Raw genomic sequence first — 56,801 nt, forward strand, 5'->3', positions numbered from 1 at the left:
TGGCGTTCTTCGGCTGGCTACGCTGGCGCTACGGCGACGGGGTCACCAGCGCCCTGACCCGCCGGCCCCGGCTCGGCCCGCTCGTCGGTGCCCTGCTCGGGGTCACCCCCGGCTGCGGCGGCGCGATCATCCTGATGCCCCTGTACGCCCGCGGCCGGGTCTCCTTCGGCACCGTCGTCGGGGCCCTGGTCGCTACGATGGGCGACTCGTCCTGGGTGGTGCTGGCCTGGAATCCCCTGTTCGCCCTCCAACTGCACGTGCTGCTGTTCGTCGTCGGGCTGGTGACCGGATACGTCGTGGACGCCCTCGGCATCGACCCGGCCCGCACCGCCCGCCCCGCCGGGTGGGGCACCGGCGTGGTCGCCCGGTCGGGCACCGGTGTGGCCGCCGGGTCCGCCCGTGTGCCGCAACCGGCGTCGCCCGCCTGCTGCGGCCCCACCAGGGCCGCCGGTCGCGGCGGGCCGGCGGGAACGGCTGCCGCCGCTGACCTGCACTGGGGCGCCCTGCTGCCCCGGGTGCCGGCGTCGACCGCCTTCTGGGGGCTGACCACACCCGCCTTCGCCGTCTCCGTGCCGGTGGTCTTCCAACTCGTCGATCCGACCGCGTTGACCCGCACCCTCGGCGGCCTCGACCCTTACCTGGCCCTCGGGGTGCTCGGCACGCTGACCGCCGCGCTGATCTTCGCCGCCGGTCGGGGCCGACTGGCCGACGAAACGCTGGAGACCGCCCAGCCCCGCTCGGTCGGCGCGACGCTGCGGCACAGCGCGCACGAGGCGTCCTTCGTGACCGTCTGGGTGGCGGTGGCGTACCTCGGCTGGCAGCTCGTCACCGGCGTCACCGGCTTCGACGGCTCGCAACTGGCTCTCGCCGGGCTGGCCGGCGTGCTGGTCGGCGCTCTGGTCGGTCTGATCCCCGGCTGCGCCGTGCAGATCGTCTTCACCGGCCTGTACACCAGCGGCGGCCTGCCGCTGCCCACCCTGGTCGCCAACGCGATCAGCCAGGACGGCGACGCGCTCATCCCGCTCGCCGCCCTGCGCCGGCGCTCCGCGGTCACCGCCACCGTGATCACCACCGTGCCCGCCCTGGCCGTCGGCGCCGCCCTGCTCGTCCTCCTGTGAATCCGGCCCGAAGGAGCGAACCGATGTCCCGCGTCACCGTGTCCGATCCCGCGCTGTCGCGCACCCGGCGCAAACTCGTGGCGTTCGCCGTGCTGGCGGTCGTCGCGGTGGTGGTCGGGTCGCCGGCCTGGACCGTCGCGGCCCTGGTGTCCACCAGCCTGGCGATTCCCGTCGCCGTGGCCCTCGACGGCGGCGGGGCCCACCTGCGGGACCTGCTGCTGCCCGGACCCGCCGCGAGCAGCGTGGTGACCACGCCCGGACGGCGGCGCTGACACCGGCCCCGGCCCCCACGTCCGGCGGCTCAGTCGGCGAGCAGCCCGGCGTGGCCGGCGAGGGCCGCGGCCTCCGCCCGGCTGGACACCCGCAGCTTGCGCAGGAGCGCGGCGGTCATCCGCTTGACGGTGCGTTCGGAGACGTGCATCTGGTCGGCGATGTCCAGGGTGCTGCGGCCGGCGGCGATGGAACGGAGCAGGGCGCGTTCCTCGGTGTCGAGGTCGACGGTCGTGGCCCGGCCGGGGCGCAGCAGGGCGCGGAGCAGAGCACCGGGTAGCACCGCCCAGCCGTCGAGAACAGCCAGCAGTGGGGGCAGCAACTCCTCCGGCTCGGCGGTCTTGGGCAGGAACGCCTCGGCGCCGGCCCGCAACGCCTCCAGCGCGGGTGCGGTGTCGTCGTCGCCGGACATCGCGACGACCCGTACCCGTGGGGTGGTCCGCCGGATCGCCGCGACGGCACGGATGCCACCCGGCGGGGGCATGTGCAGGTCGACCAGGGCCAGGTCGGGAAGGCACCGGCCGACCAGGGAGGCGGCGGCTGCGGCGTCGCCGGTGGAACCCACCACCTGCGCCCGCCCGTCGGTGGCGGCCGGCAGCAGCAGTTCGAGGCCGCGCAGGAACAGCGGATGGTCGTCGACGACGGCCAGCCGGATGGCGGGAGGCCGGTGCATGTCCGTCCTGTTCCCGAATCGATGTCGATCATGCTGGTTCGGAGACGGGCAGGTCGGATCACCATGGCTCGGCGGGCGTGGTGGCGGCTTCGTGCCGGGGTCTGTCATGATCGGGAAGGTGACGACCCGTCGCCCCTCCCGACGCCGCACGCCGCACGCCGTGCTCGCCATCGCCGCGATCGTGGCCCTCGTCGCCGTCGCCGTGGTCGTGGTGCCGCTGCTGCTGCCGCCGGGCCCGCGTCCGCTGTTCCAGATGCCGGTGCCCTGCGGCGAGACGTGGCGGCTGAGCACCTACCCCGGCCACGACGACTACGACGTCGACCTCGTTCCCACCCGGGGCGAGGCATGGGGGCAGCCGGTGCTCGCCTCCTACGAGGGCACGGTCACGGTCGCGGGGATCAACGGCTCGCTGGGTGGGCGTACCCCCGAGGAGCCGGAAGGTCCGCGTGGACGGGGCGGCGGCTACTGGGTGAAGATCGACCACGGGGGCCGGTGGGAGACGCAGTACCTGCACCTGCTGGAGCCGCCGCTGGTGCGGGAGGGCGAGCGGGTCACCCGGGGCCAGCAGATCGGCAGGGTGGGCAGCACCGGCAACTCCGGCGCCCCACACCTGCACTACGAGCAGCGCCAGGGCTGGACGAAGGTGGAGACCTGGTTCGACGGGCAACCGTCGGGCATCACCACCGACGACCGCGAGTACGTGCTGAACCGCAGGAGCAACAACTGCTGAGCCCGGGTGCCGGGCTCCCGGCACCCGTCTGTTCGGACATCTGAATCTTCACGCCCCCGACTGTGGTTATGATTCGGACGATTCGCTTCAAACGGGGGCATAAATGCGAAGAAGTCTACGTCGTCGATCGGGCGGGCAGGTCCGCGCGTGCCTGGCTGCGCTGGCCGTACTCCTCACCGGGTCGGCGGCCACGACCGCCGGACCGCCCGCACCGGACCGGATGCGGCTCGCCGCCGCCGTCGGTCCCGTCAACCCGGTGGCACCCGCACTGAGCTTCGGGGTGATGACCGAAGGCGACGCGACCGTCATCAGCGCCGAGAACGACGGCACCATGGCCGTCGGCGGTGATCTGCGCTTCGGCACCTACCAGCTCGCGCTCAACTCCTCCGGCTCGTTCGTCGCTCCCGGCGACACCGTTCCGACCTCGCTCGTGGTCGGCGGCCGGGTGGACTTCGCCGGCAGCGTGCCCGGCTCCCGACTCCAGGTGCTCCGCAGCACCTATGCCAAGGTCGGCGACCTGACCGGCACCGTCGTGCGGGACACCGACAACAACGGAGCGCAGGTCAACACCCGCATCCTGCCGAACGCGGACTACAACGCCACCCCGCGGGTGGAGTTGACGACCCGGCAGGCGCCGAGCAGCGTCGGCCCGACCTCGCCGATCGACTTCGCCGCCGCGTTCGAATCCTTCCGCGGCACCGCCAACGACCTCGCCACCTGCGACAACACGGTGGTCCTGCGAACGCCCAACGGCGACGAGCTGCCGCGACCCATCCCGCCAGGCAGCAACGCCGTCGTGACGCTCGCTCCCGGCGAGACCAACGTGCTGAACCTCAGCGCCACCGACCTGAACAACATCGCGATCCTGACCTTCGCCGACCAGCCCACGGCGAGCACGCCGCTGCTGGTCAACGTCGACACCACCGGGGTCGGCGACGACTTCACCTGGAACGCCGGCAACTTCGCCGGTGTGGGCGGCGAGCAGGCCCGCTACATCCTGTTCAACTTCCCGACCGCGACCCGGATCACCCTGCCCGGATCGTCGGCCACCATCGAGGGCACCATCTACGCCCCGAGCGCCGACCTGGTCGACCTCTCGGCCAGCAACACCGAGGGCAGCATCATCACCCGCACGTTCGAACACCGCGGCGGTGAGGTGCACTACTTCCCGTTCGACACCACCCTGTCCTGCGGCGGGGACGCGACGCCGTCCATCACCGTGGTGAAGTCGTCCACGACCACCGAGATCACCGAGGTGGGGCAGGAGGTGCCGTACCGGTTCCTCGTCACGAACACGGGTGGGGTGACGCTGTCGGAGGTGTCGGTGACGGACGTGCAGGCGCCGCCGGCGTCGAACGACGACCTGGGGCCGGTCACGTGTGCGGCGACGGTGCTCGCGCCGGGTGAGAACACCACCTGTACCGCGACGTACACGGTGGCGCAGGCGGACCTGGACAACGGTGGGGTCACCGACACCGCCACCGCCTCCGGTACGCCGCCGGGCACGACCACGCCGGTGGTGTCGCCGCCGTCGACGCTGACCATCCCCGGCGGGGAGCCGACGTCGTCGATCGCCGTGGTCAAGTCCGTCACCCCGACGGTGGTGGCAGCGGCCGGGGACACCCTCGCCTACCGGTTCCAGGTGACCAACACGGGCGACACCCCGCTGAACGAGGTGAGGGTGGGCGAGACCGCCTTCTCCGGCACCGGTGAGCTGTCGGCTGTCACCTGCGGCGCCCCGCCGGTGCCCAACGGCAGCGTCACCCTCGCCCCCGGTGGCAGCGTCACCTGCACGGCCACCTACCGGGTGACCGCTGCCGACGTGGCCGCCGGCCGGATCACCAACACGGCCACCGCGACGGGCGTCCCGCCGTCAGGTCCGGCACCCGTGTCGCCGGAGTCGACGGCCACCGTCCGGGTGCAGGGCAAGCTGCCGGTCACCGGCGGGTCGTTGCTGCTCCCGCTGGTCGCCGCAGCCCTGGTGGCCCTGACCGTCGGCACGACCCTGCTGCTGGCGGGCCGCCGGCGCACCGCCCGGTGACCTGACCGGTCAGGGTTGCGGGGCGGGCTCCGGGGTGCGGGCGGCGGACACGTCGACGGCGGGCTGGTCGGGGTCGTCACCGGGCGGCACCTGACCGGCGAACCAGTTGACGCCCCCGGGACCGCCGGCGGCCATCGCCGCCGCGGCCCGCGCGACCGGATCCTCCGCGAGCAGGGCGCCCACCTCGGCACCCGCCGACCGGGCACCCGTGGCAGCCGGATCCTCGGCCTCCGCGCGGGGTGCGCCGACCGGGCCGGGCCCGGTGCGGGGGCTGTCGGTCGGGTCGGCCTCCGCGCGGGGACTGTCGGTCGGGTCGGCCCCGGTTCGTGGTCTGTCCGCCGGGTCGGGCTCCGACTCGTCGTCGCGCGGCCCGGCACCGGTGGCCCGGCCGTCGCTCTCCTTGCGCTGTCCCTGCCGCCCGGCGGCCGCCGTCGTGTCGCGTCCGCCGACCGCGACGGTGTTCGGCCGGTGCGCGTCGGGTCGGTGTGCGTCGGGCCGGGGCGCTTCGGTCCGGTGCCCGTCGGGGCGGGGCGCGACCATCGGGTACTCGGCGGTCTCGACACCGCCCGCCGCGGCGGCCATGACAGCTGCGGCTGCCAGGTCGGCGACCCGCTTCGCCTCCCGCTGCACCCGGGCCCGGACATCCTTGGCGTGCCGCTCGGTGGCCTCGGCGGCCTTGCGGGCCTCGTCCAGGCGCCGGGTCTCGGCTGCCAGCTCGTGGCCGGTCTCGTCGAGCCGCTGACGCAGCTGGGTGACCTCCTCGTCGGTGGACTCCTTCTCCCGGCGGGTCTCGTCGAGCTGCTGCCGGGCGGTCTCCAGTTCCTCCTCCAGCCGGGCCAACGCGGCCTGCCGTTCGGTGATCTCCCCCTGCACGGCGGCGAGCTGTTCCTGGGCTGCGGCGGCCTGCTCGTCACTGAGTTTGCGGACCTCGGCGGCCTGCTCGTCGGTGCGCTTGCGAACCTCCGTCGAGTACTGCTGCGCCTCGGCGATGAGGGAACTGACCCGTTGCTCGGCGGCGGCGCGTTGGGCGGCCAGTTCACGCTCGGCCGCCGCCCGCTGCTCGGCCAGGTCCTCGTCGGTGGCGGCCCGCCGCTCGGCCAGTTCCTCCTCGACGGTCGTCCGCCACTGGGCCAGCTCCTGCTGGCACTTCGCCCGGGCGGCCTGGATCTCCTGGTGGATCTGGGTGCGGGAGGAACTGATCAGCGCCTCGGCCGCCGAGCGGGCCTGCTCGACCTGCTGACGACACTGCTCGGTGATCCGCTGCGCCTCCTGCTGGGCGCGGTCGTGGGCGGCCTCACCCTCGGCGCGGAGCTTGTCGGCCCGCTCCCGCTGCTCGGCCAGCTCCGCGTCGGCCGCCGCCCGCAGTTCCTCGTACGTCCGGTCGTGCTCGGCCCGTCGCCCCGCCAGCTCCTCCTCGAGGTCCGCCAGCGACTTGACGGTGCGCTCGCGGGCGTTGGCGAGGGTCTTCTCCGCCTCGGCCTGGAGCTTGCCGGCCCGCTGGTTCGCCGTCTCCGTGATGACCCCGGCCTGCTTCTCGGCCAGGTTGAGGATCTGGTCGACCATCGGCCCCAGGTCGCGGAACGAGGCCTTGTCCATCTGGGCGGGGCGCTGGCGCAACTCGGTCACCTCGACCTGGAGCGCCTGGAGCTGCCCGGTCAGTTCCCGGACCCGGGCCGACACCCGGTCGCGCTCGGCACTGACCGTCGCGAGCTGGCCGTCCACCTGGTCGACGTAGCGCTCCACCTGCCGTTTGTCGTAGCCGCGCAGGGTGACCTCGAAGTTCGGCCGGGAGGCCAGGTCGTCGCGTGCTGCGAACGGCTCCTCGCCGTTGGACATGCCGCCATCCTCCGTACGATCGCGAGCCTCGCCGGTGGACCCCGGCGGTGATGACGCGCAACGCTACCGCCGTCACCACCTGCCTGTCGTCCCACCCCGGTACAGTTCCGCGCCCGCGGGAGGGCGATGCCGGCCGCCGGCCGTCCACTGCGGCCATCCCGTCCGCATGACCGGCGTCCCGCGACGGGCCCGGCACCTGCCGTCACCGCGCATCGACCTGCGGCTTCACCGTCCGGCCGGGTCCGGACGTGACCCGGTACCCGCGTCTTGACAGGCACCTAAGTTAGGTTAGCCTAACCATATGTCGAGTGGATTTGAGTCGCCATGTCTGCGCGGCGTCGACCTGCGCCTGGGCTACCACGGAATCCCCGTGGTGCACGGGGCGGCGATCGCCCTGCGCCCCGGCGCCGTGACCGCCCTGGTGGGGCCGAACGGCAGCGGCAAGTCCACTCTGCTGCGTGCGCTGGCCCGGCTGCACCCGGTCGACGCCGGCGCGGTGCACCTCGCCGACGGCACCGCCGCAGCCGACCTGCCCGCCAGGGAGTTCGCCCGCCGGGTCACCCTGCTCGCCCAGAGCCGGCCCGTGCCCAGCGGGGTCACCGTGCGCGACGTGGTCGGCTACGGCCGCCACCCCTACCGGGGACGCTGGCGAGCCGACGATCCCGACGGACCCGCCGCCGTCGCCCGCGCGATGGCGGTCACCGGCGTGACCACGATGGCCGACCGACCCGTCGACGAGCTGTCCGGCGGCGAACTGCAACGGGTCTGGCTGGCCACCTGCCTGGCCCAGGACACCCCGGTGCTGCTCCTCGACGAACCCACCACGTTCCTCGACCTGCGCTACCAGGTGGAGATCCTCGACCTGATGCGCGACCTCGCCGACGACCACCGTGTCGCCGTCGGCGTCGTGCTGCACGACCTCAACCAGGCCGCCGCCGTCGCCGACGAGGTGGTGCTGCTGCACGACGGCCGCGTCCGCGCCACCGGCACCCCGGCCGAGGTCTTCACCGAGGCGGCGCTGACCGAGACCTACGGCATCCGCATCGAGGTCCGCACCGACCCGGTCAGCGGCCTGGTCACCACCCGCCCCGTGGGGCGTCACCTGACCCGCGTCCCGGTCTGACCGGGCCCGCAACACCCCATCCAGAGAAAGAACGTCATGATCCGCACCCGTGCCACCGTCCTGCTCGCCGCCGCGACAGCACTGCTGCTCAGCGCCTGCGGCACCACCGAGAACACCGCCGCCCCCGAGGCGTCCGCGTCCGCCGCCGGCGGGCCGGTCACCGTCACCGACAGCCGCGGCAAGGAGATCACCCTCAAGGCCCCCGCCACCAAGGTCGTCGGCCTCGAGTGGGGCGAGGTCGAGATGCTGGTCGGCCTCGGCGTCATGCCCGTCGGAGTGGCCGACACCACGGGGTACGCCACCTGGGTCAGCGCGGCCAAGCTCGACCCGTCGGTCAAGGACGTCGGCAGCCGCGCCGAGCCCAGCGTCGACTCCATCGTCGCCCTCCAGCCCGACCTGGTGATCATGCAGGACGGCCGGGGCGCCAACCTGGTCAGCCAGTTGGAGAAGTACGTCCCCGTAGTGGTCACGAAGGGCACCGACGCCGCCGACAACCTCGGCCGGATGCGCGCCGACCTCAACATGATCGCCACGGCCGTCGGCAGGACCGCCGAGGCCGAGAAGGTGCTCGCCGACTTCGACGCCGCGCTCGCCGACGGGAAGAAGAAGATCGCCGACGCGGGATCCGCCGGCCGACCGTTCGCCATCGCCGACGGTTGGAAGGAGGGCAGCACCGTCAGCATCCGCATGTTCGGTCAGGGCGCGCTGGTCTCCCAGATCGGCATCCAACTCGGCCTCACCAACGCCTGGAACGGCGAAACCGACGCGGCGTGGGGCCTGGGCCAGACCGACGTCGAGGGCCTGACCGGGCTCAAGGACCCGAACCTGCACTTCTTCTACAACGCCTCCGACGGCACCGACGTCTTCGCCGACGGCCTCGCCGGCAACGCCATCTGGAAGTCGCTGCCCTTCGTCGAGCAGGGCAACCTGCACCGCATGCCCGACGGGATCTGGACCTTCGGCGGCCCGCTGTCCGGCAAGCAGTACATCGACCAGTTCGTCAAGACCTACACGGCGTGACCGTGCTGACCGCACCCCCACGCCCGGAGCCGGCCACCGCGCCGGCTCCGGGCGGGCGGACCTCCCGACCCCGCGTCGTCGGGGTCTTCCTCGCCGCGACCCTCCTGCTGCTCGTGGTCGCGGCCGTGCACCTGACCCAGGGCACCTCCACCATCGGCGCCCTCGACCTGTTGCGCCTCGTGGTGGGCACCGACGACGAGGCCGCCCGCGTCCTGGTCGCCTCCCGACTGCCCCGCCTGCTCGCCGGGCTGGCCATCGGCGTCGCACTCGGTTTCGCCGGTGCCGCCCTCCAGTCCATCGCCCGCAACCCGCTGGCCTCGCCCGACACCCTCGCCGTCAACGCCGGAGCCCACCTGGCCATCGTCGGCGTCGCCGCGTTCGGCATCGCGCTGCCCGCGCTGCCCGCCGGTGGCCTGGCCTTCGTCGGTGGCCTCGCCGCCGCGGGACTGGTGATGGCCATGTCGGCCGGGGGACAGGCCGGCACCACCCGGCTCATCCTGGCCGGCTCGGCGACCGCCCTGGCGCTCAGCTCGGTCACCACCCTGCTCCTGCTGCTGTTCGAGCAGGCCACCATCGGGCTGTTCGCCTGGGGCAACGGCTCGCTCGTGCAGAGCGACCTGACCGCCCTCACCCAGCTCGCCCCGGTGATCGTCGGTGCCGTCGCCGTCCTGATGCTGCTCGGGCACCGCCTCGACATCCTCGCCCTCGGCGACGACACCGCCACCGTCCTCGGCCTCGACGTGCGGCGCACCCGGCTGATCGTCACCGTGCTGGCCGTGCTGCTGTCCTCGGCCGCCGTCACCCTCACCGGGCCGGTCGGATTCGTCGGCCTCTGCGCGCCGGTCATCGTCCGGCTGCTCGGCCCGCTCGTGCCCGGCGTGCACCGGCACCGGGTCCTGCTGCCGCTGTCGGGCATCGCCGGGGTCGTCGTCGTGCTCGGCTCCGACGTGCTGCTGCGCGCCGTCATGGGCGCCCAGGCCGGCGTCGACATCCCCACCGGCGTGGTCACCACCCTGCTCGGTGCGGCCATCCTCATCTGGCTGGCCCGCCGGCACCGCGACGCGGGCCCCACCCGCCGCCCACCCGGCGGTCACGCCGCCGTGCGCTCCGCCGGCTTCCACCGCCTGGTCGTCGCCGGCACCGCCACGGTCGCCGTCACCGCCGTCGCCGTGGGCATGCTCGTCGGCGACACCTGGGTGCTGCTCGGTGACGTCGTCAACTGGATCAACGGCACCACCGGGCCGGCGTACACCTTCGTGCTGGACCAGCGCTGGCCCCGCGTCGCCGCCGCCGTCCTGGCCGGCGCGGCCCTCGCGGTCGCCGGCACGACCGTCCAGGCGGTCTGCCGCAACCCGCTCGCCGAGCCTGGCATTCTCGGCATCACCGCCGGTGCCGGCCTGGGGGCCGTCTCGCTGCTCACCTTCGTGCCACTGGCCGGGGTGTGGGCCGTCTCCGGCGTCGCCGGCCTCGGCGCGATGCTGGCCTTCGCCCTCGTCTACGGCGTGGCGTGGCGCGGCGGGCTCAGCTCCGACCGGCTGGTCCTGATCGGCTTCGGGGCCTGGCAGGGCGGCACGGCCGTCATCACCTTCCTGATCGTCGCGTTCGACCCGTGGAACACCGGCAAGGCCCTCACCTGGCTGTCCGGCTCCACCTACGGGCGAACCGCCGGCCAGGTGCTGCCCGTGGCGATCGCCCTGCTGGTGCTCGTCCCGGCGGTGGTCGCGGCCCGGCGTGAGCTGGACCTGATGGCCCTGGACGACGACACACCCAGGGTGCTCGGCGTCCGGTTGGAACGCACCCGGCTGGTGGCGCTCGGCGCGACGGCCCTGCTCACCTCCACCGCGGTCTCCGCCGTCGGGGTGATCGGCTTCGTCGGCCTGGTCGCCCCGCACGCCGCCCGCGCGCTCGTCGGCGGCCGGCACGCCCGGGTCCTGCCGGTGGCCGCCCTGCTCGGCGCGGCGCTGGTCAGCATCGCCGACTCCCTCGGCCGCACCGTCATCGCCCCGGCCCAGATCCCCGCCGGCCTGGTCACCGCCATGATCGGCACCCCGTACTTCGTCTGGCTGCTGTGGCGTTCGCGCGCCGCGGCGGCCACCGCCCGCTAGCCCACCACCGCCCGGTGGCCCACCCACCGCGTCGGCCCGACACCGGAGAGGCACCATGACCCACACCCTGCCCATCGCGCCCTGGCGCCTGTTCACCGTCGAGGTCCGGGCGGTACGTCGGCTGAGCCCGTCGTTCGTGCGGGTCACCTTCACCGGACCCGACCTGGACCGGTTCGCCGACAACGGCTACGACCAGCGGATCAAGCTGGCGCTGCCCCTGCCCGGCCAGCGCGGGGTGTACCTGCCCGAGGGCCCCGACTGGTACGCCCGGTGGCGGAACCTGCCGGAGCACCGCCGCAACCCGATCCGCACCTACACGGTGCGAGCGGTCCGGCCGTACCTTGCCGAGGTGGACGTCGACCTGGTGCTGCACGGCGACGGCGGGCCGGCCACCCGGTGGGCGCGGCGCGTCCGCCCCGGCGACGAGATCGCCATCCTCGGCCCGGACGCCGGCTACGGCGGCGACCACGGCGGAGTCGAGTTCCGCCCCCCGTCGACCGGGTGCCTGCTGCTGGCCGGGGACGAGACGGCCGTGCCCGCCATCGGTGCCATCTGCGAACGGCTCCCGCTCGACGCGCGCGGCCGGGTGCTGTTGGAGGTGCCGGAGACCGCCGACGCCCAGCCGCTGCTCGCCCCGCCGGGCGTCGAGGTGACCTGGCTGTCCCGGGGGACCGGCGACCACGGCAGCCAGCTCGTCGCCGCCGTCGCGACGGTGGCGGGGGAACTGCTGGCCGACGTCGCCATCCCGCCCGTCACCGCCCCCGTCACCGACGTGGACGTGGACGTGGACAGCGAGATCCTCTGGGAGGTGCCCGACGAGGTGCCCCCGTCGCCGCTGTACGCGTGGCTGGCCGGCGAGGCGGGCATGATCCGTACGCTGCGCCGACACCTGGTGGCCGAGCGGGGCGTCGACCGGCGGGCGGTGGCCTTCATGGGCTACTGGCGACTCGGCCGCTCCCACGACGTCTGAGCCGAACCGCGTCTGAGCCGAGCCTGCCGGGGCGGCGATGGTCAGGGCAGTGGCCGGGCGATGCCGCGGGCGTGGTCGGTCAGCGCCGCCCCCACCACCGTGGCCGCCATCGGCAGCACCTCCAGGCAGCGGCGCACGGCGGCGGCCATCAGCACGTTGGGCACCCGCATCGACAGGGTGCAGTGCGGCACCCACCGCCCCGGCTGGTAGTGCTCCACCAGCGAGATCCCGGCCTCGGCCAGCCGGGCGTGCACCAGCCGGTGGTGCTCCAGCAGCTCGGCGGTGGGGGTCGGCCCGAGCCACAGCACCCGGCCGACGAACTGGCCGGCGTGCTGGAACGTCAACCGCAGCGGGGCCGCCACCACCGTGCCCGCGAGCGCCGCCGCGACCCGGTCCGGGTCGAAGCGGGGCGCGACCGCGAGGGAGACGTGCGGCCGGTGCCGCTGTTCCAGCAGCGAACGCATGCTCTGCACGCCCTCGCCCTCCAACGCCTCCCACAGCACCCGGATCCTGCGGGTGGCGACCGGGTCGAGGTAGAGCTCCAGCGCGGCGACCACGCGATCACTGTAGGGGCCGCTCCGGTCAGGCACTCCAGGGGCCGCGTCGGTCAGGGCACGACGACGGCCCGGCCCCTGAGCGTCCCGTCCCGCATCTGCCGGTACGCCGCCGGTGCCTCCTCAAGGGCGAACGTCGTGGTCGTGGGACGCACCAGCCCCCGGGCACCCAGGTCGAGCACCTCGGCCAGCTCCGGCCGGCTGCCCCAGTAGGTGGTCTGGACGCTCAGCTCGTAGGGCACGCCGAAGAAGCTGACCGGCAGCGTGCCGCCGCCGAGGCCGACGATCGTCAGGTCCCCGACGGTCCGCGCGGCGGCCACGCCGAGCCGCAGGGTGGTGTCGGTGCCGACGCAGTCGAGCACCACGTCGGCGCCCCGGCCGCCGGTGGCCCGCCGGATCTCCTCCGCGGTGCCCGCACCGGACGGCAGGGCGAGGTCCGCCCCGCACTCGGTGGCCAGGGCGAGCGCCTCCTCTCGGGTGTCCACGGCGATCACCCGGGCCGCCGTGGTGGTCTTGAGGATCTGCACGCCGACGTGCCCGAGGCCCCCGACGCCGATCACCACGGCGGTGCTGCCGGGGGCGAGCTTGTGCCAGGACCGGCGGACCGCGTGGTACGGCGTGAGGCCGGCGTCGGTCAGCGGCGCGGCGTCCACGGGGTCGAGCCCCTCGGGCAGCGGGACGACGTGCCGGGCGTCGGGCACCAGTTCGTACTCGGCCATGCCGCCGTCGAGGCCGAGGCCGCCACCACCGCCGGGCACGGGTGCCCCGGCCGGGTTCTCGCAGTACGGGTCGACGCCCACCCGGCACCGCTCGCAGGTGCCGCAGCCCCACGGTCCGTACACGGCCACCGGCTGGCCGACCTCCAGCCCCGTCACCCCGTCGCCCAGGGCGTGCACCCAGCCGGCGTTCTCGTGGCCGAGCGTGAACGGCGGGTTCCAGGGCACCGCGCCGGCCTCGAAGTCGTGCATGAGGTGCAGGTCGGAGTGGCAGGCGCCGGCCCCGCCGATCCGCACCACCACCTCGCCCGGGCCGGGGACCGGCTGGTCGATCTCGACCAGTTCGGGTTCGGACTTCCAGGCGGGCAGGCGCAACGCACGCATCCGGTTCTCCTGTTCTCCGCAGGTGGTCTCCTGCGGGTGGCCTGCCCGCTGGGCGTCATGACAAACGAGGGTGACGGTCGCCGCCGGACATCCACCCGGACGGACCGTTCCGCCCGGTTCACCGCCGCCGGTCGCCCCTCGGGCCGCTGCCGGCCACCCGGCGCAGGGCGGCGTGGGCCAGCAGGTGGAACGCCTGGGCCTCGGGCGAGGTGCCGGGTCGGGTGAAGTCCGGTGCCCGCTGACCCCGGTGACCAACCCTCGGGCGTCCACCCGCCGGGCGGCGGCGGCCAGCAGGTCCGCGCCCACCTCGGCGTACGACGGGGACAACCAGCCGTCGGCGACCCCGGTCAGGGCGGCGTAGGCGACCATCTGGGCGGCGTTGGCCTCGCTGAAGGTGGCCGGGTCGTCCAGCACGTCGGTGAACAGGCCGTCCCGACCCCGGTGGGCCAGGCAGGCGTCCAGCACCTCGTGGGCGTGCGCGGCCAGCTCCGCCCGGACACCCGGCGGCCACCCGCCGCACAGCCGCAGCGCGCGGCTGATCCCGGCGAGCACCCAGCCGTTGCCGGTGCCCCAGTGCTCGGGGTGGGTGAGGACGCCACGCTCCTCGTCCCAGCGGGCGGCGTACAGCCCGCTGCGCGGGTCGTGCAGCCGGGCGCGGTGCCCGCGTACCTGGGCGGCGGCCCGCTCGGGGTGCCCGGTCAGGGCGAGCAGCGGCACCACCATGTACACGGTGTCGGCCCACACCTGGCGGCTGCCGAGCAGGTGGAACAGTGTGCCGTCGGAGGCCCGGGGTGCCCGGTCGAGCAGCCAGTCGAGCTGGGCGTCGAGGGCGGTGGCGTAGCGCGGGTCGCCGGTGCCGGTGGCGGCGAGCCGCACGGCCTCACCGCAGGCCGCCCCGTTGACCGCCCCCTCCTCGCCGGACACGTCTGCGAGTCGGCCGTCGGCGTGTTGCCGGGTCACGGCGGCGTCGGCCAGCAGCACGGTCAGGTCGTCGCGGCCGAGGTCCAGCGCCGCCTGTGCGGTGACGCCCTGCTCCCAGGACTGCCGCTGCATGGTCAGCAGCGCCGTCAGCACCCGCCCGGCCCGCTCGTCGTCCGTCACCGCTCGGTCCGTCATCGCCCGGTCCTCATCGCTCGCCTCCTCGCCGACGGTCGGTACCCGGTCGGGCAGCCGGCCACGCGGGCGGACGTCAGCGCAAGCCGGTGGACGCGCCCTCGGCGTCGTCGGCCGGTCGACGCGGCGTCGGGAGCACCGACCCGCCGGCGCCGGGGCTCGCGGCGGGATCGGGGCTGGCGGTGCCGGGGCTCGCAGGGTCGGCGGTGCCGGCAGACCTGGCGCTGCCGCTGGCACCGGTGGCGGAGGTGGCTGGCGTCGCCGCGACCAGCCGGCCGGCGGGGCGTCGGCCGAGGAGCCGGTCGACGGCGACGAAGAGCAGACCGAGCAGCCAGAACGCCGCGGCGAAGAACACCGCGCTGACCGCCACGCCGTCGTAGCCCAGCTCCCCGGCGTCGATGAACGGGTACGGGTAGCGGTCGACCACCAATCCGCGGACGAGCGCGAAGCCGAGGTATCCCAGCGGGAACGCCAGCCACCAGGCCGCGTACCGGGGACGCAACCGGCCACGGCGGTCGAACAGCACCCAGTCGGCGACCGCCAGCAGCGGGACGATCGTGTGCAGGAACTGGTTGCCCAGCGCCTCGCCGAACGCCCGGTCCGGCTGCGCCATCGCGAAGGGGCTGGCGGGGTTGGCCAGCACCAGGTGGTAGACGACCCCGGTGATGGTGATGTAGAGGGTCACCGCGCCCTTGAGCGCCGATGTGGGCTCGGGCCGGCCCTGCCAGGCCCGCCAGCCGGCGTGGGTGGCGAACAGGGCGACCGCGACGTTGCTCTGGATGGTGAAGTAGGGCAGCAGACCGGTGACCGTGGCCGGGCCGAGGGCGGTCAGCACGACGCCCGCCAGCACGCTGACCACGATCGCCAGGCGGAACGCCACCGCCGCGGGTCGACGTCGCAGACTCATCGGCGAACGGTACCAACCGCCATCCGCGCAGGTGGCGGGGCCGTACCGGTCAGCGCGGCGAACCCTGGGAGGAGAGGGCGGACGGGCCGGCGGCCGAGGCTGGGTCGGTCGAGAGCGGGGCGCCCGTGGTCGAGGTGGTGGGCCGGCCGGCCCGGGTGGGACGGTCGGCCGGGGTGGGCCGGTCGGCCGGGGTGGGCGGAGCGGTGGGAGTGTTGTCTGGCCGCGTCTTCGGCGGGGCGGTCGGGTCGGGGTCGGGCCGGCCGGTCGGTGCCGCCGGGCTCTGCCCGGCCCCGGCACCGAGGAGGTCGGCGCAGTGGTCGGCCACCTTGCCCCGCCCTCCGGCGGCCTCGACGAGGTCGGCGGCGTCGGGGTCGTCGAGGAGCCGGCCGGGACCGCTGGTCTCCGCCTGCAACCGCCGGCACAGGTCGGAGACCGTGGCGTCGCCGCCGGGGGTGCCGGCTGTTCCGTCGGGACCGGCCGGCGACCGGCCGGGGGTGGACCCCGACGGCCCGACGGGCTCCGGAGCCGGGTCGGGCGCCGGTGCCGACGTGGCGGCCGGTGCCGGTGGGCGCAGGGGATTGGGCAGCGCGCCACCCAGGGCGGCGATCGCCACGCCCCCGGTGCCGCCCAGCAGGGCGGCGACGATCGCGACGCGTATCCCGGAGCGGGTGAGCCCGATCCGCCGGCGCTGCGGTGCGGCGGCCGTCGGGCGGTCGCGGGTCTGTCGGTACGCGTGCAAGGCCGCGGCCTCGCCCGCCAACTCGCCGTCCCGGGGGGCGGCGCGCACGGCGGTCAGCAGCGCGTCGAGCGGATCGGGGCCGGAGTGCGGGCGGAGCCCCGTGAGCAGGCGCTCGAGAGTCTCCTCGTCCATCCGGTGTGCAGTCATCTCGTGTCGCTCAGCGCCGCCGGGCGTGCTGATGTCACATTGACGCGATGTGACGTGGAACAACCGGCGTGATCAGGCCATCGTTTGTGCCCCGTCGATCGACTCGCGGATGATGTCGGCGTGCCCCGCGTGCTGGGACGTCTCGGCGATCAGGTGCAGCAGCACCCGGCGCACCGACCAGATGGCCCCCGGCTCGAACCAGGGTGCCGCGGGCAGCTCGTGGGTGGCGTCCAGGTCGAGCGTGGCGATCAGCTCGTCGGTCTGCGCCGCCACCGCGTCGTAGCGCTCCAGCAGCCCGGCGAGGGTGTCGCCCTCGACCATCCGGAACTGGCCCTGCCAGTCGACCGGCTCGCGTTGCATCGCGGCCGCGCCGCCCGCCATGAACCACGCCCACCGCTGCTCGACCGTGGTCACGTGTTTGACCAGGCCGCCCAGGCAGAGCGCGCTGACCGTGCTGCGGCGGGCCGCCTGTTCGTCGTCGATGCCGGCCACGGTGGTGCGGAACAGGCGGCGGTGCAGGCGCAGCGCCTCGGCCAGGTCGGCCCGTTCACCGGTCTGCCGGATGGGATCCGTCATCGTGGTCGCCCTTCGTGCGAGGTCCGGTACGCGCGCCGAGCGTAGGGCCGACCACCGACAGTTCCGCCTCGACCGCCCACCGGTTGCCGATCCGTCTCGGCGGCGTTCCACTGAATGACATGGGTGTCATCAAGGTGGGTACGTCGTCCTGGGCCGACCGGACCCTGCTGCGGTCCGGCTGGTATCCGCGCGATGTGGACACACCGGCCGGGCGACTCGACTTCTACTCCCAGCGGTTCGGACTGGTCGAGGTGGACACGTCGTACTACGCGGTGCCCGCACCGGAGACGACGCAGGGGTGGGCCGACGCCACACCCGCGGGATTCACCTTCGACGTCAAGGCGTACAGCCTGTTCACCGGGCATCCCACCCCGGTCGCCACCCTGCCCGCCGACCTGCGTCCGGCGGGCGGCCCCGATCGGGTCCGGCGGCGGGACCTGCCGGCCGGGGCGTACGACGAGCTGTGGAACCGGTTCCGGGCGGCGCTGGAGCCGGTCGCGGTGGCTGACCGGCTCGGTGCCGTGCTGTTGCAGTTCCCGCCGTGGCTGGCGCGGGGCGACGCCGCCCGACGACGCATCGCCGAGCTGGCCGCGCGGTGCCGGCCCTGGCCGGTGGCGGTGGAGGTGCGCCACGGCTCCTGGTTCGACGGCCCGGCGGCGCTGGACACCCTGGCCTTCCTGCGGGAGCACGGGCTGACCTTCTGCGGTGTCGACATGCCACAGGGGCATCCCTCGTCCGTACCGCCGGTGCTGACGGCCACGGCGGGGTTGGCGATGGTGCGGTTCCACGGGCACAGCACCGCCTGGGGCACGGGCGGGAAGGAGGACAAGTTCCGCTACGCCTACGGCGACGAGGAGCTGCGCCGCTGGACGCAGCTACTGACCGAGCTGGCGGGTCAGGCCGACGAGCTGCACGTGCTGTTCAACAACTGTTGCGCCGGGCAGGCGCAGCGCGACGCCGAGCGGATGGCCGACCTGCTGGGGGTGGAGGCGGCGGCGGGCAGCCCGGCGTCCTGACACCACCGTGCCCACAGCGGGCGGGGTGGAGTGGGCGGCGCGGACGGCGTGCAGCGAGTGGAGCGGGCGGGGTGGGACGGACCGGACGTGACCGGGTGCAGGCGACGACCCGACCGCCTGGTCGGGTCGTCGCCTGTCCTCTTCGCTGTCCGCCCTGGGTGGTCCCGTCAGCCGTGCCGTGCCGTGGCGTACCGCCGGTCGCCGCCGAGGTGACGCGACGCCGAGGGCGCTGCGCGGTGCCGCCCCGGCGTCCTAGTGCCGCTTGGCGGACCCCATCGCCGCGAGCCTGCTCATCTTCATCGGCGAGCCGGCCAGGCCCTGGGCCCGGCCGAGGATCCCCCGGAAGACCTGCCCCGGCCGCTGCTGCTCGCCCATGTACGCCGTCACCACGATCAGCGCCCCCGTCAACGCCGGGATCGTCCACTGGAGCATCTTGAGCTGCCGCTGGGATTTGGCCACGTGCGACGGCGTCTGCGCATTGGGCTCGGTGGTGCCCTGCACCGACGGGCCACCCGCCTTCTCCAGCCGCATGCCCAGCAGCCGGCTGTAACCGGTCACCGCGAGCGCGCCGACGGTCAGTGCGGTCTTCACCGCGCTCGCCCGGCCCACCCCGGCCTGGGTCGCCATCCGCGGGCTCTCCGTCACCAGCTCGCCGACGGCACCCGCCAGGTGCGCGCCGATCGCCGCCGCGTTGACCGGGGTCCACCTCGCCCAGCCCGCCGAGGCCACCGGCAGCCGCTGGGACGTGTCGCTGATCTTCGCCGCCGCGCCGTTGACGCCGAACGCCCCCATCAGGGAGCCCCCGAACCAGGCCGCCAGGCCCAGGTCGTGCATCGAACGCAGTGCGGTGTGCCGTTCGGACATCTGATCCCCTTCCACCGTGTCGGGCGGTGCGGCTTACCCACCGTCCGCGCGGCTAATCCCGCGTCCGTCGGCCGTTTGCGGGGCACGGGGGAGCAGTGCGTCGACCCTCCGCGGGGCGTGGGGGAGCAGGGTGTCGGTCGGGGCGGTCAGCGGTCGGGCAGGCCGGCCGCGAAGTCGGCGACCCGGTCGGCCAGCGGCGTGCCCGCGCGGACCCAGGTGAAGTGGTCCACCGCCACCCCGGTCTGTTCGGGGGTCAGGCGCTCGCGGCGCACGGTGGCGCGGGTGAGTTTCCCGCAGAGCCGATCCAGGGTGGCGTGCGGCGTGTACTGGTCGCCGTCGACGCTGATCGCCAGCACCGGGGTGCGGACCTCGCCGACGGCCGCCTCGGCGTCCACGCCGTCGAGCAACGGGAAGCGGCCGGTGCGGGCGGTGTGGGCCCAGTCCCGGATCACCCCGCGTGCCTGCCGGCCGCCGAATCCCCAGCCCGGCCAGAAGCCCAGCACCCGGGCCGTGGCGGCGATCCCGTGGGTGAACGGCAGGATTCCGTAGCCGCGCAGGCCGGTGAAGTCCCGCCAGTACGGGATTCCGCTCGCGACGAGGACCAGCCCGTCGACGTCCCGGTCACCGTGCAGGGCCAGGTGCAGCACGGCCGCCTGACCGCCGAGCGAGTGCCCCAGCAGCAGCGTGCGCCGGCCGTCCAACCGGGGCTTGAGCGCCTCGCGTACCGCGCCGAGGTCGGCGGCGAGCTGCGCGTAGCCGTACCGGCAGGCCCGACCCGGGGGTGGGGTGCTCTCCCCGGTGCCGCGCAGGTCGGCCACCGCCACGGCCAGGCCGGCCCCGCGCAGCGCGGCGGCGAACGGGCGGTAGTAGCGGGCGGGCACGCCCATGGCCGGGTAGACCAGCACGACCGGGGCGTCGGTCACGCCCTCCGGCTCCGGGTACACCTGCACCCCGATCCGGGCCCCGTCGACCTCGACGAACTCCTGCGCGTACTTCCCCGTCGCGTTCACCCGCCCAGGTTACCCGCCGGTAGGTACGGGTGGGTCGTCGCCCCGGCCCCGGGCCGCCGGGGCGACGACGCCGGTCACCCGCGGTCGTCGCGCAGCATGCCCGGCCCGAACACCTCGTAGGCGATCCGCTCCGCCGGTACGCCCCGACGCAGCAGCCCACCCCGAACGACGTTCATGAACGGCAGCGGCCCGCACAGGTGCACGTGCGCCTCGGGGGACAGCGGGATCAGCTCCGGGTCGACCAGTCCGCCCGCCACCTCGGCGGTCAGGCCCGCCAGGTTCGCGTCGGTGGCGTCCTCGTACCACAGGGCGGTACGCAGCTGCGGCAGCGCGGCGTGCAGGCGCGGCAGGTCGTCGCGGTGCGCGTGGGTCGCGCCCGCCCGGTCGGCGTGCACCAGCACCACCGGGCGCTGCGGCGCGGTGGCCGCCAGGTGCTCCAGTGCCGCCATCGCCGGAGTCAGCCCGATGCCGGCGCTGACCAGCAGCAGTGGTCCGTCCCCGGCCACCGCGTCGACCTCGCCGAACGGCGGGCTGAGCCGCAGGGTGTCGCCGACCGCGACGTGCTCGTGCAGGTGCGTGGACACCATGCCGTCGGGGGCGCCGCCGGTGCCGCGTACCCGCTTGACCGTGATCCGCCAGTGGTCGGCGCCGGGCCGCCCGGAGAGGCTGTACTGCCGGATCTGCTGGCCGCGCCCGCCGTCGAGGTCGACCGCGACGGAGGTGTACTGGCCGGGAACGAACGCCGGCACCGGTCCGCCGTCGACGGGGACCAGGGTGAACGAGACGACGTCGACGGTCTCCTGGCGCCGGGCGGTGACTTGCCAGTCCCGCCACACCGGCTCCCCCTCGGCCAGCCCGGCCGCCGCGTACAGCCGCGCCTCCCGGGCGATCAGCTCGCAGGCGAGCAGCCAGTAGACCTCGTCCCAGGCGGTGGCGACGGCCGGGGTGACCGCCTCGCCGAGCACCTCGCCCACCGCGGCGAGCAGGTGCCGCCCGACGATGGTGTACTGGGCGGGCGTGATGCCCAGCGAGGCGTGTTTGTGTGCGATGCGGTCCAGGATCGGCCCCCACGGCACCGTGCCCGCGCCGGTCAGGTGCTCCGCGTAGGCGACCACGGCGGCGGCGAGGGCGGCCTGCTGCGCGCCGGTGGCCTGGTTGCCCCGGTTGAACAGGTCGAGCAGTTCCGGGTGCGCGTCGAACATGCGCTGGTAGAAGCGGCGGGTGATGGCCTCACCGTGGGCCTGCACCGCGGGCAGGGTGGCCGTCACCACCGCTGCCGAGGACTCCGTGAGCACGTCCGTTCTCCTTCTGTTCCGACCTGTCGGGCACCCACAGCTAAACAGGATTCCTGGATACCTGTTCAGGGTCGAAAGTCCCGGGTGCGGGGCCGTCCGGCTCGGGTCACCGGGCCGTGTCCCGGCCGGCACTGCCGTGGCTAGGGTCGGAGTCGTGAAGCTCAACCGGTCCACCGACATGGCGCTGCGGATCGCCATGCTCGCCGCCGCCACCCCCCGGCGGACGACGGTGGACGAGTTGGCCGGGCAGCTCGCGCTGCCCCGCAACCACGCGGCGAAGGTGGTCCAACGTCTGCAGCGCCTCGGAGTGCTGGTGACCATCCGGGGCCGGGCCGGCGGGGTGGCGTTCGCCGCCGACGGCGGCACGTACACCGTCGGGCAGGTGGTGCGGGCCTTCGAGGGCGACGACGAGGTGGTCGACTGCGACGGCCCGGCCTGCCCGTTGCGCGCGGCCTGCCGGCTGCGCGGCGAACTGCGCAGGGCGCAGGCGGCGTTCCTCGCCGTCCTCGACGACGTGCGGTTGGCCGACCTCGTCGACGGGCCGGCCGGCCCGCTGCTGCTCACGCTCACCGCACCGCCGCCGCTGACGACACCGACGATCCCGCCGCCGACGACCGCGCCGGCCCAGGACCCGCCGTCACCCGGTGATGCCGGGTGTGCGACGGCGGGCCCTGAGCCGGCGGTCGGAACAGACGTGCCCTAGGAGAGCGTGAGCGAGCCGTCCGGGTTACGGACGCAGGCGACCGAGCGGGCCGAGGTGGTCGCCGCGCCGGACAGGCACTGGCCGAGCACCCCGTGACCGGCGGCGTTCGGGTGCCACGACTCCTGACAGGTCTGGAAGTACGACACGCAGGTGTTGGCGATCCGCTGGATGGCGATCTTGTCCTTGCCGGACAGGCTGGTGACGAAGGTGCCGTTCGGCGGGTTGTCCATCAGCCGGATCGGGGTGGCCAGGGCGTTGGCGGGGCTGCTCGATGCCTCGCACAGCCGGGCACCGTCGAAGGCCCGCTGCACGTTCAGGTGCACCAGGTCGGCCCCGGGGAACTCGGCGGCCAGGGTGTCCCGGGCGGACTTGACCAGCGTGCCCAGGCCCTGCGAGAAGCGGTGCCCCGGGGCGAGGCTGGCCCGGTGGATCGGGCAGCCGGCCGCGTACCGCTCGGCGCCCAGCGCGCGGAACTTGTCCCGGGTGTCGGACCGGCGGTCCTCGGTGTGCAACGCCGGGAGCAGGTCCGGTGGCAGCGGGTTGGTGTAGTCCTGGAAGACCACCCGGTGCTGGCCGTCGGCGTCGACCTCGCGCAGCGTGGTGAGCACCTGACGGACGGCCGCGGTCGTCTCCGCCGTGGCGGCGGCGAACTGGGCGGCGGTGGCCAGGTCGGCGTCGGAGCAGGGCTTCTGCTCCACCGGCCCGCCGAGGTACGCCCAGAACTCCCACCAGCCCGTCCAGGCGTCGGCGATGAACCGGTTGGCGCACTTCTCCGCCACCTTGCCGAAGGTGAAGGAGCTGTTGTTCGAGCCGAGGCCGACCAGCACCAGGTCGATGTCGTGGGTCTGCGCGACCGCGCGGAGCTGGTCGAGCTGGGCGGCCACCTGCCGGCCGCTGGTGCGGGCCGACGAGGGGGCGGCGATGTCGTGCGGCTGCCCGCCGGAGCAGGCCAGGTTGAACCGGTTCTGGATGCCCGGCAGGTTGGCCTGGTGCAGCGAGGCGTTGGCCGAGCGGTGGCAGAAGTAGGCGTTGCTGTTCGGGGCGGTCCACCCGGGGAAGCCCCGGGCGACCCCGCCCGCGTCGACCACGGGCTGGTAGGCCCCGGCGCCCTCGCCGCTGACGAAGCTGTCGCCGAGGGCCACCGCGGCGGTGGGTAGGGCGGCTGCGGCGGGGGCGCTGGTGGTGAGGGTGGGGGAGAGGACCGCGACGGCGAGGGCGATTGCCGCGCCGGCGGCGGTACGACGGATCTGGGGCATGGGCATCTCCATTCGGTCATGGAAATGTGAAAGATCCTCTAGGGCCGTGATCCCATCACGGGAATGTGACGTACGTCAACAACCGGAAACATCCGGGGCTGCGGGGAACGGCGGTGCCCATGGGGTGTGCGAGGCGGCTGGGACGGCCGGCGCGACGGGCGGGCATACGGCGGCGGCCGGAACCGTTGTGGAGCCCAGGGACCCCTCGCCCCCGGCGTGCCGCGCGGGTGTCCACGGAGATGTCGGGACGTACGGCTAGGCTCGCTGCGGCGTGCCGCGCCGGGACACGCCCGTCGGTGAGCGGTGGCACACCGCCGAGACCTGGGAGTACGACCAGTTGACCGCAGAGCCTGAGACCCTGTACGGGGCCGACGACCTGACCCACCTGGAGGGGCTGGACGCCGTCCGCAAGCGGCCCGGCATGTACATCGGCTCCACCGACAGCCGTGGCGTGGGCCACCTCGTCAACGAGATCCTCGACAACTCCACCGACGAGGGGGTCGCCGGCCACGCGACCACCGTCGAGGTCACCCTGCACGCCGACGGCTCGGTGCAGGTCGACGACGACGGCCGGGGCATCCCCACCGACGTGCACGCCAAGTCGGGCATCTCCGGCGTCGAGCTGGTCCTGACCCGTCTGCACGCCGGCGGCAAGTTCGGCGGCTCCGGCTACAAGACCTCCGGGGGCCTGCACGGCGTGGGCGCGTCCGCCGTCAACGCCCTGTCCCGCCGGTTCGACGTCACCGTGCGCCGGGGCGGCAAGGTGCACGCCATGTCGTTCCGCCACGGCGTCCCCGGCGTCTTCGACGGTGACGGCCCCGACGCGCCCTTCACCCCCGGCCCCGGCCTGCAGGTGGTGGGCGCGATGAAGCGCGGCCAGCGCACCGGCACCTCGATCCGCTGGTGGCACGACACGCGCTACTTCGAGACCGGGGCACGGCTCGACCACGAGGCCGTGCGCGCGAAGCTGCGCCACACCGCGTTCCTGGTGCCCGGGGTCGGCTACACGCTGCGCGACCTCACCGGCGAGGAGCCGGCCGAGGAACGCTTCCACTACCCCAACGGCCTGACCGACATGGTGGAGTTCCTCGCCCCGGCCGGCGACCGGCCGGTCTCCGGCATGCTGCTGGTCACCGGCGAGGGCACCTACCGGGAGAACGCCGCCGACGCCAACGGCGTCATGCAGTCCAACGTGCAGCGCCGCGCCGAGGTCGAGGTGGCCTTCCGCTGGGGCACCGGCTACGAGCGCACCGTCGAGTGTTTCACCAACACCATCCGCAACGCCCACGGCGGCACCCACCGCAAGGGCTTCGAGCGGGCCCTGGCACGCACCCTGGCCGACGCCGTCCGCAACGCCCGGGGGCTGCTCAAGGCCAAGGAGGACCCGCCCACCCTGGACGACGTCCTGGAGGGCATGACGGCCGTGGTGCACGTGCGCATCCCCGAACCGCAGTTCACCTCGCAGACCAAGGACGAACTCTCCACCGCCGGCATCACCCGCGTCGTGCAGGGCCTCGTGGAGCAGCACCTGAGGTCCTGGCTGGACGACCGCCGCACCAAGGCCGAGGCTCGCACGGTCCTCCAGAAGATCGTCGACGCGGCCCGGGTGCGGCTGACCCAGAAACAGCAGAAGGACGCGGCCCGCCGCAAGACCGCCCTCGAGGGGGCGGCCATGCCGGCCAAGCTGGTCGACTGCCGCGCCGCAGGCATCGAACGTAGTGAACTGTTTATCGTGGAAGGCGACAGCGCACTCGGAACAGGGCGTCTCGCCCGCTCCTCCGAGTACCAGGCGCTGCTGCCGATCCGCGGCAAGATCCTCAACGTGCAGAAGGCCAACCTCCAGCAGGTGCTGGACAATGCCGAGTGCGCGGCGATCGTGCAGGTGCTCGGCGCGGGCTCGGGGCGGACGTTCGACCTGTCGACCATGCGCTACGGCCGGGTGCTGATCATGGCGGACGCCGACGTCGACGGCGCCCACATCCGGACGCTGCTGATCACCCTGTTCGCCCGCTACATGCGCCCGCTGATCGAGGCCGGCCGGCTGTACGCCGCCATGCCGCCCCTCCACAAGATCACCACCAGGGGGCGTAGTCCGCAGACGATCTACACCTACACCCAGGCCGAGATGGAGACCACGGTCCGCCGGCTGGAGAAGGCCGGCAAGCAGATCGTCACCCCCATCCCGCGCTTCAAGGGTCTCGGTGAGATGGACGCCGAGGAGCTGTGGGAGACCACGATGAACCCGGCGACCCGGGCGGTCCGCCGGATCACCCTCGACGACGTCGAGGCCGCCGAACGCATCCTCGAACTGCTGATGGGGGAGAAGGTCGAGCCGCGCCGCAACTGGCTGATCGAGTCCGCCGACCGCGTCGACCGGGAAGCGATCGACGCGTGAGCACGCCCGCCGCCACCAGCCGGGAAGGAAGCTGAACGATGGCACGCCGCAAGGAATCCAAGGTCGACTACTCCGCCTTCGACCAGGCCGGCGCGCGGGTCTTCGACAACCCGCTGGTCACCGAGGTGTCCGACTCCTACCTGGAGTACGCGTTCTCGGTCATCCACTCCCGCGCGTTGCCCGACGCCCGCGACGGGCTCAAGCCGGTGCACCGGCGCATCCTGTACGCGATGCACGAGTCCGGTTTCCGTCCCGACCGGGCGCACGTCAAGTCGGCCCGGGTGGTCGGCGACGTGATGGGCCGTTACCACCCGCACGGCGACACGGCGATCTACGACGCCATGGTGCGGATGGCGCAGGACTTCTCCCTGAACGTGCCGCTCATCGACGGGCACGGCAACTTCGGCTCTCAGGACGACGGCCCGGCTGCGGCGCGTTACACCGAGGCCCGGATGTCGCGCGAGGCGATGCTGCTCGTCGGCGAGCTGGGCGAGGACACGGTCGACGTCGAGCCCAACTACGACGGGTCGCTCACCCAGCCCACGGTGTTGCCCGCGGCGTTCCCGAACCTGCTGGTCAACGGTGCCTCCGGCATCGCGGTGGGCATGGCGACGAACATGATCCCGCACAATCTCGGCGAGGTCGTCTCCGCGGCCCGCTGGCTGATCAACCATCCGGACGCCACGCTCGACAGGCTGATGGAGTTCGTTCCCGGTCCCGACCTGCCCACCGGTGGGCTGCTGCTCGGCCTCGACGAGGTGCGTCGGGCCTACGAGACCGGCCGCGGCGTGGTGCGGATGCGCGGCCAGGTGGAGATCGGCCCGGTGGAGGGCAGCCGGGGCCGGCAGGCCATCACCGTCGTCGAGTTGCCCTACGGCGTCGGCGCGGAGAAGGTCATCGCCGCGATCACCAACGAGGTCACCAAGACCAAGCGCCTGACCGGCATCGCCGACGTCAAGGACCTCACCGACCGGGAGAGCGGCACCCGCCTGGTGGTGGAGTGCAAGGTCGGCGTCAACCCGCAGGCCCTGCTGGCCGACCTCTACCGGCTGACGCCGCTGGAGCAGTCGTTCGGTGTGAACAACCTGGTGCTGGTCGACGGGCAGCCGCAGACGCTCGGGCTCAAGGCGCTGCTGGAGGTGTTCCTGGCCCACCGCTACGAGGTGGTGACCCGGCGCAGCGCCTATCGCCGCCGTAAGCGTGAGGAACGGCTGCACCTGGTCGACGGCCTGCTGGTCGCGTTGCTCGACATCGACCGGGTGGTCCGGCTGATCCGGGCCAGCGACGACGCGCAGGCCGCCAAGGACGGCCTGATGCGTACGTTCGCGCTCTCCGAGATCCAGGCCACCTACATCCTGGACACTCCGCTGCGCCGGCTCACCAGGTACGACCGGATCGAGCTGGAGGCCGAGCAGGAGAAGCTGCGCGGTGAGATCGCCGCCCTGTCGCGGATCCTCGACGACCCGAAGGTGCTGCGCAAGGTGGTCTCCGACGAGTTGGCCGCGGTGGTGAAGCAGTTCGGCACCCCGCGCCGCACCACCCTCGTCGACGGCGACCTGAAGGAGGTGCTGGCCGCGTCCGCGCCGGCCGGTCCGCTGGAGGTGGCCGACGACCCGTGCCAGGTGATCCTGTCCGCCACCGGCCTGGTCGCCCGCACGGCGGCCGAGTCGGAGGAGGCCGCGGAGGGCCGTCGCCGGCAGGGTCGGGTCAAGCACGACGCCGTACGCGCCATGGCGCACTCCACCGCCCGGGGTCGGGTGCTGCTGGTGACCAGTGCGGGCCGGGCGTTCAAGATCGACGTGCTGCCGTTGCCGGTGCTGCCCGAGCAGGCCGGCACGGTGTCGCTGCGCGGTGGCATGTCCGCCGCGGAACTGGTGCCGTTGGAGCCGGGCGAGACCGTGGTGGGCCTGGCCCCGCTCGGCCCGACGGCCGACGGGTCCCCGGGGCTGGCGTTGGGCACCCGGCAGGGCGTGGTGAAGGTGTGTGCCCCCGACTGGCCCGTGCGGTCGGACGAGTTCGAGGTGATCGGGCTGCGGGAGGGCGACGAGGTGGTCGGGGCGACCTGGCTGACCGACGGTGCGGAGGTGCTGACCTTCATCACCAGCGAGGCGTCCCTGCTGCGGTTCCCGGCGGGGCTGGTGCGGCCGCAGGGCGCGAAGGGTGGCGGCATGGCCGGCATCAACCTGCCGGCCGGTGCGCGGGTGGTGTTCTTCGGCGCGGTCCGCACCGACGACCCGAAGCACGGCGAGCCGATGGTGGTGACCTCGACGGGAGCCACGGTCAAGGTGACGCCGTTCGCGGCGTACCCGGCGAAGGGCCGGGCGACGGGCGGTGTGCGCGCCCAGCGGCTCCTCAGGGGTGAGACGGACGTGGCCGTGGCCTGGGTGGGCCCGCGACCGGTGGGCTGCACCGCCACCGGGGATCCGGTCGAGCTGCCGGCGGCCGATCCGCGCCGCGACGGCTCGGGCTTCGCCGTCATGCTCGGCCCGACCGTGGTCGGCCACCAGATCGAGCGCGACTGACCCGACGGCCGGTGGCCCGACGGGGTGGACGGTCAGACCACCGGTGGGGCGGGTGAAGGTCGGGCCACGCCGGGGGTGGTGGGCGGTCAGGCCACGCCGACGGGACGGAACTGGACGCTGACGCGGGGGCCGACCGGTCGGCTGGTCTTCGGGATCGCGTGTTCCCAGGTGCGCTGGCAGGACCCGCCCATCACCACCAGGTCGCCGTGCCCGAGCGGAAAGCGCAGGCTGGCCCCGCCGCCGCGCGGGCGCAGCAGCAGCGGTCGGGGGGACCCGAACGAGACGATCGCGACCATGGTGTCGGCGTGCGCGGAGCGGCCCTGGGTGTCGCCGTGCCAGGCGACGCTGTCGCGGCCGTCGCGGTAGTGGCACATCCCCGCCGTCACGAAGGGTTCGCCCAGTTCGGCCGCGTAGTGCCGGGTCAGCGCCTCCCGGGCGGTGGTGAGCACCGGATGTGGCAGCGGGCGGCCGTCGGCGTACCAGCAGAGCAGACGGGGCACGTCGACCTCGGTGTCGTACATGGTGCGGCGCTCGGCGCGCCACGGCACGTCGCGCAGCAGCACGTCGAGCACCTCGTCGGAGCCCCGCACCCAGGCGGGGAGGTGGTCGACCCAGGCGCCCCGGCCCAGCGGGTGCCGGCGGACACCGCCAAGTGGCCCGAGGCACGGGGCGGTGTCGGTGAGGTCGAGCATCGACGGCTGGTAGGCGGCCTGCGACATGACCAGGATGTTAGTACACCCGTTCGATCCCGCGTCGGGCGACGGTGTCGAGCAGCGCGTCGGCGACCCGGACCCGGCCGAGCCCGTCGACCGCCGCCCAGGCCCGTGCCGACAGGGCCGCCCGGTCCCGGCCCGAGGCCAGCAGCCGCGCCAGCGTGCCGGCGCCCGCCCGCGCCCGGTCCCCGTCCGCCGTCAGAGCCGGCAACTCGCCGAGGCCGGCGGCCAGGCCGGCCCCGACCACCCGGTGGTACGCCTCACGCTGGTTGTCCACCACGCAGACCAGCGCCGACGGCGCCCCCAGGCAGCACAGCTCCCAGGTCGACGTGCCGGCGGCGCTGACCACCAGGTCGGCCGCGTCGATCAGGGCGGGCAGCCCACCGGTCGGCGGCACCGGGCGCAGCGACTGCCCCGGCGCCGGCGTGAGCGCCGCCAGGTCCGCCGCGACCTCGGGGCGGCCCACGACGACGGTCAGCTCCATGGGCCGCCCGGTCGACAGCAGCAGCCGGGCCAGCGGCGCTGCGGCCCCGGCGGCGTCGGTGCCGCCGAAGAACGCCAGCACCCGGGGCCGGTCGACGTCCGTGGCGGGGCGGGGCGCGGCCGGCCGGGCGGCGACCACCGAGTCCCGCAGCAGGGCGTACGCGCTGCCGGCGAGCAGCCGCCCGCCGGGCACGACGGTCGTCGCGCCGACGTTCTGGTCCAGGTACAGGTCGGCGTCCTGGCCGCGGGGGTCGCCGTCGACGATGGCCAGCGTCGTCACGCCCGCCGCGCGCAGCGCGCCCGCCCCGGCCGGGTCCAGCTCGTACGAGTCGAGCACGACCGCGTCGAGGTGGTGCCGGCGGGCGGCGTCGACCAGCCCGGCCGGGGTGTCGGGCCCGGGGCACAGCCCGATGCCACGGTCGAGGAGTTGGTCGACGGCCCAGTCGACCCCGTCGACCGAGCCGAACACCTCGACCGGCACGCCCCGGCGCAGCAGTTCCTCGCCCAGAGCCAGGCAACGCACCAGGTGGCCCACCCCGCGCCACGGACCAGCGTCGCAGCGCAGGCCCACCCGTACCGTGCTCAGGACTCCTCCAGCCGCTTCTGTCGTACGCCCGCGTTGAGGGCGCGTAGCCCGGGCTGCCCGTCCAGCCAGTCGGCGAGTTTCGCCAGCGGCACGCTGACGTCGCCGAAGTGGTCGGTCACCGCGCGCAGCAGCGCCCAGTCCTGTTCGGTGTCCAGGGTGAGCCGCAGGTCGGAGCGGTCCGGGGTGAGGGTCACCCCGAGCACCCGGAACAGCTCCGGTCGAGCGTACGCGTACGAGGTGACGTGCACCCGGTGGTGGCCGGTGGCGAGCCGGTCCAGGGTACGCAGCGCGTCGGCCCGGACGATCTCCACGTCGAGCCCCCGGGGCAGCGTGCGGGCGATGGAGGTGCTGGCGTAGTCCAGCCCCGGCACGGCCCAGTACACGGTGGCGACCAGCGCCACGATCTCCGGGTCGAGCAGCGGGCAGTCGGCGGTGAACCGCATGACCGCGTCGCCGGGGTGGGCGTCGAGCGCGCCCACGAAGCGGGTCAGCACGTCGTCGACGGGCCCCCGGTGGCAGGCCACGTCCAGCCGGGCGCACTCGGCGGCGACGGCGTCGTCGACGGGGTCGGTGCTGGTGGCCACGACCAGGTCGGCGAGCACCCCGCTGTCCCGGGCGGCGCGGACCACCCGGCCGAGCACGCTGCGCCCGGCCAGGGGCCGCAGCACCTTCCCGGGCAGTCGTGCCGAGCCCATCCGGGCCTGCACGATCCCGACGATCCGGCAGTCCGCTCCGGTGCCCGCGGTGCCGGATCGGGTCGTCGGACGGTCGGTCACGGTTGTTCCTCCTGCTTCGGGGCCAGGGCCTGTCGGGCCCGGCGTTTCGCGGCGCGGGCACCGCGCTTGGCCAACCGCGCCGGGGTGATGGCCAGCCGGCCGACGCGGTAGCTCAGCGAGCCGCTGAGCAGGTTGATGGTGGCCTCGGCCCGGCGCAGCGCCCGCTCCCGGGAGGTGAGCAGGTCCTCGGTCCAGGCCAGCAGCGCCGCCAGCCGGGTGTTCTCCTCCCGCTGGCGCAGCCACGCCTGGTGCAACTGCTGATAGGCGCGCGGCCCGGCGGGCGGGTCGGTGGGCGTGACCGCGCGCAGCTCGGCGGCCAACCGGCCCCGGCCCTCGGCGTCCAGTCCGCGCACCGACGCGCCGACCGCCGCTTCGGTCTCGACGGCCGCGTCGACGGTGGCGCGGTCCAGGTCCCGCCCGGCGACGCCACCGAGCACCACGGTCAGCCCGGCGACGTCGAGGGTGGACGTCCACGGGTGGGCGTACCCGCCGGTGGTCAACTCGGCGGCGAACCGCCACAGGGTGCGGGCCAGCACCACGTCGACCGGGAGCGGGGCGGCGGCCCGCCAGCTGGGGTCCAGCACCGCGAATCCGGTGTCGTCGACGACGAGGTTGTCCGCGCCGGCCAGCGCCACCGCCCCGGCGAGCCGGCCCTCGCCGGCCTGCCCGGTCAGCCAGGCCGCGTAGCCGCGCAGCAGCCGGCGCAGGGTGGCGGTGTCGCGCCGCAGGCAGGCGTCGAGCAGCAGGGTACGCAGCAGCCGCCCCTCGGGCACCGGGCCGGTCAGCGCCTCCGGGTCGCGGTCGGCGGCGGGGCGGCTGTCGTACGGGTCGGCCGGCGCTGCCGCCCGGGTCACGCCCGTGTGCCAGTTCCAGCCGTCGGGGCCGTCGGCCACCTCGACGACGCCGACGGCGGGCGGACCGGTCTGCACCAGCGCCACGGGCAGCCCCGCCCGGACGCCGTCGGCGTCGTCACGACCTGCCGGGTCGGGACCTGCCGTGCCGACAGCCGCGGTGCCGAAGACCGGCCCGCCGCCGGTGGGGGCGTCGGGTTCCGCCGCGCGGCTGTCGCGGCGGGCCAGCACCAGCCAGGCCGGGGCCACCTCGACCGCGCGGCCGGCATGCAGCGCGTCGACGGCCAGCCGGGCCGGGTCGGCGAGCACGTCCCGGCCGGTGAAGCCGCCCGCGCAGGCGCCGTGCAGCACCGCGTCGAACAGCCCCGAGGTGGTGTGCCGGCGCAACGGCCCGGTGGCCAGCAGCGCCGTGGCCGCCTCCGGGCGCGGGTACGCGGCATAGCAGGTGTCCGCCCGCAGACCCGCCCCGGCCAGCCGCAGCGCGGCCTGGTCCAGGCTGGCCGGCCGGTCGACGTCGAGCACCCCGCCGACCGTCCACTGGGCGTCGTCGCGGCCGGCGTACCAGGGGGTGACGGACACCAGCCGGTGCACCCCGAGCGGATTGTCCAGCCGCAGCAGCAGGTCACCGCCCGGCCGTACGGCGGCGGCCAGCCGCTCCAGTACCCCGACCCAGCCGAGACGGTCTCCCTCGACCGACTCCACGGCGTCGAGACCGGCCCCGGCCACCACCAGGTCGTACGTCTCGTCGTCGGGTAGCCCCGCCGGGCCGCCGACGACCACCCGGGCCGCCCGGTCGGCCAGCGCCACCGCGTCGGGGTGGCTGCGCAGCAGGCAGGTGACCTGCGCGTGGGCCAGCGCGTCGAGCAGGGCCGGGTCGTGCGGGCCGGCCAACAGCACCCGGGCGCCGGCGGGCGCCAACCGGGCGGCCAGCGCGGCCAGCGGACCGCCGTCGGCCAGCCGTTCGGTCGGCAGGTCCGACCAGGCCAGCATCTCCCCGCCGGGCAGCGTCAGCGCCGGGGCCGTCTCAGTCGTCACTCTCGTCCTCCTGGCGGTGCGCCCAGCCGAGCAGCTCACGCAGCTCGGCCGGCGTGCAGCGGTGGTCGGTGCCCAGCTCGGCGCGGGCGATCTCCACGGCGGTCGGCAGGTCCACCTGCGCGCCGTGCAGCTGCGGCCACTGCCGGCGGATCCGGGCGGTGCCTCCGAAGGTGGGATCCTCGTCGGCCAGCACCATCGGGTCGCCGTACACGGCGGGTTCGCAGCCGGCGGCGATGCCGTAGAAGATGGCGCTGGTCAGCCGGTTCGACGCCACGCGGGCGTGGCGGCGCAGCTCGGTGAGCTGCTTGTCGAGGAACAGCGGGTCGGTGTCCTTCCACCAGTGGCCCCGGTAGCCGTGGCAGACGACCCGGAAGCCGGCGTCCTCGTAGAGCCGGCGGACCCGGCGCATCCGGTGCTCGTGCCAGTACAGGCAGACGGTCACCGGCCCGGGTTCGGTGTCCCGGATCCGGGCGATCAGCTCCTTGTGGTCGCCCTTGACGTGCTGGCCCTCCCAGCCGTGGAACGGGTACCAGATCGTGCCCTCCCGGCGTTCGGGGGGCGGGTCGTCCGCGCGCAGCGAGAGCAGGTAGACGAACGGTGCCCCGATCACGGTGACGTTGCGTCGCCCGACCGACCAGGCCCGCCGGCGGGTCTGCTCCGACCACAGCAGGCTGGGGGTGCGCTCGGCGTACGGGTGGCCGGGGGCGAGACCGTCGCCGATGTTCCAGCCGTGCTGCACGTACCCGTTGATGCGCGGCGGGTGGCCGTCGCCCAGCCCCGCGTAGCGGGCCAGCACGTGGGCGTGGCCGTAGAAGTGGTTCGCGTGGTGCATGGAGTCGTCCTCAGGCGGCGGCCGGGCGGGCCGGTGCGCCCCGCAGGGCGGCGGCGAGCGCGTCGACGACCCGGTCCTGGTCGGCGTCGCTCAGGTCCGGGAACAGCGGCAGCGACAGCTGCTCGGCGTAGAACGCCTCGGCCACCGGGCAGGACCCGCGCCGGTAGCCGAGGTCGGCGAAGGCGGGATGCCAGTGGGCGGGGATGTAGTTGACCTGCACGCCGATGCCGGCGGCGCGCATCCGGTCGTACACCTCGCGGCGGCGGCCGTCGAGCACCCGGATCGGGTACAGGTGCCAGGCCGGCTCCGCCCAGGCGCGGCGGCCCGGGGTCAGCACGCCCGGCAGGTCGGCGAGGGCCGCGTCGTAGCGGGCGACCAGCCGGGCCCGGCGGGCCAGGAAGTCGTCGAGGCGGCGCAGTTGGCTGCGGCCCAGCGCGCACAGCACGTCGGGCAGCCGGTAGTTCAGGCCGAACTCGTGCACCTCCTGGTGCCAGCCCCCCTCGTCCGGCCAGCGCTGCTCGTCGCGCTCGCGGACCAGGCCGATGTTGCGGAACCGGCGGGCCCGGGTGAGCAGCTCCCCGTCGAGCGCGGCGACCGCGCCGCCCTCGGCGGTGGTGAGGTTCTTGGTGGGGAAGAACGAGAACGTCGTCAGGTCGGCGAGGGAACCGACCGGCCGGCCCCGGTAGCGGGCGCCGATGGAGTGGGCGGCGTCGGCGAGCAGCAGGGTGTCCCCGCCGGCCGCGCGCAGGGCGTCGTAGTCGGCGGGGTGGCCGGCGTAGTCCACGGCGGCGACGACCCGGGTGCGTCCCGTGGTGGCCGCCGACACGGCCGCCGGGTCGAGGGTGAACGTCTCGGGCTCGACGTCGGCGAACACCACCTGCGCTCCCAGCGCGACGGCGCTGCTGGCCGTCGCCACGAACGTCATCGGTGGGACGATCACCTCGTCGCCGGGGCCGACCCCGGCCGCCGCGTACGCCACGTGCAGCGCGGCGGTGCCGTTGGAGACGGCGGCGACGCCGGCCCCGCCGGTCCACCCGGCCAGGTCGGCCTCGAAGGCGGTGACCTGCGGGCCGGTGGTGAGCCAGTCGCTGCGCAGGGCGGCCACCACCGCGGCCACGTCGTCGTCGGTGACCGACTGCCGGCCGTACGGGAGCAGACCCGTCATGCCGCGATGCCGAGCATGTCGCGCAGCTGCCCGACGCCGAGCCACTCGTCGTTGGTGTCCGACTGGTACGCGAACCCGTCCGGTACCGGCTCGCAGCCGACCGGCGGCTGGTAGCCCCAGGTGGCGATGGTCGGCTGCACGATGTAGCGGTCCTTCGCGATGAGCGTCCGCCGGCTGTCGTCCGGCGCGATCATCTCCTCGTGCAGCTTCTCGCCCGGCCGGATGCCGATCTCGTGGGTGGTGGCGTCCGGGGCGACGGCCTCGACCAGGTCGAGGATGCGCATGCTGGGGATGCGGGGCACGAACAGCTCCCCGCCCTGCATCTGGTCGAACGAGTCCATGACGAACTGGACGGCCTGGTCCAGGGTGATCCAGAACCGGGTCATCCGCTTGTCGGTGATGGGCAGGCTCCTGCCCTCGGCGGCGAGCCGACGGAACAGCGGCACCACCGAACCGCGGCTGCCCACCACGTTGCCGTAGCGCACCACGGCGAAGCGGGTCGGGTGGTGGGCGGCGTAGTGGTTGGCGGAGACGAAGAGCTTGTCGCCGACCAGCTTCGTGGCGCCGTACAGGTTGATCGGGCTGGACGCCTTGTCGGTGGACAGCGCGATGACCTTCTTCACGCCCGCCTCGATCGCCGCGTCGACGACGTGCTGCGACCCGGTGATGTTGGTGGCGATGAACTCCGACGGGTTGTACTCGGCGGTGTCGACCTGCTTGAGGGCGGCGGCGTGCACCACGTGGTCGACCCCGTGCATCGCCCGGGTCAGCCGGTGCCGGTCGCGGATGTCACCGATGAACCAGCGCAGCCGGGGATCGTCGCCGAGCTGCTGGCGCAGTTCGTACTGCTTCAGTTCGTCGCGGGAGAAGACCACCACGCGGGTCGGGTCCGCCTCGGCGAGGAGGTGCCGCAGGAAGGTCCTGCCGAAGGACCCGGTCCCCCCGGTGACGAGAACGGACGACCCATTCAACTCGCTCAATTTGGTGCTCCCGTGTTCGTGGCGTGTCCGGCGGGCCTCGGCCGGCCGACCGGGTGGGAACGCTAGACCCGGCGGGTTAACGCCCCGACGCCCCCGGGTGAACCACTCAGGCGCGCTCCGTGAATGCCGTGCGCCGGGCAGGCGAACACCTGTCGTACCCGTCCGATGCGGACGGATCAGGCAGGTCACGGCCGATACAGTGGCCGGCGCGCGACCGGCGGGCGGGCCGCGGCGAGGGGGAAGGGGGGCGGCGATGGCCGTCGGCGGCGAGGTGGTCGAGCGGGTCGACGCCCCACGGCGGGTGATCCCGGCGGGGCGGCGGGCCTGGGTCGTTCCGGCGCTGCTGCTGTTCGGCTGGCTGCTCGGGGTGGCCTGGCGGATGTGGCTGTCCCGGCACGTCACCATGCCGATCGCGCACACCGACGAGGACAGCTACCTCAACACCGCCCGCGCGTTGGCGGGCGGACCGGGTGGCTTCAGCAGCGAGAACGGGCCGCTGCGCCGGGTCGGCTACCCGATGCTGATCTCACCGGCCTTCGTCGGCGAGCGGGACTTCGCCGACTCCTACCGCCTCGTCCAGCTGATCAACGCGGCCGTCAACGCCGCCCTGTTCCCGCTGGCGTACCTGCTCGGCCGGCGGATGCTGCGGCTGCCGCGTCCGTTCGCCCTGGGGATCGCGGCGGCTGCCGCGACGCTGCCGGCGGCGGCGTTCTACGCCGAGGTGGCGATGATCGACGCGGTGCTCGCTCCGCTGTTGGTGGTGTGGCTGCTGGCCGTGCACCGCTGGGTGGACCGGCCGGGGCTGGTGACCGCCGCCGCCGTGGGGGCCTGCGTCGGCGCGTTCCATCTGCTGCACTCCCGGGGGCTGGTCGTCGTGGCGGTGCACGCCGGTCTGGTCCTGTTGCTGCTCGCCCGCCGCCGCGTCACCCCCGCCGGCGTGCTGGCCGCCGTCGGACCGGTGCTCGCGCTGGCGCTGGTCAACGAGGCCGGCATCCGCCTGCTCGGCGACCGGGTCTACCTGCTCGGCGACCCGCCCGGTGGGGACACCGTCGCGGCCGTCGCGTCGGGCGCGGGCCTGTTGCGGGTGGCGGCGGCGGTCGGCACGCAGCTGTGGTACCTGGTGGTCGTCACCTTCGGCGCGGCCGGGGTGGCCTGGGCCGCCGCACTGCGGAACCTGCGCCGCCCCGCGCACGGCGACGCCACCCGGTGGACCCTGGGTGTGGCGCTGGCGACCACCGTCGGGGTGGCCGCCGGGGCGTCGGTGATCCTCGCCGGCATCACCCACAAGGCACCGGACGCCATCTACGCCCGGTACGTGCAGATGCTCGCCCCGTTCTGGTTGCTGGTCGGCGCCGCCGCGCTGTGCGGCGTCACCGTCCGGGTGGTGCGGGGGCGCCTCGCGGTCGCGGCGGGTCTGCTGACCGTCGGGGCCGCGCTGGTCGCCGCCCGGCTGGACTGGGCCCGCGCCCGCGGCACCGAGCTGCGCTACGGCGGGTTCAGCGCCCCGGACCTGATGGCGTTGACCGGCGGCTGGCGCGAGTTGCGTCCGTTCACCGCGGCGCTGGTCGGCCTGGCCGGCTGCGCGTCGCTGCTGGTCGCCGCGCGTGCGCCCCGGCTGCGGGCCGCCGTGGTCGCCGTCGTCGTCGTGGTCAATGTCGCCACCATGCAGGTGATCACGCAGCGCCTGGTCCGCCCGATGGCCGCCGCGTACACGCCGTCCGTCGCGGTCGCCGACCTGGGGGTACGCCCCGGCGACCGGGTGTACGCCTCGACCGGGGTGCCGTACGTCATCCGGTTCAACCTCAGCCACCAGGTCACCTGGACCGACGTGCGGTGGTTCACCGAGCGGCCACCGGCCCGCGCCGACGTGGTGTTCACCCGGTGGGCACCCGGCGAAACCGACGACTGGGACGGCACACGCCACGGTTTCGTGCGCCTCGGCGGCGACCCCGAACAGTTCTGGGCGGCCTGGCGACGCTTGTGATCCCCGCAGTTCCGTCGTCGGGTTAACGCCCGATGTAGCGCATTCGCACGACCGGTGAACGCCGTGTGCACAATTGTGGAACTCAGCGCCGACGGCGGTTTGCCCGCTCCAGAGAAATGGGGATGAGGATGATCTCCCGGCCGTCGGACACCTCCCGCCGGGCAGTGCCCTCGACGAACCGGAAGCGCCGGTTCATCTGCCGCACCACCGTGTTGTGCCCCAGCACCTCGCCGTCGAGCCGGTCCAGCGCCAGCTCGTCGAAGGCGTGGTCGACCGCCTCGCGCATGACCTCCAGCCAGGCCGACAGCGTCTCACCTCGGGCGGCCAGCCCGTCGGCGTCCAGGTAGAAGCCCCACGAGCCGGTACGGGGGCCGTCCAGCCGCAGGTCGAAGAAGGTGACCGCCCCGCACGGGACACCATCGCGCAGGTAGGTCAGCAACCGCCGGGTGGGGTCCTCGCGCGTCGCCGCCCACCACCGGGCGTGCTCCTGCGCGGTGATGACGTGGCTGGTCTTGCTGACCTCGCGGTTGGTTTCCTGATTACGCCAGGACAACATCAGGTGAACGTCGTCGGTGGTCGCTTCGCGTAGCACGGGGCGCTCGCTTTCCGATTGTCGCAACGGCCACCGGGGACCCTAATGTCGAATTACCGGGCTGTACACTCCGCCGCATGAACGAATTGAGTCGTGCGCAGATCCGCGATCTCATGGCGCAGGTGCTCGACAATCAGGGGCGTTCCCTTCCCGACGACGACGCGGCCGACCTGCGGGAGATCGGCTTCCGGTCGTTGGACTTCTCGGAACTGGCCCTGCGGGTCGAGGACGCCACCGGCGACGAGCTGAACTTCGACGCCCCGGGGCTGCGCCGCATCGCCACGGTCGGCGACGTCCTGGACCTGCTCGTCGAGCTGCAACACCAGTGACCGTCGCGACCAGCCGCCCCACCGGGCTCGACAACCGTCTGGTCGTCGGCGGAGTGCCGCTGACCTGGCGGGCGCTGCCGGCTTCGACCCTGCCGGCCCCCGCCGTGGTGCTCGCCGCCCGCGCCGGTGACGCCCTCGCCGCCGCCCGCCACCACGCCGAGCACGGCACCGAGCTGCTGATCGGCTCCCCGGGCCGGGTGGACGCGACGATGCGCGACGAGCTGCGCGCAGCCGGGTTCACGGTGGTCGGGCCGGGCGCAGCCGACCCGGCCGCGCGGGGGGCGGTGACCGGCGACGACGCCCTGCTGGCCCCCACCCGGTCGCGCCCCGCCGAACCGGGCCGGCTGTGGCTGCTCACCTCCGGCTCGACCGGCCGTCCCAAGCGGGTGGGGCACACCCTCGCCTCGCTGACCACCGTGCGGGGGCACCAGCCCGAACGCACCTGGCTGTGCCCGTACGCCCCCGGCACGTACGCCTGGTGGCAGGTGGTGACGTTGTCGCTCACCCAGCCGGGGCAGCACCTCGTGGTCGTCGACGCGGACGAGTTGGACGACTGGCCGGCGCTGGCCGCCGCGCACGGCGTCGACGCGGCCTCCGGCACCCCGACCTTCTGGCGGCGTACCCTGCACGCCGACCCGGCCGCCCTGGCACGGGTGCCGCTGCGCCAGGTGACCCTCGGCGGGGAGCCGGTCGACCAGGCCATCCTGGACCGGCTGGCCGAGCTGTTCCCGGCGGCCCGGATCTCCTGGATCTACGCGTCCTCCGAGGTGGGCGCGTCGATCGTGGTTCACGACGGGCGGGCCGGGTTCCCCGTCGACTGGCTGGACCGGGCGGCACCCGACCGCCCCACCCTCTCCGTGCGCGGCGAGGAACTGGTGGTCACCTCACCCCATCACGGGGTCGGGCTGGCCGGGCCGGTGCACACCGGCGACCGGGTGCGGGTGGTCGACGACCGGGTGCTCGTCACCGGCCGGCTCGACACCGACGAGATCAACGTGGGCGGCAGCAAGGTGTCGGCCGGGCAGGTCCGCGACGTCCTCGCCGCCCACCCGGCGGTGGCGTGGGCCCGCGTCACGGGCCGCCGCGCCCCGCTGTTGGGGCAGCTCGTCGCCGCCGACGTGGTCGCGGCCCCGTCGGCCGGGCCGCTGGACGAGGCGGCCCTCACCCGCTGGTGCGCCGACCGGCTGCCCGACCACGCCGTGCCCCGCCGGATCCGGCTGCTGACCGAGATCCCCGTCAAGGAGACTCTGAAGAGCGATGTCTGACCACGCCGCCGTCCCGCCCGTGCCGCCCGCCTCCGTGGTCCTCGTCTCCGGGGGCTCGCGCGGGCTGGGGCTCGCCATCGTCACCGACCTGCTCGACCGGGGGCTGAGGGTCGCGGCCTTCGCCCGCACCGTCACCCCGCAACTGGCGAAGCTCGCCGAGGCGCAACCCGACCGGGCGTACGCCGGTGCCGTGGACGTCACCGACCTGTCCGCCACCCAGGCGTTCCTGCGGGAGGTGGAGGAGCGGCTCGGCCCCGTCGACGGCCTCGTCAACAACGCCGCCGTCGGGCAGGACTCGCTGCACGCCCACACCGCCACCGCCGACGTGGCCCGGATCGTCTCGACCAATCTGACCGCGCCGTTGCAGCTCACCCGCCTCGTGGTGCGCCGGATGCTGGGCCGGGGGCTGCGCGGCCGGATCGTCAACGTCACCTCGATCTGCGCGCAGCGCGGCTTCCCGGGCCTGGTCGCGTACTCGGCCACCAAGGGCGGGATGGACGCCGCCACCCGGTCGCTGGCCCGGGAACTGGGCGGCCGGATGCTGGTCAACGCGGTCGCGCCCGGCTTCTTCGCCTCGGAGATGTCGGCGGTGCTCGGCCCCACCCAACTCGACCAGATCGTGCGACGCACGCCCACCGGTCACCTCACCGAACCCGAGGAGGTCGTTCCCGTGGTGCGGATGCTGCTGTGCGAGCAGACCAACATCAACGGCCAGGTGATCGTGGTGGACGGTGCCGCCTCCGTCTGATCCCGCCGGCCGGCCGCCCCGCCCCGTACCGGGGCTGCTGGCCGCCGCCGAGCGTCACCTGCGGGTCGACACGCCGGCCGGATCAGCCGCCGCGACGACCCGCAGCCACCTCGGAGACGGCCGCTGCGTCGGCTGGTACGGCCCGCCGACGGTGGGCTGGCAGGTGGCGGTCGACGCGGAGCACGCCGACGCCCCCGTGCCCGAGGCGCTGGCCCGCCGCTTCGGTCCCGCCGACTTCTGGCCCCGCTGGACCCGGACCGAGTGTCTGTGCAAGCTCGCCGACGTGCCCGTGGTCGTCTGGTGGCGGCGGCACGGCCTGGGCATCCCGCCCGGCACCGTCGCCGTGTGGCGGACCCTGCGGGTGGCCGACCTGGTGGTCACGGTCGCCTTCGCGCCGACCCGCCCCGGTCGGCGGGCCGACGACGAACCCTTCCCGCGCGGGGCTTCGAAGTCGGCCCGGCGGTGGCCTGCGGCGGTCAGGGAGTCTCCTGCTCGGTCGCTGTCGAGCTGACAGCGCATCCGGAGCGCTCACCGGCCAGCCGTCGCGGGCCACGGTGAACGCATCAACGATGCAGCTCGGGAGCGTCCACGCGGACACCATCCGGCCCCTCCGCCGGCCGGGGCGCTGCCGTCAGATCAGGTCCCAGCTCAGCGGGGTGCCCCGGGCGACGTCGCGGGAGAAGGTGCGGCCCAGGACCCGGTCGATCTCGACCGGGGGCAGCCCGCCGGCGGGGCGGATCGAGCGGACGTTGCCGGCCGTCACAGGGTCACCGGCCCGGACGTCCTCGACGACGAACAGTGACCGGCGGAACCGCAGGCCCTCCCGCTCGGCGGGGGTGGGGCCGATGGCGGTGCCACCGAGTGCGGCGTACGCCCGTTCCGACTCGACCACCAGCGCCGCCAACTCCGCGGGATCGAGGCTGAAGTCCGCGTCGACGCCGCCGTCGGCGCGGTCGAGCGTCACGTGCTTCTCGATGAGGCAGGCGCCGAACGCCACCGACGCGACCGCCACACCGATGCCCGGGGTGTGGTCGGACAGCCCCACCGGCACGCCGAACGCATCGGCCAGCACGGGTACCCGCCGCAGGTTGCTGTCGGCCGGCGGCGCCGGGTACGACGCGGTGCAGGCCAGCAGCACCACACCGGCGGCACCGCCGGCGCGGGCGGCACGGACCGCCGCGTCGATCTCGGCAACCGTGGCCATTCCGGTGGAGATGACCAGCGGCTTCCCGGTGCCCGCCACCAGCCGGATCAGCGGCAGGTCGACCAGCTCCGACGAGGCGATCTTGTACGCGGGCGCGTCGAGTTCCTCCAGCAGTTCGACCGCCGTGGCGTCGAACGGCGACGAGAAGACCGTCAGCCCGTGCTCGCGGGCACGTTCGAAGATCGGCCGGTGCCACTCGTAGGGGGTGTGCGCCCGCTCGTAGAGCCGGTACAGGTTCTGCCCACCCCACAGCTCGTGGCCGTCGGAGATGCGGAAGGCCGGCGCGTCGACGTCGATGGTGAGCGTGTCGGGCCGGTACGTCTGCAACTTCAACGCGTGCGCGCCGGACGCGGCGACGGCGTCCACGATGGCCAGCGCCCGGCCGAGGTCGCCGTCGTGGTTGCCGGACATCTCGGCCACCACCAGCGGCGGCTCCCCGGCCCCGACCACGTGCGGCCCGATCTTCATCGTCGTCACTGCGTCCCACCGTTCCCGTTCGTCCGCACCAGCGTGCGGTCCGCCGTCATGGTTCCCGGCCCGTCCGTCCGGTTCGCCCCGCCGGCCGGTACCCCGTCCGTCACCGCCGCCGGTCGGCGCAGCCGCGCGGCCAGCCGGTGTGCCTGCCGCAGCATCGCGTACGCCAGGTAGCTGTCCCGGCCGACCAGCCGGTGCTTGAGGCCCGCGATCCCGTCCGGGCGCGGGTAGCCGTCGGCGGGCAGGTAGCGACGGTACTGCTCGGCCACCCGCCGGAAGAAGGCCCGCCGCAGGTGTGGGTGCAGCCGGTCGTCGTTGCCCACCACCACCAGCATGTGGTTGACCATCAACCCGAACAGCTCCGCCTCCAGGCGCGGGTCGGGGTGCCGGTGACGCACCCAGTCGAGCAACCGGTCGTACTGCGCGAACGCGTCGAAGTGCCGGTCGCTGCGGGTCGACGTGATGGCCCCCTGCCGGCCCTGCCGGTACAGGTAGCAGACCCGGTCGAGCACACCGATCCGCTGCGCCCCGATCAACAGCGGATGGCTGAACGGGATGTCCTCGTACCAGCCGGCGTGGAACCGTAGGCCCAACTCGGCCATGAAGTCGCGGCGTACCACCTTGTTCCACGCGGTGTGCTGCACCCGCAGCAACTGGGGCCGGTCCGCCAGGCGGACCACGCCCGGCACCCCGCGCAGCAGGTGACTGCTCGCGTCGACCTCCCGCCGCCCGCCCTCGTGCACCCGCAGGTGGTCGAGCATCAGCACGTCGGGACGGTCGCCGCGCAGCCGGTCCAGAACGGCCGGCAGGGTTCCCGGCGGCAGCCAGTCGTCGCTGTCGACGAACCAGACGTAGCGCCCGGTGGCGACGTCCAGGCCGGCGTTGCGGGCCAGTCCCAGGCCGACGTTGCGGGTCAGGTGCACCGTGCGGACGCCGGGCCGGCCAGCCGCGTACGAGCGCAGCATCTCACCACACCGGTCCGGCGACGCGTCGTCCACGGCGACGATCTCCACGGCGTTCGCCTCGCCGGCCGGCACGTCCGCCCGGATCGACTCCAGGCACTGGTAGAGGTACGGCTCCACGGCGTGCACCGGCACGACGATGCTCAGCAGCGGTGCCCGCGTCGGCTCAATGACCACCCGGACACCCTCGTCGGCCCGGGTGGCCGGACCCGGAACCTCACGTGGCCGACGGTGGTGGAGTGCCTGAACAGCCGCCGAGCGTCAGGTTAACGGTTCAGCATGCGGCGCACCGGGCCACCGACGGCCTTCTTCAGGCGGGTACGGATCTGCTCCGAGCGCACGATGCTCTTCTCCTTGCGCTCCTGCAACATCACGTTCTGGTCGCGCAGCCACTGGATGCGCTCCACCAGCACCTGCGGCGAGGTGGCGGCGGCGGGCCTGACCGCGGGCGCGAACACGGTCTCGCGGACCCGGGCGTCGAACCGGGCGGCGCTGTCACCGTCGGCGAACGCGTTGCCGAGGTCGTGCTTGGCCAGGAAGGCGCACATCGTCTCGTACCGGGCCTTGTGCCCGTTGACCATCGCGCTGTAGTCGGCCTCCTCGTAGAGGTGCGCCGCGTCGACGTCGGCCGGTACGTCCCGCATCACCCGGTGCGGGATGTCGAAGTACCGGGCCAGCTCCAGGGTGCGCGAGTCGTGCGCGAACAGGTAGCCCGGCGTACCCGCCAGCAGCGCGGCGATGGTGCCGTGGATGCGGGTGCCGAAGTTGAAGTCGAAGCTGGACAGGTAGTCGAACCAGGTCCACGGGTCGACGAACATCCGCACCTTGTCCTCGGTGAACAGCGGGTGCGTGGTGTGGATCGGGATCGGGCTGGACTTGCCCCGGTCCTCCGGCGCGTCGCCGTAGAGCAGGGTGCCCAACGTCTTCAGGTCCTGCGGCAGGTACCGCAGGTTCTCGTACCGCTGGTGGTGCGTGCCGATGATCTGCGCCATCGACTTGACGTACGGCGAGACGGTCAGCGCGATCCGGTCGTACGGGCCGATGAAGGACTTGCGCTTCTCCACCGGCAGGGTGTCCCCGTGCAGGAACATCGACGGGCACCCGATGATGTCCACGTTCGCGAAGCCCAGGGTGTTCAGGTACTGCGCGGTGATCTCGCCCCGCACGCCGATGCTGTGCGAGCGGTCCAGCACGGCCCGGCAGAACCGGGTGACCGACTCGTCGATCGGGCGCAGGTACTCACGGTCGCCGTCGACGTTGGTCTGCACCCCGACGCCGAGCACCACCACCGGGATCTTCAGCCGCTCGATCAGCCGGCTCATCACGTCCAGGCGGTGGGCGTAGCTGCGCCGGAAGGCGTTCGCCAGCGGCACCACGAAGACGTCGTACTCCTCGTTGATCTTGTCGGAGTCCCGCATGTTGACCGTGAAGCCGTTGGGCGTGATGGTGGCCGCCCGGGTGCCCAGCAGCTTGTGGGCGGCATGGCTGAACACGAGGTTGCCGGCGTTCTCCCCGATGAGGTTGCGCTCGAACGTCTCCTCCGGGGAGTTGACGTCGAAGGGGCCCTTCCGAGCCCGCATCAGGATCCGCTGGTGCATCGTGCCTCCGCCTCTCGTCCGTCGTCCGGGTCCGTCCTGCGCGGCGTGTCCGCGCCGGCACCCCGGGCGGCCTGGGCCGAGCGAGGTCCCGTCTTCTCCGGGCCCCGGAATATTAGGCCACCGGCCGCCCGGCTGACACCTGCCGGTCCGCCCCTGCTGTCCCCGACCGGATCGGGCGTGCCCCACCGACGGTAGGGTGCCGCGAATGACGAGCGCCCCCCTCGCCCTCGCCGAACCGGTTCCGGCGCGGCGGTCCGACGCCCGTCGGCTGCCGTCGCTGACCGGGCTGCGCTGGATCGCCGCCCTGCTGGTGTTCGGCTTCCACGCGGGCACCATGCGGATCATCGCGGACCCGGGTCCGCAGGCCGCGCTGGGCGCGGTCTTCACCCTCGGCCTGTCCGGTGTCCAGTTCTTCTTCATCCTCAGCGGCTTCGTGCTCGTCTGGTCCGCCCGGCCCGGGGACTCCCGGCGCCGGTTCTGGCGCCGCCGGCTCGCCAAGATCTACCCCAACCACCTGCTGCTGTGGGCGCTGGCCCTGGCGGTGGCGTGGTGGTTCGCCGACCCCGTCGACCCGGTCGCCGCGTTGGAGAACCTCCTGCTGGTGCAGGCCTGGGACCCGCGCCCGGGCTACTTCTACAGCATCAACACGGTCAGCTGGTCGCTGTCCTGTGAGCTGTTCTTCTACCTGTGCCTGCCGCTGGTGCTGCCGGTGCTGCACCGCACCCGCTCCGCGGTGCTGTGGACCGTGGTGGTCGCGGTGCCGCTGGTCATCCTGGCCCTGTGGCCGGGGCAGGTGCTGGTGCCGGAGGAGAGCCGCTGGTGGTTCACCCAGGTCTTCCCGCTGGTGCGCTCCACGGAGTTCTGGATGGGCGTGGCCGCCGCCGAACTGATGCGCCGGGGGCACTGGCGGGGGCCGGGACTGCCACTGGCCGGCGTGATCTTCGTCGGCGTCTGGGTGGTGACGTCCCAGTGGGTCCGGGCCGAGCTGTGGGCGGCGGTGCTGTCGGCGGCGTACCTGCTGGTGATCACCGCGGCGGCGCGGGCCGACGTGCGCGGTGACCGCTCGCCGCTGCGCGCCCGGCCGATGGTCTGGCTGGGCGAGGTGTCGTTCGCGTTCTACCTGGTGCACGTCTTCGTGATCATGACGCTGCTCCGGCTCACCGGCGACTGGGGCACCGGCCTGCCCGGGTGGTGGGGGCCGCTCGCCGTGGTGGGCTTCCTGCTGCTCACCCTCGCCCTGGCGGCGCTGCTGCACCGGTACGTCGAGACGCCGATGATGCGGTTGCTGACCGCACGCCGCTGACCCGCGACCGTCCACGCCGGCCGGTCCACGATCGACACCGCCGACACGCCCGGTGGCGGTGCGCGTTGGCGGTGTCGGCGGTAGCGTTGCCGTGTGCTGCCTGTCGCTCTGCGCGTTCCCCTGTGGTGGGTGACGCGCTGGGCCGTGCGGCTGCTGGCCGGTTTCGCCGTCGCCGCCACCTGCACCCTCGGCATCGGGGTGCTGCCCTCCGGGGCCGCCGGTCATCCCGCCCCGGTCGAGATCCGGCCCCCGGTCGACGGGCCCCTGCCCGCCCTCCGGGAGGCTGCTCCCGGAGGGCTCGACTCGCCCGTCGTGCCGGCGCTTCCGTTCGGCGTCTGCCCGTCCGACGTCTGCCCGTCCGACGTCTGCCCGTCCGACGTCTGCCCGGCCGACTCGCACGACGGGCTGACCGCCGGCCCCGTACCGCCCACCCCCGCCGCGATGCGGCCCGCCGGCGCCGGTGCGGCGCTCGCCGGTCGGGTCGACGCGCCGCCCGCCGGGGCGGGTCCGCCGGTCCCCGGTCCGCGCGCCCCGCCGGTCGGTCTGACCCGACCCCGGGCAGCCTGACCTTCGGGTCGCCTGACCTTCGGGGCGGCCTGACCCCCCGGGCTGCCTGACCCCCGGCCGTCCGACCTCGGTCACCCGCCTCCGGGGCCGCCTGACCGCCGCGTTCCGTCGCACCTCACCCGCACCCACCCGGCCGAGCCCACCGGCGCCGCCGGGCCGGGGGCGTCGCCGTCGTCACCCGCACCACCCGTCCGTGAGGTATCGCCATGGAGACCGTGCTCTACCAGTTCCTGATCGAGGTGCCGCAGGCCGCCGCCATCTGGTCGGCCCTGCTCGTCGTCGCGCTGGGCGTGCTCACCGCCCTGGTCGCCCGCCCCGAAGCCACCACACCGGCCGAGCCGACCGCCGGCGCCGACGAGGCGGCACAGGAGGCCGCAGACCTGCGCCGGTACGCCGGAGAGGTGGCCGTCGCCGCTGCCGGGGCGGCCCGGACCGCCCGTCGACGGCGCGACGCCTGGCGGGCCGCCCAGGAGGACCTGGACCGGGCCTGGCGGGCCTACGACCGGGCGGAGACCGCCGCCCGGCGCCTCGCCGGGACCACCGCGCTGCCCACCCCGAGGACCCCGCACACCCCCGCCGAGTACGCCGCCCGGGAGCGGTGGCTGCACCACGCCGCGATGGCCGCCCACTGGCGCGGGGACCTGTCAGCCAGCCAGCTCAGCGACGTGTTCGGGCGGCGGGCCGGCTGGGACCCGCGCCGGCACCCCGCCGAGCAGGAGGTCGTCCTCGCCCGCGCCGTGCGCGACCACCTGTCGGCGGCGTACCGGAGCGCGGCGGAGCGTGAGCGGGCGGCGTGGCGCGCCGCGGAGGTCGCCGTCGACGCGGCCCGCGCCCTGACCACGGAGGCGTACGCCGCGGCCGTTCGGCTGCGGCCCGCCCCGGTGCCGGCCGTGCGGGTTCCCGGGGCGCAACGCCGTCCCGTTGCGGCGGCCCGCTGGCGGCCGGCCGGGGTGGGCTGACCGACCGGAATCCGGTGAGCCCGGTCACGTGGCGGCGAAACGGATTCCGGGCTCGTTCCGGCACATCGCGCCCGGGGATTGCGCACCCTTTCCGGCGACCGTTCCGGATGTCGCCCTCTGGTGCCGTCACCGGGTCTGGCCCCATCGAGCACCGGCAGTGCGCCAATGTCCGGAAAATTGCCGGCCGGAAAGATGTTTACGCAGCTCAGCAGGGGTTGGCAGGGTCCGAACCCGGCCAGTAGGGTCGGCGCGTCCGGTGCGGTAACCGATCGCAGATGGCGACGCCGCACCGACCCGCTCAATCGTGGAAACACGAACCGGGGACCCACTGCACCACTGGGGTGAATCCGCGAGCCACGGCCGCGGTAGGGCGATCTTCCCGCCCGAATCCGTCAGCTAACCCGGTCGGCGGCTGCGGAAGGAGTTCCAACCCGTGCAGCACCATCACGCCCCCGCATTGTTCCCCCGCCTCCACGGCACCGCGGTGCCCCCACCCGTCGACTCGTCGGCGGGCTGATCCCGGCCACCGCCCCCGCCCGGCACCCCGGGCGAATCCCCGAGTGCACCTGACCGTGCGGACCTCGTCCGCGCGGCGTCCCCGCCTGGCCGGTGACGGCGGCACTCGCCCCGAACCCGTGGAGGAACCCCCTGTGAAGCACCACGTCAAGCGTCAACTCCGTCGGCTCGTCACCGAGCGTCCCCACCAGGTCGTCGCCGGTGCCGCCGCCGCGCTCATGCTGGCCACCGGCACCGGCGCCGCACTGGCGACCGCCGACGAGGCACCGGCCGTCGCAGCCGAGGTACGCGGCGACACCCTCGCCTCCCGCGCCCAGGCCAGCCCCGCCGAGCCGACCGTCCCGGCGGGCAGTGCCACCCCAGCGGCCGAGCCGGGCAGCTCGGCGTCGACGGCCGCGCCGAGCAGCGCCGCGACCACGCCGGCACCGTCGCCGAAGGCCCGCAAGGCCACCGCCGAACCGGACGTCACCCGGAAACCGAAGCCCCCGGCCGCCAAGAGCCTGGACTACGACCACGAGACCCAGAACACGTTCTACAACTGCGGTCCGGCCGCCGTACGGCACGCGCTGAGCGCCGCCGGCATCGCCCGTACCCAGAACGAGCTGGCAGTCCAGCTCGGCACCACCCAGGCCGGCACGAACTCGGCCGAGGACACCACCCGGGTGCTCAACGCCGTCGTCAAGGGCGGCCCGTACCGGACCCGTACGATTCCCGGCGGTGCGGCCACCGCGGAGCAGATGGACCGGCTCCAGGCCGACGTCGTCAAGGCCATCACCGGCGGCCGGGGCGTCGTGGTGAACGTCGCCGGCACCGCCACCGACACCGACGGCGGCTGGCACTCGTTCCCGGGCGGCCACTACGTCGCGGTGATCGGCTACTCCGACGAGGGGCGGCTGGTGAAGATCGCCGACTCGGCGGACCCGGCGGCCCCGTCGTACTGGCTGACCACCATCGACCTGGCGCACTGGGCGGCCACCCGCGGCTACTCCGCCTGACCGCCGAACGACGTCACGGGCGCCGGCTCCGCGAGGGGCCGGCGCCCGCCGTCGTGTCCCGCCCGGTCGCGGCCCCCATCGGGCCGGGACAGCGCGTCAGGTCGCGGGCGCCGCGGGGACAGCGCGTCAGGTCGTGGGCGCCGCGGTGACAACGCGTCAGGTCGCGGGGGCTGCCGGGCCAAGGAGGGACAGCGTCAGGCGGTGGGGGACAGGGGGGCCGCGGGTCGCCCGGCGTCGGCCTGCCCGCGCGGCGCGGGTAGCGTCGAGGGGCCGTCGAGTTCCCGCCGCGCGGCCGACAGGAACGCCTCGGCGTACGACTCGACGGGGAAGTCGCCCAGGTAGCGGCGGCGGGTCTCCCACCGGGCCGGAGCGAGCGGATCGGTGTCCAGCAGGCCGGTCAGCACCCCGTCCACGTCGGCCATGTCGCGGCGCAGCACGTAGCCGGAGCCGGCCAGCGGGAACCGCTCCGTGAACCGGTCGCCGTCGACCCCCATGTCGGTGACCGCGTACGGCTTACCCGAGTAGAGCCAGTCGGAGATGACCCCCGACACGTCCGAGACCAGCGCGTCGGCCCGGTTCACGCACTCGGTCAGGGTCAGCGCGCGGCTCGCCGCCCCGAAGACGTGCGGTCGGCCGGTGCGGGCCCGGTCGGCGGCGAGCAGGTCCGTCAGCCGCGCGAGCTGCCGCGCCGACGTCGGGTTCTGCGTGGTGTACGGGTGCGCGCGCAGGATCACCGTCGCGCCCCGGTCGAGCAGCCGCCGCAGCAGCGTCTCCGCCACCGGCAGGGAGCAGTAGTTCGCGTCGGCGTGGTGCCCCGTCCAGGTCGGCGTGTACAGCACGGTCGGGTTCGCCAGCCCGCGCGCCGGTTCGGGGCGCACCTCGATGGCCTCGACCTGGGGGCGGCCCACCACGACGAACTTCTCCGCCGGGATGTCCACCCCGGCGCGGGCGTACCGCTCGATCGCGGCCTGCCCGGCGACGAAGATCCGGTCGAAGATGGCGGACACCGGGTTCGCGCTGGGGGCCTTGTCGCTGTCACCGTGGTGCAGCTGCACGTGGGTGAGCTGGGTGAAGCGGATGCAGTGACTGTTCTTCGCGCCGTGGTTGACGTAGAACGCGGCCCGCAGGCTCGGCACCAGCGCCTCGTCCATGGTCCTGGTGGTGGGGCAGTAGAGCACCGGCGCGCGGGTGGCCGCCGCCACGGTCGGCAGGAACTCCGGCTCCCGCACCATGACCAGGAACGGCCGGCCGATCCGCTCCAGGTACGGCAGCCACATGGTGACCTGGTACTCCGAGCCGGGCGGGGCGGAGAAGTGCAGCACGAACTCGGGCTGGTGGCGACGCAGCGCCCGGGTCACCGCCGAACCGCCGGCCGCCGGGCGGAACCGGCGTCGGGCCAGGTCCAGCGCGACCGCCCCCGCGCCCCCGGCGACCAGCAGGCTCACGGCCAGGGCGACCACCGCGGGCAGGGCCGCCACGGCGGCCAGCGCCACCAGGGCCAGCAGCCCGGCGAGGGCGTCGCCGAGGCGGGCGGCGACCGCCGGCACCCAGGTGCGCACTGGCAGGTTCGCCGCCCGGATCTCCAGGTTGCCGGCGTCCCGCAGGGGCCCGACGAGCAGCACCAGCCCCAGCAGCACCAGGGCGGTGGCGACCAGCGCCGGGTCGACGCCGGCGTCGAGCCGCCGGGCGTACCCGACGAGGACGCCGGCCGCGACGAGCGTCGTCTCGGCGACACCGTCGGCGCCGGGACGGACCCGGCGTTCCCAGGCCGCCGCCGCGAGCGCCAGCAGCGCGAGGCCGAGCCCCCAGACCGTCGCGCCGGTGAGCGCGAGGACGAGGAAGGCCAGCACCGCCCCGCCGGTGGTCAACCCCCGGACGGCCAGCTTCCGGACCAGATCACCGCGCATGGTGGTGTCGCTCCCCGCCGTCGTCGCGTGCTGTCAGCCGGCCGTCGCCGCGCTGGCGGACCGGTCGGCCTGGACGGGTACGGCGGCCGGCGCCCCCTCGCCCGGGGCGCGGCGCACGTCGATCACCTGACCGGTGAGGTCGGAGATCAGCACGTCCAGGGACGCCTGGGCGACGGTCTCGGCGGCCAGCAGGGTGTGTTCCGGCTCCGCCCCGAACGCCTTGGTGCGCATCGGGGTGGCGGTGCGTTCCGGGTTGATGCAGTTGACCCGGACGCCGACCTCGGCCCACTCGTCGGCCAGCGCCTGGGTCAGGTTGACCAGGGCGGCCTTGCTCGACGAGTAGAGCGCGTAGTCGGCCCGACCCCGGGTGTAGGAGCTGGAGGTGTAGAGCAGCAACTGGCCCTTGGTGTGCTGGAGGTAGGGCAGGGCCTGCCGGGCGACGGTGACCGGGCCGACGAAGTTGACCTGGAGGACCCGGTCGATGGTCTCCTGGTCGACCTCGGCCAGCTTGCCCTTCTCCAGGATGCCGGCGGTCACCACCACGTGGTCGATCCGGCCGGTGGCCTCGAAGGCGGTCTTCAGCGCGGCCTCGACGTCCTCGGGCCGCTCGACGTGGGTGCCGGTGGTGGAGCGGCTGAACGGGAAGACCTGGGCACCGTGGCGACGGGCCAGCTCCGTCAGGTCGTGGCCGATGCCGTAGCTGCCACCGAACACGACGATCGTGCGACCGGCCACCTCGTCACTGTAGGAGCGGTGGTCGGTGAGCCGGGGCACCTGCGCGGCGGCGAGCTGGAACAGCTTGTCGGCCAGGTGCACGTCCACCGGGTGGGTGACCTTGATGTTCTCGTCGGAGCCGTCGATCACCTTGATCGGCGTGCCGGGCAGGTAACGCAGCACGACGCCGCAGTCGTCGGTGGCGGCGAAGTCGGGGTCGCCGGCGGCCCGCCGGTACGCCTCCCGGATGGTGCCCGAGCGGAACGCCTGCGGGGTCTGCCCCCGGCGCAGCGAGGACCGGACGGGGATGTCGGTGATGCAGTCGTCGTCGTCGACCTGGACGATCGTGTCGGCCGACGGGATGGCCACGTCCACCGCCGAGTACGTCCAGAGGGCGTTCACGCACTCCCGGACGATCCGGCCGCTGACCAGGGGCCGCACCGCGTCGTGGAAGAGGATGTTGACGTCACCCTCGCCGACCGCGTCCAGCGCGATGCGGGTGGTGGCGTTGCGGGTGTCGCCGCCCTCGATCACCTTGGTGACCTTGCGGAAGCCGGCCTTGTCGACGATCTGCTGCGCCTCGGCCACGTGCCCGGTGGCCATCAGCACGACGATCTCGTCGATCTCGGGCGCGTGCTCGAAGACGGCCAGGGTGTGTTCGATGATCGGCTTACCGGCGATCTTCAGCAGCTGCTTCGGGATGCCGAGGCCCAGTCGGGTGCCCGTGCCGCCCGCCAGCACCACCGCCACCGTCCGCGAGGGCCGCCACGGCGCCGGGGTTTCCGGTGCGGCGTCCTGGGAGGTGGTCTGGTCCTGCGTCATTGCCGGTCCTCACTCTCGGGGTGCGTGGCTCTCTGGGGTGCATGGATCTCAGGTACGTGAACGAAGGGTTCCGCCGAGGCGGCGACGGGATGAACCTTAACGCGCGGACCGCGCCGCCCCAACGGGACGACGCGGTCGTCACGGCGTGGCTCGCACCCCGCCGGGCGGCTACTTGGCGTTGGTGAACGCCTCGTAGGCGCGCAGCACCTCGTCGGTGGGGCCGTCCATCTGGATGAGGCCCGATTCCAGCCAGATCGTCCGTTCACAGGTGTCCCGGACGGAGGAGAGCTGGTGACTGACCAGGAACACCGTGCCGGCGCTCTCCCGCAGCTCCCGGACCCGCCGCTCGCTGCGCTTGCGGAACGCCTTGTCGCCGGTGGCCAGGGCCTCGTCGATCAGCAGCACGTCGTGTTGCTTCGCCGCCGCGATCGAGAAGCGCAGCCGGGCCGACATGCCGGAGGAGTACGTCCGCATCGGCAGCGAGGCGAAGTCGCCGCGCTGGTTGATCCCGGAGAACTCGATGATCTCCGGAAGCTTGCGCTGCACCTCGGCCGGGGGCATGCCCATGGCCAGGCAGCCCAGCACCACGTTGCGCTCGCCGGGCAGGTCGTTGAGCAGCGCCGCGTTCACCCCCAGCAGAGAGGGCTGCCCCTGGGTGTAGACGGCGCCGCGCTCGACGGGGAGCAGACCGGCGATCGCCCGCAGCAGGGTCGACTTGCCGGAGCCGTTGGTGCCGATCAGTCCGATCGCCTCACCCCGGTACGCGGTGAAACTCACCCCCCGGACCGCGTGCACCTGACGCACGTTCGGCGCCTCGGTGCGGGTGACCATCCGCTTGACCGCCGCCACCGGTCCACCGCCGCCGCCGGCGCCCTTGTGGATCCGGTAGACCACGTGCGCGTCGTCCACCACCACCGTCGGAACGCGCTCCTGGATCCGCGGCAGGGTGACCGTCACGTCGTTGGCGTTCGAGTCGTGCCGCGCCGCGTCCGGTGCGGGAGGCTGGGTCGGGTGGGGCTGTGTCGCGTAGTACTCAACCACGGCCGTACTCCTGTTCGCCGCGCCAGAAGTAGAGGTAGCCACCGAGACCCGCCAGGACCGCCCAGCCCGCGCCGACCAGCCACAGCTGGGTCACAGACGAGTTCAGCACCGGAGCCTCCTCCAGCAGCGCCATCCGGGCCATCTCGATGTAGACCAGCATGGGGTTGAACTCGACCACCCGGGCCGCCCACGCCGGCAGGTTCTCCGAGAACAGCGTGACGCTGTAGAGCACGCCCGACCCGTACATCCAGGCGCGCAGCACGAAGGGCATGACCTGTTTGAGGTCGGTGGCCCTCGCGCCCAGCCGGGCGACGACCATGGTCAACCCCGCGTTGAACACCGTCTGGAGCAGCACCGCCGGCACCAGCAGCAGCCACATGAACGTGATCGGTTCCCCGGTGAACAGCACGATGGCGATCAGCACCACCATCGAGCCGAGCAACTGCTGGAACTGGGTGACGGTGATGGCCAGCGGCAGGCAGGCCCGGGGGAAGTGCAGCGCCCGGATCAGGCCGAGGTTGCCGCTGATCGCCTGGGTGCCGTTCTGCACCGTGGTCTGGGTGAAGTTGAAGATGAACAGGCCGGTGGTGAGGTAGGCGATGAAGTTCGGCACCCCCCGGCTCTGTTCGAGCACGATGCCGAAGATCAGGTAGTAGACCGCCGCGTTGGTCAGCGGGGTCAGCACCTGCCAGAGCTGGCCCAGCCGGGCGTTGCTGAACGAGGCCGCCAGCTTGGCCTTGGCGTACGCGGCGACGAAGTGCCGGTAGCGCCACAGCGCCTGGCTGTACCCGGCCAGCGAGGGCCGCTCGCCGGCCACGCGCAGCCCGTGCCGGGCGGCCAGCTGGGCCTGGGACAGGCCGGAGTCGGGGTCGGCCAGCGCGGTGTTGGCCATGGGGATGGGCGCTCCGATCTTTCGTGCCGACGGATTGTGTCGCGACGATGCAATCTAGCGTGGGCCGGGGCGTGGAGCGCCGCCGCATCGCTGGGTGGACAGTAGTCGGAAATACGTCGGGACGCAACCGTATCGTCGTTGCGCTACCCTGGTGCCCGTGACTGTCGAGAAGAGCCCCAGGTGACGACCGGGAAACGGGCACCCGCCGGGGCGGCGGTGCTCCGGGGAGAGATCACCACCGCGATCCGCCGCGCCCTCATGCAGGAACTCGCCGCCGTCGGCTACGGCCGGCTCTCGATCGAGGCGGTGGCCCGCCGGGCCGGGGTCGGCAAGACCGCCATCTACCGCCGGTGGAACTCGAAGCTCGACCTGGTCCTGGAGATCGTGTCCGCGGCGGCCGGCGGCAAGCTGCCCGTACTGGACACCGGCACCCTGCGCGGCGACCTCACGCTGCTGTTCCAGGGGGTGGCCCACGCCCTGCGCCACCCGCTGGCCTCGCAGATCATCCCCGACCTGCTCGCCGAGGCCGCCCGCAACCCCACCATCGACGAGACCCTCCAGCGGGTGCTGCGCGCCCGCCAGCAGGAGGTCGGCGGGCGCCTGGTCAGCCGGGCCGTGCAGCGCGGCGAACTGCCCGCCGACACCGACCCGGAGACGGCGGTCGACCTCATCGTGGGGCCCCTCTACTGGCGCCTGGCCATCGCCCGCAGCCCGCTCACCGACAGCTACCTCGACGCCCTCGTCGAGGCGGTCGCGGCCGGCCTGGGTGCGACCACCCCGAAGCCGCTGCCCCGCCCCCGCGAGGTCCCGTCCACCGGCTGACCTGCCGCGCGACGTCCGACCCCCGGGTGCTGCCGCTAACCTCGGTGCGGGCACCGACCGGACAATGCGGTACGCCGCGCCCGCAGACCCGCCAGCCCCACCGTGACCGTACGACGACAAGGATGATCCGTTGCCGACTGTGGACCACGTCGCCGTTGCTCCCCCGACCCGTGACTCCGGGCTGCGACCGACGCCAGGCCGGACGAGTCGGCTGGCCGCCGCCCTCGCGGCGACGCCCGCCGTCCTGACCGACAGCGCGGTGCTGGCCTTCGCGCTCTGGACGGTGCTCTACCACGTCGCGCTGCCCCTGCACCTGGCTCCGTCGGTGACCTTCCTGATCTGGCTGGTGGTCGGAGTCGCCCTGGCCGGCGTCGCGGTTGTCCGGGTCGTCCGAAACAGCCGCGCGGCGACCGGCGTCATCGGTGGCGCGGGCGACGACGCGGGTGCCGTCGCGGCCGGCGCGGAGCGGAGGACGCCGGGTCACCCACGTCGGTGGCTCGCCGTCGTGCTCGCCGCGGCGACCGTCGCCGCCGTCACCGCCGGGCTCGCCAACACCCCGGCGGGGGAGGGCATGTCCTGGTGGATCCCGGCAGTCGCGGGAGCCGTGGCGGGGGTGGGGGTCATGCTGCTGACCCGACGGGCCTGGACCGCCGGTACGCCAGTCAGCCCCGACCGTGGCCCCACCGCCGCCCAGTCGGCTTACGCACTGGTCGTCTCGGGTCTGGTCGCGCTCTCCTCCCTCTTCCTGGCGCGCAACACCCCCGACGACGTGTACTACGTCGGCAAGTCGGTGTGGGTGGCCGAGCGTGACATCGTTCCCCGTAACGACTTCCTCTTCAGTGAGAACGTCCTACCCGGGATGGCCTCGCTGCCGCCGACCGCCTCCATCGAGGTCTTCGCCGGGGCGCTGGCCCGATTCCTCGGAGTCCACGCGGGTACGGCGCTGTTCTTCCTGATGCTGCCGGTGATGGCGGCGCTCGCCGTGCTGGCGTTGTGGCGGCTGACCCACCGCTGGGCCCCGCGCCGGCCACTGCTCGCCTTCAGCCTTGCCGTCGCCTACCTCTACCTGGTGGCTGGTGCCGACGCCGCCCTCGGCACCTTTCACCTGCCCCGACTGCACGAGGGCAAGGGCATGTTCGTCTCGGCGGTCATCCCACTGATGTGGCTGTACCTCACCCGCTGGTTCGACGGGCGGCGCCGGACCGACCTGGCGCTGATCGGGGCACTCTCGATCACCGCGATCGGGCTCACCACCACCGCGGCGATCATCCTGCCGATGCTCGTGGGTGCGGCGGCGTTCGCCATGCTGACGGTCGGCCACTGGAAGGCGGCGCTGACAGCCGGGGTCGTCGCCCTGGCGTACCCGGTCGGCTCGGTGGTGCTGACCCAGGTGATCCTCGGCGGCGGCACCGCCGCTGGCGCGGACGCCGCGTTCTACGACGCCGAGTACACCTACCGCCGCACCCTGGAGATCGGAATCGTGGGTGTCGTCAGCGGGCTGGCCCTGTGGTGTGGGCCACTGCTGGCCCGTCGCGGCACCCCGGCACTGCTCGCGGCCGGTGGCACTCTGGCACTCAGCGTGCTGCTCGTACCGGGGGTGCTG

The 56,801-nt window shown here is 74.0% G+C and carries 49 protein-coding genes and 1 riboswitch (2 of these 50 running past the window's edge); of the genes, 23 read left to right on the forward strand and 26 right to left on the reverse strand.

Translation table 11 applies throughout. The features are described from left to right. Positions 1-1,118 carry the 3' portion of a putative manganese transporter gene (locus GA0070616_RS21890; protein WP_091086414.1) on the forward strand. It extends 70 nt beyond the left edge of the window, so 1,118 of the gene's 1,188 nt are visible here — the last part of the coding sequence; its start codon lies beyond the left edge, outside the window; its stop codon occupies positions 1,116-1,118. 23 nt (positions 1,119-1,141) lie between these two features. After that, positions 1,142-1,390, forward strand: a complete 249-nt coding sequence (locus tag GA0070616_RS21895) for a hypothetical protein (RefSeq protein ID WP_091086417.1) — start codon at positions 1,142-1,144, stop codon at positions 1,388-1,390. Between the two features lie 29 nt (positions 1,391-1,419). On the opposite strand, the gene GA0070616_RS21900 is transcribed toward GA0070616_RS21895, so the two are convergent. Further along, on the reverse strand, positions 1,420-2,061 hold the full coding sequence (locus GA0070616_RS21900; RefSeq protein WP_091086420.1) for a response regulator: 642 nt from the start codon (positions 2,059-2,061) through the stop codon (positions 1,420-1,422). Between the two features lie 106 nt (positions 2,062-2,167). On the opposite strand from GA0070616_RS21900, the gene GA0070616_RS21905 reads away from it, so the two are divergent. Together GA0070616_RS21905 and GA0070616_RS29485 are read left to right on the forward strand one after the other, a co-directional pair. Continuing rightward, on the forward strand, positions 2,168-2,791 hold the full coding sequence (locus GA0070616_RS21905; protein WP_091086422.1) for a M23 family metallopeptidase: 624 nt from the start codon (positions 2,168-2,170) through the stop codon (positions 2,789-2,791). A 103-nt stretch (positions 2,792-2,894) separates the two neighbouring features. After that, entirely contained in the window at positions 2,895-4,832 is a 1,938-nt protein-coding gene (locus tag GA0070616_RS29485) for a DUF7507 domain-containing protein (RefSeq protein WP_139128968.1), read from the forward strand. 9 nt (positions 4,833-4,841) lie between these two features. On the opposite strand, the gene GA0070616_RS21915 is transcribed toward GA0070616_RS29485, so the two are convergent. After that, on the reverse strand, positions 4,842-6,668 hold the full coding sequence (locus GA0070616_RS21915) for a DivIVA domain-containing protein (RefSeq protein WP_091086430.1): 1,827 nt from the start codon (positions 6,666-6,668) through the stop codon (positions 4,842-4,844). Positions 6,669-6,969: 301 nt separating this feature from the next. Between GA0070616_RS21915 and GA0070616_RS21920 the strand changes: the two genes are divergently transcribed. The 4 genes from GA0070616_RS21920 to GA0070616_RS21935 are packed head-to-tail and all read left to right on the forward strand — an operon-like array spanning position 6,970 to position 11,886. Beyond that, the gene (locus tag GA0070616_RS21920; RefSeq protein ID WP_091086434.1) at positions 6,970-7,791 is read left to right on the forward strand and encodes an ABC transporter ATP-binding protein; all 822 of its coding nucleotides are present in this window, start codon (positions 6,970-6,972) and stop codon (positions 7,789-7,791) included. A 36-nt stretch (positions 7,792-7,827) separates the two neighbouring features. After that, a complete protein-coding gene (locus tag GA0070616_RS21925; RefSeq protein ID WP_091086439.1) occupies positions 7,828-8,811 on the forward strand; it encodes an ABC transporter substrate-binding protein in 984 nt (327 codons plus the stop codon). Between the two features lie 5 nt (positions 8,812-8,816). Further along, a complete protein-coding gene (locus GA0070616_RS21930; RefSeq protein WP_091091354.1) occupies positions 8,817-10,916 on the forward strand; it encodes an iron ABC transporter permease in 2,100 nt (699 codons plus the stop codon). 55 nt (positions 10,917-10,971) lie between these two features. Then, positions 10,972-11,886 (forward strand): siderophore-interacting protein, encoded by a 915-nt coding sequence (locus GA0070616_RS21935; RefSeq protein WP_091086443.1) that lies wholly within the window; start codon positions 10,972-10,974, stop codon positions 11,884-11,886. A gap of 41 nt (positions 11,887-11,927) precedes the next feature. Here GA0070616_RS21935 and GA0070616_RS21940 read toward each other — a convergent pair whose 3' ends face one another. The 5 genes from GA0070616_RS21940 to GA0070616_RS21965 all read right to left on the reverse strand — a co-directional run bounded on the left by GA0070616_RS21940 (position 11,928) and on the right by GA0070616_RS21965 (position 17,022). Then, on the reverse strand, positions 11,928-12,443 hold the full coding sequence (locus GA0070616_RS21940; RefSeq protein WP_091086448.1) for a 2'-5' RNA ligase family protein: 516 nt from the start codon (positions 12,441-12,443) through the stop codon (positions 11,928-11,930). A gap of 50 nt (positions 12,444-12,493) precedes the next feature. After that, the gene (locus tag GA0070616_RS28955; protein WP_245712857.1) at positions 12,494-14,656 is read right to left on the reverse strand and encodes a glycoside hydrolase family 88 protein; all 2,163 of its coding nucleotides are present in this window, start codon (positions 14,654-14,656) and stop codon (positions 12,494-12,496) included. 73 nt (positions 14,657-14,729) lie between these two features. Then, positions 14,730-15,560, reverse strand: a complete 831-nt coding sequence (locus tag GA0070616_RS21955) for a Pr6Pr family membrane protein (protein ID WP_245713013.1) — start codon at positions 15,558-15,560, stop codon at positions 14,730-14,732. Positions 15,561-15,609: 49 nt separating this feature from the next. Then, positions 15,610-16,446: a hypothetical protein gene (locus tag GA0070616_RS21960; protein WP_139128969.1), complete on the reverse strand. Its 837-nt coding sequence runs from the start codon at positions 16,444-16,446 to the stop codon at positions 15,610-15,612. A gap of 72 nt (positions 16,447-16,518) precedes the next feature. Next, a complete protein-coding gene (locus GA0070616_RS21965; RefSeq protein WP_091086458.1) occupies positions 16,519-17,022 on the reverse strand; it encodes a DinB family protein in 504 nt (167 codons plus the stop codon). A gap of 119 nt (positions 17,023-17,141) precedes the next feature. Here GA0070616_RS21965 and GA0070616_RS21970 point away from each other — a divergent pair, with 119 nt between their 5' ends. Then, positions 17,142-18,038, forward strand: coding sequence for a DUF72 domain-containing protein (locus tag GA0070616_RS21970; protein WP_091086462.1), 897 nt, complete (start codon positions 17,142-17,144; stop codon positions 18,036-18,038). A gap of 252 nt (positions 18,039-18,290) precedes the next feature. Here GA0070616_RS21970 and GA0070616_RS21975 read toward each other — a convergent pair whose 3' ends face one another. The 3 genes from GA0070616_RS21975 to GA0070616_RS21985 all read right to left on the reverse strand — a co-directional run bounded on the left by GA0070616_RS21975 (position 18,291) and on the right by GA0070616_RS21985 (position 21,207). Then, positions 18,291-18,902 (reverse strand): hypothetical protein, encoded by a 612-nt coding sequence (locus GA0070616_RS21975; RefSeq protein ID WP_091086466.1) that lies wholly within the window; start codon positions 18,900-18,902, stop codon positions 18,291-18,293. Positions 18,903-19,048: 146 nt separating this feature from the next. Next, the gene (locus tag GA0070616_RS21980; protein WP_091086468.1) at positions 19,049-19,912 is read right to left on the reverse strand and encodes an alpha/beta hydrolase family protein; all 864 of its coding nucleotides are present in this window, start codon (positions 19,910-19,912) and stop codon (positions 19,049-19,051) included. 74 nt (positions 19,913-19,986) lie between these two features. Beyond that, entirely contained in the window at positions 19,987-21,207 is a 1,221-nt protein-coding gene (locus tag GA0070616_RS21985) for a globin domain-containing protein (protein WP_091086472.1), read from the reverse strand. Between the two features lie 154 nt (positions 21,208-21,361). Here GA0070616_RS21985 and GA0070616_RS21990 point away from each other — a divergent pair, with 154 nt between their 5' ends. Further along, positions 21,362-21,910, forward strand: coding sequence for an RrF2 family transcriptional regulator (locus GA0070616_RS21990; protein WP_091086475.1), 549 nt, complete (start codon positions 21,362-21,364; stop codon positions 21,908-21,910). On the opposite strand, the gene GA0070616_RS21995 is transcribed toward GA0070616_RS21990, so the two are convergent. Then, positions 21,907-23,166 carry an SGNH/GDSL hydrolase family protein gene (locus GA0070616_RS21995; protein ID WP_091091358.1) on the reverse strand — a complete coding sequence of 420 codons (1,260 nt, stop codon included), beginning with the start codon at positions 23,164-23,166 and terminating at the stop codon, positions 21,907-21,909. The genes GA0070616_RS21990 and GA0070616_RS21995 overlap by 4 nt on opposite strands. A gap of 271 nt (positions 23,167-23,437) precedes the next feature. On the opposite strand from GA0070616_RS21995, the gene GA0070616_RS22000 reads away from it, so the two are divergent. Next, positions 23,438-25,561, forward strand: coding sequence for a DNA gyrase/topoisomerase IV subunit B (locus tag GA0070616_RS22000; RefSeq protein ID WP_425412965.1), 2,124 nt, complete (start codon positions 23,438-23,440; stop codon positions 25,559-25,561). 38 nt (positions 25,562-25,599) lie between these two features. After that, the gene (locus GA0070616_RS22005; protein ID WP_091086478.1) at positions 25,600-28,083 is read left to right on the forward strand and encodes a DNA gyrase/topoisomerase IV subunit A; all 2,484 of its coding nucleotides are present in this window, start codon (positions 25,600-25,602) and stop codon (positions 28,081-28,083) included. Positions 28,084-28,169: 86 nt separating this feature from the next. Here the strand turns inward: GA0070616_RS22005 and GA0070616_RS22010 are convergent, their stop codons facing one another. Genes GA0070616_RS22010 through pseB form a run of 7 tightly spaced genes read right to left on the reverse strand, consistent with a single transcriptional unit; the run spans position 28,170 to position 35,504 of the window. Then, complete coding sequence (locus GA0070616_RS22010; RefSeq protein WP_091086481.1) at positions 28,170-28,802, reverse strand: alpha-ketoglutarate-dependent dioxygenase AlkB; 633 nt, start codon at positions 28,800-28,802, stop codon at positions 28,170-28,172. 10 nt (positions 28,803-28,812) lie between these two features. Next, complete coding sequence (locus GA0070616_RS22015; protein ID WP_091091364.1) at positions 28,813-29,865, reverse strand: spore coat protein; 1,053 nt, start codon at positions 29,863-29,865, stop codon at positions 28,813-28,815. Beyond that, a complete protein-coding gene (locus tag GA0070616_RS22020) occupies positions 29,862-30,641 on the reverse strand; it encodes a cytidylyltransferase domain-containing protein (protein WP_281188315.1) in 780 nt (259 codons plus the stop codon). Before GA0070616_RS22020 ends, GA0070616_RS22015 begins: the two co-directional genes overlap by 4 nt. Further along, complete coding sequence (locus GA0070616_RS22025; RefSeq protein WP_091086484.1) at positions 30,638-32,527, reverse strand: hypothetical protein; 1,890 nt, start codon at positions 32,525-32,527, stop codon at positions 30,638-30,640. Before GA0070616_RS22025 ends, GA0070616_RS22020 begins: the two co-directional genes overlap by 4 nt. Continuing rightward, positions 32,517-33,359: a hypothetical protein gene (locus GA0070616_RS22030; protein WP_091086487.1), complete on the reverse strand. Its 843-nt coding sequence runs from the start codon at positions 33,357-33,359 to the stop codon at positions 32,517-32,519. The genes GA0070616_RS22025 and GA0070616_RS22030 overlap by 11 nt, the downstream gene beginning before the upstream one ends. Before the next feature lie 10 nt (positions 33,360-33,369). Next, a complete protein-coding gene (locus GA0070616_RS22035; protein ID WP_091086490.1) occupies positions 33,370-34,524 on the reverse strand; it encodes a DegT/DnrJ/EryC1/StrS family aminotransferase in 1,155 nt (384 codons plus the stop codon). Next, positions 34,521-35,504, reverse strand: coding sequence for a UDP-N-acetylglucosamine 4,6-dehydratase (inverting) (pseB, locus tag GA0070616_RS22040; RefSeq protein ID WP_091086494.1), 984 nt, complete (start codon positions 35,502-35,504; stop codon positions 34,521-34,523). The genes GA0070616_RS22035 and pseB overlap by 4 nt, the downstream gene beginning before the upstream one ends. Before the next feature lie 253 nt (positions 35,505-35,757). Between pseB and GA0070616_RS22045 the strand changes: the two genes are divergently transcribed. Next, positions 35,758-37,488, forward strand: coding sequence for a hypothetical protein (locus GA0070616_RS22045; protein ID WP_091086498.1), 1,731 nt, complete (start codon positions 35,758-35,760; stop codon positions 37,486-37,488). A gap of 82 nt (positions 37,489-37,570) precedes the next feature. Here the strand turns inward: GA0070616_RS22045 and GA0070616_RS22050 are convergent, their stop codons facing one another. Beyond that, on the reverse strand, positions 37,571-38,080 hold the full coding sequence (locus GA0070616_RS22050; RefSeq protein WP_091086501.1) for a peptide chain release factor 2: 510 nt from the start codon (positions 38,078-38,080) through the stop codon (positions 37,571-37,573). 77 nt (positions 38,081-38,157) lie between these two features. Here GA0070616_RS22050 and GA0070616_RS22055 point away from each other — a divergent pair, with 77 nt between their 5' ends. The 4 genes from GA0070616_RS22055 to GA0070616_RS22070 are packed head-to-tail and all read left to right on the forward strand — an operon-like array spanning position 38,158 to position 40,933. Beyond that, positions 38,158-38,409: an acyl carrier protein gene (locus tag GA0070616_RS22055; RefSeq protein ID WP_175440171.1), complete on the forward strand. Its 252-nt coding sequence runs from the start codon at positions 38,158-38,160 to the stop codon at positions 38,407-38,409. Then, positions 38,406-39,674 carry an AMP-binding protein gene (locus tag GA0070616_RS22060; protein WP_091086508.1) on the forward strand — a complete coding sequence of 423 codons (1,269 nt, stop codon included), beginning with the start codon at positions 38,406-38,408 and terminating at the stop codon, positions 39,672-39,674. Before GA0070616_RS22055 ends, GA0070616_RS22060 begins: the two co-directional genes overlap by 4 nt. After that, a complete protein-coding gene (locus GA0070616_RS22065; RefSeq protein WP_091086511.1) occupies positions 39,667-40,422 on the forward strand; it encodes an SDR family NAD(P)-dependent oxidoreductase in 756 nt (251 codons plus the stop codon). Before GA0070616_RS22060 ends, GA0070616_RS22065 begins: the two co-directional genes overlap by 8 nt. Further along, on the forward strand, positions 40,406-40,933 hold the full coding sequence (locus tag GA0070616_RS22070; protein ID WP_217628220.1) for a hypothetical protein: 528 nt from the start codon (positions 40,406-40,408) through the stop codon (positions 40,931-40,933). Before GA0070616_RS22065 ends, GA0070616_RS22070 begins: the two co-directional genes overlap by 17 nt. Positions 40,934-41,053: 120 nt before the next feature. Here GA0070616_RS22070 and pseI read toward each other — a convergent pair whose 3' ends face one another. The 3 genes from pseI to GA0070616_RS22085 all read right to left on the reverse strand — a co-directional run bounded on the left by pseI (position 41,054) and on the right by GA0070616_RS22085 (position 44,660). Then, positions 41,054-42,094: a pseudaminic acid synthase gene (gene pseI, locus GA0070616_RS22075; protein ID WP_091091370.1), complete on the reverse strand. Its 1,041-nt coding sequence runs from the start codon at positions 42,092-42,094 to the stop codon at positions 41,054-41,056. A 5-nt stretch (positions 42,095-42,099) separates the two neighbouring features. After that, complete coding sequence (locus GA0070616_RS22080; RefSeq protein ID WP_091086513.1) at positions 42,100-43,239, reverse strand: glycosyltransferase family 2 protein; 1,140 nt, start codon at positions 43,237-43,239, stop codon at positions 42,100-42,102. Positions 43,240-43,328: 89 nt separating this feature from the next. Then, positions 43,329-44,660 carry a polysaccharide pyruvyl transferase family protein gene (locus tag GA0070616_RS22085; protein WP_091086517.1) on the reverse strand — a complete coding sequence of 444 codons (1,332 nt, stop codon included), beginning with the start codon at positions 44,658-44,660 and terminating at the stop codon, positions 43,329-43,331. A 205-nt stretch (positions 44,661-44,865) separates the two neighbouring features. On the opposite strand from GA0070616_RS22085, the gene GA0070616_RS22090 reads away from it, so the two are divergent. The 4 genes from GA0070616_RS22090 (at position 44,866) to GA0070616_RS22105 (ending at position 49,000) form a co-directional block, all read left to right on the forward strand. Beyond that, on the forward strand, positions 44,866-45,963 hold the full coding sequence (locus tag GA0070616_RS22090; RefSeq protein ID WP_091086521.1) for an acyltransferase family protein: 1,098 nt from the start codon (positions 44,866-44,868) through the stop codon (positions 45,961-45,963). Positions 45,964-46,056: 93 nt separating this feature from the next. Further along, positions 46,057-46,530, forward strand: a complete 474-nt coding sequence (locus GA0070616_RS22095; RefSeq protein WP_139128970.1) for a hypothetical protein — start codon at positions 46,057-46,059, stop codon at positions 46,528-46,530. Positions 46,531-46,736: 206 nt separating this feature from the next. After that, entirely contained in the window at positions 46,737-47,489 is a 753-nt protein-coding gene (locus GA0070616_RS22100) for a hypothetical protein (protein WP_091086528.1), read from the forward strand. 285 nt (positions 47,490-47,774) lie between these two features. Continuing rightward, positions 47,775-47,915: riboswitch (cyclic di-AMP (ydaO/yuaA leader) on the forward strand. A 224-nt stretch (positions 47,916-48,139) separates the two neighbouring features. Next, positions 48,140-49,000: a C39 family peptidase gene (locus tag GA0070616_RS22105; protein WP_091086533.1), complete on the forward strand. Its 861-nt coding sequence runs from the start codon at positions 48,140-48,142 to the stop codon at positions 48,998-49,000. 194 nt (positions 49,001-49,194) lie between these two features. On the opposite strand, the gene GA0070616_RS22110 is transcribed toward GA0070616_RS22105, so the two are convergent. From GA0070616_RS22110 to GA0070616_RS22125, 4 genes are all read right to left on the reverse strand, one after another. Further along, positions 49,195-50,907, reverse strand: coding sequence for a CDP-glycerol glycerophosphotransferase family protein (locus tag GA0070616_RS22110; RefSeq protein WP_091086536.1), 1,713 nt, complete (start codon positions 50,905-50,907; stop codon positions 49,195-49,197). A gap of 33 nt (positions 50,908-50,940) precedes the next feature. Further along, positions 50,941-52,443, reverse strand: a complete 1,503-nt coding sequence (locus GA0070616_RS22115; RefSeq protein ID WP_091086544.1) for a bifunctional cytidylyltransferase/SDR family oxidoreductase — start codon at positions 52,441-52,443, stop codon at positions 50,941-50,943. 168 nt (positions 52,444-52,611) lie between these two features. Further along, positions 52,612-53,400, reverse strand: coding sequence for an ABC transporter ATP-binding protein (locus GA0070616_RS22120; RefSeq protein WP_091091373.1), 789 nt, complete (start codon positions 53,398-53,400; stop codon positions 52,612-52,614). Positions 53,401-53,476: 76 nt separating this feature from the next. Next, a complete protein-coding gene (locus GA0070616_RS22125; protein WP_091086549.1) occupies positions 53,477-54,376 on the reverse strand; it encodes an ABC transporter permease in 900 nt (299 codons plus the stop codon). Between the two features lie 216 nt (positions 54,377-54,592). Between GA0070616_RS22125 and GA0070616_RS22130 the strand changes: the two genes are divergently transcribed. Next, on the forward strand, positions 54,593-55,198 hold the full coding sequence (locus GA0070616_RS22130; RefSeq protein WP_091091377.1) for a TetR/AcrR family transcriptional regulator: 606 nt from the start codon (positions 54,593-54,595) through the stop codon (positions 55,196-55,198). 139 nt (positions 55,199-55,337) lie between these two features. Then, positions 55,338-56,801, forward strand: the 5' portion of a protein-coding gene (locus GA0070616_RS22135) for a DUF6077 domain-containing protein (RefSeq protein WP_091086552.1). 633 nt of this gene lie beyond the right edge of the window; only the first 1,464 of its 2,097 coding nucleotides appear in the window; the start codon lies at positions 55,338-55,340; its stop codon lies beyond the right edge, outside the window.

Origin of the sequence: Micromonospora nigra (genome assembly GCF_900091585.1) — a bacterium.
Taxonomy (GTDB): Bacteria; Actinomycetota; Actinomycetes; order Mycobacteriales; family Micromonosporaceae; genus Micromonospora; species Micromonospora nigra.

What these genes read in the sequence shown, in the direction of transcription:
- GA0070616_RS21895 (WP_091086417.1), top strand. Translation starts at nt 1,142, where the DNA reads ATGTCCCGCGTCACCGTGTCCGATCCCGCGCTGTCGCGCACCCGGCGC.
- GA0070616_RS21900 (WP_091086420.1), bottom strand. Translation starts at nt 2,061, where the DNA reads ATGCACCGGCCTCCCGCCATCCGGCTGGCCGTCGTCGACGACCATCCG.
- GA0070616_RS21905 (WP_091086422.1), top strand. Translation starts at nt 2,168, where the DNA reads ATGATCGGGAAGGTGACGACCCGTCGCCCCTCCCGACGCCGCACGCCG.
- GA0070616_RS29485 (WP_139128968.1), top strand. Translation starts at nt 2,895, where the DNA reads ATGCGAAGAAGTCTACGTCGTCGATCGGGCGGGCAGGTCCGCGCGTGC.
- GA0070616_RS21915 (WP_091086430.1), bottom strand. Translation starts at nt 6,668, where the DNA reads ATGTCCAACGGCGAGGAGCCGTTCGCAGCACGCGACGACCTGGCCTCC.
- GA0070616_RS21920 (WP_091086434.1), top strand. Translation starts at nt 6,970, where the DNA reads ATGTCGAGTGGATTTGAGTCGCCATGTCTGCGCGGCGTCGACCTGCGC.
- GA0070616_RS21925 (WP_091086439.1), top strand. Translation starts at nt 7,828, where the DNA reads ATGATCCGCACCCGTGCCACCGTCCTGCTCGCCGCCGCGACAGCACTG.
- GA0070616_RS21935 (WP_091086443.1), top strand. Translation starts at nt 10,972, where the DNA reads ATGACCCACACCCTGCCCATCGCGCCCTGGCGCCTGTTCACCGTCGAG.
- GA0070616_RS28955 (WP_245712857.1), bottom strand. Translation starts at nt 14,656, where the DNA reads ATGACGGACCGAGCGGTGACGGACGACGAGCGGGCCGGGCGGGTGCTG.
- GA0070616_RS21955 (WP_245713013.1), bottom strand. Translation starts at nt 15,560, where the DNA reads ATGAGTCTGCGACGTCGACCCGCGGCGGTGGCGTTCCGCCTGGCGATC.
- GA0070616_RS21960 (WP_139128969.1), bottom strand. Translation starts at nt 16,446, where the DNA reads ATGACTGCACACCGGATGGACGAGGAGACTCTCGAGCGCCTGCTCACG.
- GA0070616_RS21965 (WP_091086458.1), bottom strand. Translation starts at nt 17,022, where the DNA reads ATGACGGATCCCATCCGGCAGACCGGTGAACGGGCCGACCTGGCCGAG.
- GA0070616_RS21970 (WP_091086462.1), top strand. Translation starts at nt 17,142, where the DNA reads ATGGGTGTCATCAAGGTGGGTACGTCGTCCTGGGCCGACCGGACCCTG.
- GA0070616_RS21975 (WP_091086466.1), bottom strand. Translation starts at nt 18,902, where the DNA reads ATGTCCGAACGGCACACCGCACTGCGTTCGATGCACGACCTGGGCCTG.
- GA0070616_RS21995 (WP_091091358.1), bottom strand. Translation starts at nt 23,166, where the DNA reads ATGCCCCAGATCCGTCGTACCGCCGCCGGCGCGGCAATCGCCCTCGCC.
- GA0070616_RS22005 (WP_091086478.1), top strand. Translation starts at nt 25,600, where the DNA reads ATGGCACGCCGCAAGGAATCCAAGGTCGACTACTCCGCCTTCGACCAG.
- GA0070616_RS22010 (WP_091086481.1), bottom strand. Translation starts at nt 28,802, where the DNA reads ATGTCGCAGGCCGCCTACCAGCCGTCGATGCTCGACCTCACCGACACC.
- GA0070616_RS22030 (WP_091086487.1), bottom strand. Translation starts at nt 33,359, where the DNA reads ATGCACCACGCGAACCACTTCTACGGCCACGCCCACGTGCTGGCCCGC.
- GA0070616_RS22035 (WP_091086490.1), bottom strand. Translation starts at nt 34,524, where the DNA reads ATGACGGGTCTGCTCCCGTACGGCCGGCAGTCGGTCACCGACGACGAC.
- GA0070616_RS22045 (WP_091086498.1), top strand. Translation starts at nt 35,758, where the DNA reads ATGGCCGTCGGCGGCGAGGTGGTCGAGCGGGTCGACGCCCCACGGCGG.
- GA0070616_RS22055 (WP_175440171.1), top strand. Translation starts at nt 38,158, where the DNA reads ATGAACGAATTGAGTCGTGCGCAGATCCGCGATCTCATGGCGCAGGTG.
- GA0070616_RS22065 (WP_091086511.1), top strand. Translation starts at nt 39,667, where the DNA reads ATGTCTGACCACGCCGCCGTCCCGCCCGTGCCGCCCGCCTCCGTGGTC.
- pseI (WP_091091370.1), bottom strand. Translation starts at nt 42,094, where the DNA reads ATGAAGATCGGGCCGCACGTGGTCGGGGCCGGGGAGCCGCCGCTGGTG.
- GA0070616_RS22085 (WP_091086517.1), bottom strand. Translation starts at nt 44,660, where the DNA reads ATGCACCAGCGGATCCTGATGCGGGCTCGGAAGGGCCCCTTCGACGTC.
- GA0070616_RS22090 (WP_091086521.1), top strand. Translation starts at nt 44,866, where the DNA reads ATGACGAGCGCCCCCCTCGCCCTCGCCGAACCGGTTCCGGCGCGGCGG.
- GA0070616_RS22100 (WP_091086528.1), top strand. Translation starts at nt 46,737, where the DNA reads ATGGAGACCGTGCTCTACCAGTTCCTGATCGAGGTGCCGCAGGCCGCC.
- GA0070616_RS22110 (WP_091086536.1), bottom strand. Translation starts at nt 50,907, where the DNA reads ATGCGCGGTGATCTGGTCCGGAAGCTGGCCGTCCGGGGGTTGACCACC.
- GA0070616_RS22115 (WP_091086544.1), bottom strand. Translation starts at nt 52,443, where the DNA reads ATGACGCAGGACCAGACCACCTCCCAGGACGCCGCACCGGAAACCCCG.
- GA0070616_RS22125 (WP_091086549.1), bottom strand. Translation starts at nt 54,376, where the DNA reads ATGGCCAACACCGCGCTGGCCGACCCCGACTCCGGCCTGTCCCAGGCC.